General features: G+C 63.5%; 50 protein-coding genes (2 of these 50 only partly in view). 34 read left to right on the top strand and 16 right to left on the bottom strand.

Features of this window, described 5'->3' with window-relative positions:
- The 19 genes from C7I87_RS00520 to C7I87_RS00430 all read left to right on the top strand — a co-directional run.
- Window positions 1-1,404 carry the 3' portion of a UDP-N-acetylmuramoyl-L-alanyl-D-glutamate--2,6-diaminopimelate ligase gene (locus C7I87_RS00520; protein WP_149902349.1) on the top strand. Its footprint begins 51 nt before the window's first position, so only the last 1,404 of its 1,455 coding nucleotides appear in the window; the start codon falls outside the window, past its left edge; its stop codon occupies window positions 1,402-1,404.
- Complete coding sequence (locus tag C7I87_RS00515; protein WP_149902348.1) at window positions 1,401-2,858, top strand: UDP-N-acetylmuramoylalanyl-D-glutamyl-2,6-diaminopimelate--D-alanyl-D-alanine ligase; 1,458 nt, start codon at window positions 1,401-1,403, stop codon at window positions 2,856-2,858. Before C7I87_RS00520 ends, C7I87_RS00515 begins: the two co-directional genes overlap by 4 nt.
- 23 nt (window positions 2,859-2,881) lie before the next feature.
- The gene (gene mraY / locus C7I87_RS00510) at window positions 2,882-3,964 is read left to right on the top strand and encodes a phospho-N-acetylmuramoyl-pentapeptide-transferase (RefSeq protein WP_149902347.1); all 1,083 of its coding nucleotides are present in this window, start codon (window positions 2,882-2,884) and stop codon (window positions 3,962-3,964) included.
- Between the two features lie 8 nt (window positions 3,965-3,972).
- Window positions 3,973-5,373, top strand: a complete 1,401-nt coding sequence (gene murD, locus C7I87_RS00505) for a UDP-N-acetylmuramoyl-L-alanine--D-glutamate ligase (protein WP_149902346.1) — start codon at window positions 3,973-3,975, stop codon at window positions 5,371-5,373.
- The gene (gene ftsW / locus C7I87_RS00500; RefSeq protein ID WP_149902345.1) at window positions 5,373-6,524 is read left to right on the top strand and encodes a putative lipid II flippase FtsW; all 1,152 of its coding nucleotides are present in this window, start codon (window positions 5,373-5,375) and stop codon (window positions 6,522-6,524) included. Before murD ends, ftsW begins: the two co-directional genes overlap by 1 nt.
- 1 nt (window position 6,525) lies before the next feature.
- A complete protein-coding gene (gene murG, locus C7I87_RS00495) occupies window positions 6,526-7,653 on the top strand; it encodes an undecaprenyldiphospho-muramoylpentapeptide beta-N-acetylglucosaminyltransferase (RefSeq protein ID WP_149902344.1) in 1,128 nt (375 codons plus the stop codon).
- Entirely contained in the window at window positions 7,650-9,050 is a 1,401-nt protein-coding gene (gene murC, locus C7I87_RS00490; protein WP_149902343.1) for a UDP-N-acetylmuramate--L-alanine ligase, read from the top strand. The genes murG and murC overlap by 4 nt, the downstream gene beginning before the upstream one ends.
- Window positions 9,047-10,012, top strand: a complete 966-nt coding sequence (gene murB, locus C7I87_RS00485; RefSeq protein ID WP_149902342.1) for a UDP-N-acetylmuramate dehydrogenase — start codon at window positions 9,047-9,049, stop codon at window positions 10,010-10,012. The genes murC and murB overlap by 4 nt, the downstream gene beginning before the upstream one ends.
- Window positions 10,013-10,312: 300 nt before the next feature.
- Window positions 10,313-11,239 carry a D-alanine--D-alanine ligase gene (locus tag C7I87_RS00480; protein ID WP_149902341.1) on the top strand — a complete coding sequence of 309 codons (927 nt, stop codon included), beginning with the start codon at window positions 10,313-10,315 and terminating at the stop codon, window positions 11,237-11,239.
- On the top strand, window positions 11,227-12,168 hold the full coding sequence (locus C7I87_RS00475; protein WP_149902340.1) for a cell division protein FtsQ/DivIB: 942 nt from the start codon (window positions 11,227-11,229) through the stop codon (window positions 12,166-12,168). The genes C7I87_RS00480 and C7I87_RS00475 overlap by 13 nt, the downstream gene beginning before the upstream one ends.
- A complete protein-coding gene (gene ftsA, locus C7I87_RS00470) occupies window positions 12,165-13,472 on the top strand; it encodes a cell division protein FtsA (RefSeq protein WP_149902339.1) in 1,308 nt (435 codons plus the stop codon). The genes C7I87_RS00475 and ftsA overlap by 4 nt, the downstream gene beginning before the upstream one ends.
- A gap of 66 nt (window positions 13,473-13,538) precedes the next feature.
- Window positions 13,539-15,221: a cell division protein FtsZ gene (gene ftsZ / locus C7I87_RS00465; RefSeq protein ID WP_149902338.1), complete on the top strand. Its 1,683-nt coding sequence runs from the start codon at window positions 13,539-13,541 to the stop codon at window positions 15,219-15,221.
- A gap of 280 nt (window positions 15,222-15,501) precedes the next feature.
- Entirely contained in the window at window positions 15,502-16,452 is a 951-nt protein-coding gene (gene lpxC, locus C7I87_RS00460) for a UDP-3-O-acyl-N-acetylglucosamine deacetylase (protein ID WP_149902337.1), read from the top strand.
- A 262-nt stretch (window positions 16,453-16,714) separates the two neighbouring features.
- The gene (locus C7I87_RS00455) at window positions 16,715-17,584 is read left to right on the top strand and encodes an outer membrane protein assembly factor BamD (RefSeq protein ID WP_149902336.1); all 870 of its coding nucleotides are present in this window, start codon (window positions 16,715-16,717) and stop codon (window positions 17,582-17,584) included.
- Window positions 17,585-17,770: 186 nt separating this feature from the next.
- Window positions 17,771-19,444 carry a DNA repair protein RecN gene (gene recN, locus C7I87_RS00450; protein WP_149902335.1) on the top strand — a complete coding sequence of 558 codons (1,674 nt, stop codon included), beginning with the start codon at window positions 17,771-17,773 and terminating at the stop codon, window positions 19,442-19,444.
- A 134-nt stretch (window positions 19,445-19,578) separates the two neighbouring features.
- Complete coding sequence (gene ligA, locus C7I87_RS00445) at window positions 19,579-21,783, top strand: NAD-dependent DNA ligase LigA (protein WP_149902334.1); 2,205 nt, start codon at window positions 19,579-19,581, stop codon at window positions 21,781-21,783.
- Window positions 21,780-22,475, top strand: a complete 696-nt coding sequence (locus C7I87_RS00440) for a DUF2461 domain-containing protein (RefSeq protein ID WP_149902333.1) — start codon at window positions 21,780-21,782, stop codon at window positions 22,473-22,475. The genes ligA and C7I87_RS00440 overlap by 4 nt, the downstream gene beginning before the upstream one ends.
- 169 nt (window positions 22,476-22,644) lie before the next feature.
- Window positions 22,645-23,373, top strand: coding sequence for an AzlC family ABC transporter permease (locus tag C7I87_RS00435; protein WP_149902332.1), 729 nt, complete (start codon window positions 22,645-22,647; stop codon window positions 23,371-23,373).
- Window positions 23,370-23,666 (top strand): AzlD family protein, encoded by a 297-nt coding sequence (locus tag C7I87_RS00430; RefSeq protein ID WP_149902331.1) that lies wholly within the window; start codon window positions 23,370-23,372, stop codon window positions 23,664-23,666. Before C7I87_RS00435 ends, C7I87_RS00430 begins: the two co-directional genes overlap by 4 nt.
- A gap of 20 nt (window positions 23,667-23,686) precedes the next feature.
- On the opposite strand, the gene C7I87_RS00425 is transcribed toward C7I87_RS00430, so the two are convergent.
- The 4 genes from C7I87_RS00425 to C7I87_RS00410 form a co-directional block, all read right to left on the bottom strand.
- The gene (locus tag C7I87_RS00425; RefSeq protein WP_149902330.1) at window positions 23,687-25,789 is read right to left on the bottom strand and encodes a nuclease-related domain-containing protein; all 2,103 of its coding nucleotides are present in this window, start codon (window positions 25,787-25,789) and stop codon (window positions 23,687-23,689) included.
- A gap of 81 nt (window positions 25,790-25,870) precedes the next feature.
- Window positions 25,871-27,715, bottom strand: coding sequence for an aminopeptidase P family protein (locus C7I87_RS00420; protein WP_149902329.1), 1,845 nt, complete (start codon window positions 27,713-27,715; stop codon window positions 25,871-25,873).
- Between the two features lie 662 nt (window positions 27,716-28,377).
- Window positions 28,378-29,250: a 50S ribosomal protein L11 methyltransferase gene (locus C7I87_RS00415; protein ID WP_149902328.1), complete on the bottom strand. Its 873-nt coding sequence runs from the start codon at window positions 29,248-29,250 to the stop codon at window positions 28,378-28,380.
- Window positions 29,251-29,260: 10 nt separating this feature from the next.
- The gene (locus C7I87_RS00410; RefSeq protein ID WP_149902327.1) at window positions 29,261-29,839 is read right to left on the bottom strand and encodes an SCO family protein; all 579 of its coding nucleotides are present in this window, start codon (window positions 29,837-29,839) and stop codon (window positions 29,261-29,263) included.
- 233 nt (window positions 29,840-30,072) lie between these two features.
- Between C7I87_RS00410 and C7I87_RS00405 the strand changes: the two genes are divergently transcribed.
- The 3 genes from C7I87_RS00405 (at window position 30,073) to C7I87_RS00395 (ending at window position 32,121) form a co-directional block, all read left to right on the top strand.
- Window positions 30,073-30,567, top strand: a complete 495-nt coding sequence (locus C7I87_RS00405; RefSeq protein ID WP_188393683.1) for a CreA family protein — start codon at window positions 30,073-30,075, stop codon at window positions 30,565-30,567.
- 84 nt (window positions 30,568-30,651) lie between these two features.
- A complete protein-coding gene (locus tag C7I87_RS00400; protein WP_149902326.1) occupies window positions 30,652-31,293 on the top strand; it encodes a DapH/DapD/GlmU-related protein in 642 nt (213 codons plus the stop codon).
- 402 nt (window positions 31,294-31,695) lie between these two features.
- Window positions 31,696-32,121, top strand: coding sequence for a low affinity iron permease family protein (locus tag C7I87_RS00395; RefSeq protein WP_149902325.1), 426 nt, complete (start codon window positions 31,696-31,698; stop codon window positions 32,119-32,121).
- 3 nt (window positions 32,122-32,124) lie between these two features.
- On the opposite strand, the gene C7I87_RS00390 is transcribed toward C7I87_RS00395, so the two are convergent.
- Window positions 32,125-32,991 (bottom strand): SDR family NAD(P)-dependent oxidoreductase, encoded by an 867-nt coding sequence (locus C7I87_RS00390; protein WP_149902324.1) that lies wholly within the window; start codon window positions 32,989-32,991, stop codon window positions 32,125-32,127.
- A gap of 5 nt (window positions 32,992-32,996) precedes the next feature.
- Between C7I87_RS00390 and C7I87_RS35020 the strand changes: the two genes are divergently transcribed.
- Complete coding sequence (locus C7I87_RS35020; RefSeq protein WP_188393665.1) at window positions 32,997-33,140, top strand: hypothetical protein; 144 nt, start codon at window positions 32,997-32,999, stop codon at window positions 33,138-33,140.
- 552 nt (window positions 33,141-33,692) lie between these two features.
- Window positions 33,693-33,974, top strand: coding sequence for a hypothetical protein (locus C7I87_RS00385; RefSeq protein ID WP_023792142.1), 282 nt, complete (start codon window positions 33,693-33,695; stop codon window positions 33,972-33,974).
- A gap of 56 nt (window positions 33,975-34,030) precedes the next feature.
- On the opposite strand, the gene C7I87_RS00380 is transcribed toward C7I87_RS00385, so the two are convergent.
- Window positions 34,031-34,606, bottom strand: coding sequence for a TMEM175 family protein (locus tag C7I87_RS00380; protein WP_149902323.1), 576 nt, complete (start codon window positions 34,604-34,606; stop codon window positions 34,031-34,033).
- Between the two features lie 242 nt (window positions 34,607-34,848).
- Here C7I87_RS00380 and C7I87_RS00375 point away from each other — a divergent pair, with 242 nt between their 5' ends.
- Together C7I87_RS00375 and C7I87_RS00370 are read left to right on the top strand one after the other, a co-directional pair.
- Entirely contained in the window at window positions 34,849-35,256 is a 408-nt protein-coding gene (locus tag C7I87_RS00375) for an SH3 domain-containing protein (RefSeq protein WP_149902322.1), read from the top strand.
- Between the two features lie 191 nt (window positions 35,257-35,447).
- Entirely contained in the window at window positions 35,448-36,656 is a 1,209-nt protein-coding gene (locus C7I87_RS00370; protein ID WP_149902321.1) for an MFS transporter, read from the top strand.
- A 23-nt stretch (window positions 36,657-36,679) separates the two neighbouring features.
- On the opposite strand, the gene C7I87_RS00365 is transcribed toward C7I87_RS00370, so the two are convergent.
- Entirely contained in the window at window positions 36,680-38,152 is a 1,473-nt protein-coding gene (locus C7I87_RS00365) for an MATE family efflux transporter (protein WP_149902320.1), read from the bottom strand.
- A 98-nt stretch (window positions 38,153-38,250) separates the two neighbouring features.
- Here C7I87_RS00365 and C7I87_RS00360 point away from each other — a divergent pair, with 98 nt between their 5' ends.
- On the top strand, window positions 38,251-38,397 hold the full coding sequence (locus C7I87_RS00360; RefSeq protein ID WP_246696117.1) for a hypothetical protein: 147 nt from the start codon (window positions 38,251-38,253) through the stop codon (window positions 38,395-38,397).
- Window positions 38,398-38,455: 58 nt separating this feature from the next.
- On the opposite strand, the gene C7I87_RS00355 is transcribed toward C7I87_RS00360, so the two are convergent.
- Window positions 38,456-39,925: an esterase-like activity of phytase family protein gene (locus tag C7I87_RS00355; protein WP_149902319.1), complete on the bottom strand. Its 1,470-nt coding sequence runs from the start codon at window positions 39,923-39,925 to the stop codon at window positions 38,456-38,458.
- Between the two features lie 283 nt (window positions 39,926-40,208).
- Between C7I87_RS00355 and C7I87_RS00350 the strand changes: the two genes are divergently transcribed.
- From C7I87_RS00350 to C7I87_RS00340, 3 genes are all read left to right on the top strand, one after another.
- The gene (locus C7I87_RS00350; protein ID WP_149902318.1) at window positions 40,209-42,620 is read left to right on the top strand and encodes a GcvT family protein; all 2,412 of its coding nucleotides are present in this window, start codon (window positions 40,209-40,211) and stop codon (window positions 42,618-42,620) included.
- 13 nt (window positions 42,621-42,633) lie between these two features.
- Window positions 42,634-44,187 (top strand): trimethylamine methyltransferase family protein, encoded by a 1,554-nt coding sequence (locus C7I87_RS00345; RefSeq protein WP_149902317.1) that lies wholly within the window; start codon window positions 42,634-42,636, stop codon window positions 44,185-44,187.
- A 140-nt stretch (window positions 44,188-44,327) separates the two neighbouring features.
- Window positions 44,328-44,642: a ferritin family protein gene (locus C7I87_RS00340; RefSeq protein WP_149902611.1), complete on the top strand. Its 315-nt coding sequence runs from the start codon at window positions 44,328-44,330 to the stop codon at window positions 44,640-44,642.
- 39 nt (window positions 44,643-44,681) lie between these two features.
- On the opposite strand, the gene C7I87_RS00335 is transcribed toward C7I87_RS00340, so the two are convergent.
- The gene (locus tag C7I87_RS00335) at window positions 44,682-47,384 is read right to left on the bottom strand and encodes an ATP-dependent helicase (protein WP_149902316.1); all 2,703 of its coding nucleotides are present in this window, start codon (window positions 47,382-47,384) and stop codon (window positions 44,682-44,684) included.
- Between the two features lie 260 nt (window positions 47,385-47,644).
- On the opposite strand from C7I87_RS00335, the gene C7I87_RS00330 reads away from it, so the two are divergent.
- Window positions 47,645-49,960 (top strand): glucose/quinate/shikimate family membrane-bound PQQ-dependent dehydrogenase, encoded by a 2,316-nt coding sequence (locus C7I87_RS00330; protein WP_149902315.1) that lies wholly within the window; start codon window positions 47,645-47,647, stop codon window positions 49,958-49,960.
- Window positions 49,961-49,987: 27 nt separating this feature from the next.
- On the opposite strand, the gene C7I87_RS00325 is transcribed toward C7I87_RS00330, so the two are convergent.
- Together C7I87_RS00325 and C7I87_RS00320 are read right to left on the bottom strand one after the other, a co-directional pair.
- The gene (locus C7I87_RS00325; protein WP_149902314.1) at window positions 49,988-50,422 is read right to left on the bottom strand and encodes a hypothetical protein; all 435 of its coding nucleotides are present in this window, start codon (window positions 50,420-50,422) and stop codon (window positions 49,988-49,990) included.
- Between the two features lie 9 nt (window positions 50,423-50,431).
- A complete protein-coding gene (locus C7I87_RS00320; RefSeq protein WP_149902313.1) occupies window positions 50,432-50,587 on the bottom strand; it encodes a hypothetical protein in 156 nt (51 codons plus the stop codon).
- A gap of 260 nt (window positions 50,588-50,847) precedes the next feature.
- On the opposite strand from C7I87_RS00320, the gene C7I87_RS00315 reads away from it, so the two are divergent.
- Complete coding sequence (locus tag C7I87_RS00315) at window positions 50,848-51,741, top strand: dienelactone hydrolase family protein (protein WP_149902312.1); 894 nt, start codon at window positions 50,848-50,850, stop codon at window positions 51,739-51,741.
- Here C7I87_RS00315 and C7I87_RS00310 read toward each other — a convergent pair.
- The 3 genes from C7I87_RS00310 to C7I87_RS00300 form a co-directional block, all read right to left on the bottom strand.
- A complete protein-coding gene (locus tag C7I87_RS00310; protein ID WP_246696116.1) occupies window positions 51,722-52,198 on the bottom strand; it encodes a response regulator in 477 nt (158 codons plus the stop codon). The two genes, C7I87_RS00315 and C7I87_RS00310, sit on opposite strands and share 20 nt — an antisense overlap.
- Window positions 52,195-53,343 carry a histidine kinase dimerization/phosphoacceptor domain -containing protein gene (locus C7I87_RS36355; RefSeq protein WP_149902311.1) on the bottom strand — a complete coding sequence of 383 codons (1,149 nt, stop codon included), beginning with the start codon at window positions 53,341-53,343 and terminating at the stop codon, window positions 52,195-52,197. Before C7I87_RS36355 ends, C7I87_RS00310 begins: the two co-directional genes overlap by 4 nt.
- 144 nt (window positions 53,344-53,487) lie before the next feature.
- Complete coding sequence (locus C7I87_RS00300; RefSeq protein WP_149902310.1) at window positions 53,488-54,402, bottom strand: EamA family transporter; 915 nt, start codon at window positions 54,400-54,402, stop codon at window positions 53,488-53,490.
- Between the two features lie 89 nt (window positions 54,403-54,491).
- On the opposite strand from C7I87_RS00300, the gene C7I87_RS00295 reads away from it, so the two are divergent.
- Entirely contained in the window at window positions 54,492-54,971 is a 480-nt protein-coding gene (locus tag C7I87_RS00295) for an Lrp/AsnC family transcriptional regulator (protein WP_149902309.1), read from the top strand.
- Window positions 54,972-55,047: 76 nt separating this feature from the next.
- Here C7I87_RS00295 and C7I87_RS00290 read toward each other — a convergent pair whose 3' ends face one another.
- Both C7I87_RS00290 and C7I87_RS00285 read right to left on the bottom strand, forming a co-directional pair.
- Window positions 55,048-55,245, bottom strand: a complete 198-nt coding sequence (locus C7I87_RS00290; protein ID WP_140758125.1) for a hypothetical protein — start codon at window positions 55,243-55,245, stop codon at window positions 55,048-55,050.
- A gap of 259 nt (window positions 55,246-55,504) precedes the next feature.
- Window positions 55,505-55,984 (bottom strand): thioesterase family protein, encoded by a 480-nt coding sequence (locus tag C7I87_RS00285; protein ID WP_149902308.1) that lies wholly within the window; start codon window positions 55,982-55,984, stop codon window positions 55,505-55,507.
- Between the two features lie 102 nt (window positions 55,985-56,086).
- On the opposite strand from C7I87_RS00285, the gene C7I87_RS00280 reads away from it, so the two are divergent.
- Window positions 56,087-57,375: the 5' portion of an FAD-binding oxidoreductase gene (locus tag C7I87_RS00280; protein ID WP_149902307.1), read on the top strand. Its footprint extends 130 nt past the window's final position; only the first 1,289 of its 1,419 coding nucleotides appear in the window; its start codon is at window positions 56,087-56,089; the stop codon falls past the right edge of the window.

Genomic DNA, 57,375 nt, shown 5'->3' with positions numbered 1-57,375 from the left:
GCCGATCTGGAGGTTACCGGCATCTCGTCCGATTCCCGCCAGGTGAACCCCGGCGTCGTCTTTTTCGCGCTTGCCGGAACCAGGGCTGATGGCGCGAGCTACGCCGCCGATGCGGCCCTTCGTGGCGCTGCCGCGATCGTCGCGGGCAAAGGCAGCGCCCTTGGCGATTTGCCGGTTCCGGTGTTGGCGGTCGATGATCCGCGCCTGACACTGGCGTTGAGTGCCGCCCGCTACTTCGGCAAACAGCCGCAAACCATGGTCGCCGTGACCGGTACCAGCGGCAAGACGTCGGTCGCCGCCTTCACCAGGCAGATATGGGAGCAGGCGGGATATGCAGCCGCCTCGATCGGCACCACCGGCGTGGTCGCGCCCGGCCGCAATGAATACGGTTCGCTGACGACACCCGATCCGGTCGCCCTGCACCAGTTGCTGAGGGAACTGGCGGATGCCGGCGTTACCCACGCCTCGATGGAGGCCTCCAGCCACGGGCTCGATCAGCGCCGCCTGGACGGCGTCAAGCTCGCCGCTGGCGGCTTCACCAATCTCGGTCGAGACCACATGGATTACCATCCGACGGTCGAGGATTATCATCGCGCCAAATTGCGCCTGTTCGATACGCTGCTGCCGAAGGGCGCACCCGCCATCGTCTTCGCCGATGATCCGTGGTCGGAACCGACGATAAAGGCGGCGCGGGCCGCCGGGCTTGACGTGCTGACGGTCGGCCGCCACGGCGATTTTCTCAGGCTGAAGCGGGTCGAGCATGAGCGTCATCGCCAGCGCGCCGAGGTCGAGGCCGACGGTGTGATATACGAGATCGACCTGCCGCTCGCTGGCGATTTCCAGATCGCGAATGCGCTGGTTTCGGCAGGACTTGCCATTTCCACTGGAACACCTGTCGCCAAGGCCTTGGCGGCATTGGAGAAATTGAAAGGCGCGCCGGGCCGGCTCGACCTAGTCGGCACCACGGCAAGCGGCGCACCGGTCTATGTCGATTACGCCCACAAGCCCGATGCGCTGGAGAACGTGCTGGCCTCGGTGCGTCCGTTCACCACCGGGCGCGTGATGGTGGTGTTCGGCTGCGGCGGCGATCGTGACCGTGGCAAACGGCCGATCATGGGCGAGATCGCGACACGGCTTGCCGATGTCGTCATAGTCACCGACGACAATCCGCGCTCCGAAGTGCCCGAAACCATCCGTGCCGCCATTCTTGCCGCCGCGCCCCGCGCCATCGAGATCGGCGACCGGCGCAAGGCAATCCACGAGGCTGTCGGCATGCTGCATGCCGGCGACACGCTGATCGTGGCTGGAAAAGGCCACGAGGAAGGCCAGACGATCGGCTCGGAAACCCTGCATTTCTCCGACCACGAGGAAGTGCGCGCCGCGCTCAGGGAGCGTGCCGCATGAGTTTGCTGTGGACCTCGGAAGCGCTGGTTGCCGCCATGGACGGGCGGCCGCTCGGCCCCATGCCCGAAGGCATATCGGGCATTTCGATCGACAGCCGCAGCCTGCAGCCGGGCGAGGCTTTCTTCGCCATCAAGGGCGAAGCGATGGACGGCCATGACTTCGTCACCGCGGCCATCAAGGCCGGCGCCGGCGTGCTGGTGGTGGCGGAAGGCAAGCTGCCGTCGCTCGGCCGGTTGACCGCGCCGATCATCGTCGTCGACGACGTGCTGGTTGCGTTGGAAAAGCTCGGTGTCGCGGCGCGCGCCCGCTCGCAAGCCAAGATCATCGCGGTCACCGGTTCCGCTGGCAAGACGACAACCAAGGAGGCGCTGCGCCACGTGCTTTCGGCCGTCGGCAAGGTGCATGCCTCGGCGCAGTCCTTCAACAACCATTGGGGCGTGCCGCTGACCTTGGCGCGCATGCCCGCTGACTGCGACTATGCCGTGTTCGAGATCGGCATGAACCATCCCGGCGAGATCCGGCCGCTAGTGAAGATGGTGCGACCGCACGTCGCCGTCGTCACCATGATCGCGGCCGCGCATCTTGGCTTCTTCCGCAATCTGGACGAGATCGCCAGGGCCAAGGCCGAGATTTTCGAGGGGATTGAGCCCGATGGGGCCGCGATCCTCAACCGCGACGATGCGCGTTTCAAGCTGTTGGACAAGATGGCACAGGCTGCCGGCGTCGAGCATATCTATGGCTTCGGTGAGAATGCGCGCTCGACCTTCAAGCTGGTCAAGTGCGAGTTGCATGCCGATCATTCCGACATCGCCGCCAGGATCAGCGGCCACGATATGATCGCTCGTATCGGAGCTCCCGGCCGGCACATGGTGCAGAACGTCTTGGCGGTGCTCGGCGCCGCGCATCTGGTCGGCGCCGATCTCGACAAGGTGGCATTGGCGCTGGCCGATCTCTCAGCCGAGCGCGGGCGCGGCAAGCGCCATGTGCTGCGGCATCCCGGTGGCCCGACTTCGGGCCAGGCCGGTGGCCAAATCACGCTGATCGACGAGAGCTACAATGCCAATCCGGCCTCGATGGCGGCCGCCATGGCGCTGCTCAACGCGACGCCGGTGACGGGCGAGGGCAGGCGCATCGCCGTTCTTGGCGATATGCTCGAACTCGGCGACCACTCGGCCAAGCTGCATGCCGCTCTTGCCGATCTCATCGTCGGCACGGGCACGCGGACGGTCTTTCTCGGCGGGCCGGAAATGCGGTCGCTGTCGGAAGCACTGCCGGGCGATATCAGGACGGAATACCGCGCCGGCGTCGAGGAGTTGAAGCCGGTGCTGCTCGCCGCGCTGAAGCCGGGCGACGTGGTGATGATCAAATCGTCGAAGGGCATCGGTTTTGCAAAACTGGTCGATGCGCTGCTGGGCAAATTCCCGGCCGAGACGACAACAAGCAACCAGACCTAGATCAAGTCGGGGACGAAAAGCGCATGTTCACACTGCTGGTCGATTTCGCGGACAAGATCTCTGTCTTCAATGTCTTCCGCTACATCACGTTCCGCACCGGCGGCGCGCTGATCACCTCGGCGCTGATCGTCTTCATCTTCGGGCCGACCATCATCAATTCGCTGCGGCTCAGGCAAGGCAAGGGCCAGCCGATCCGCGCCGACGGGCCGCAGACGCATTTCAAGAAGGCGGGTACACCGACGATGGGCGGACTGATGATCCTGTCCGGCATCATCGGCTCGTCGCTTTTATGGGCGAACCTGTCGAGCATCTATGTCTGGGTGGTGCTTTTGGTGACAATCGGCTTCGGTTCGATCGGCTTCTACGACGACTATCTGAAGGTGACGAAGCAGTCTCATCTCGGCTTTTCCGGCAAGGCGCGGCTTGCGTTGGAATTCGTTATCGCCGGCATCGCCGCCTGGGCGATCATGCACAATGGCCAGGCGCCGTTCTCGTCGTCGCTGACATTCCCCTTCGCCAAGGAATTCATCATCAACCTCGGCTGGTTCTTCGTTCCGTTCTCCTGCTTCGTCATCGTCGGCGCCGGCAATGCGGTGAACCTCACCGACGGTCTCGACGGCCTGGCGATCGTGCCGATCATGATCGCGGCGGCGTCCTTCGGTGTCATCGCCTATCTCTCGGGCAACGCGGTGTTCGCCGAATATCTGCAGATCCATTTCGTGCCCGGTACCGGTGAGCTGGCGGTCGTGCTCGGCGCGGTCATCGGCGCCGGCCTCGGCTTCCTCTGGTTCAACGCGCCGCCGGCGGCGATCTTCATGGGCGACACCGGCTCGCTGGCCATGGGCGGCCTGATCGGCACGGTCGCGGTCGCCACCAAGCACGAGATTGTGCTGGTCATCGTCGGTGGCCTGTTCGTGGTCGAGATCTTCTCGGTCATCATCCAGGTCGGCTACTTCAAGATGACCGGCAAGCGCGTGTTCCTGATGGCGCCGATCCACCATCATTTCGAAAAGCTTGGCTGGACCGAAAGCCAGGTGGTGATCCGCTTCTGGATCATCGCCGTCATCTTGGCGCTGGTCGGCCTCTCCACCCTCAAGCTCAGATAGGCCGCCATTTGATCCCCGCCGCATCCTTCGCAGGCAAGCGTGTTTCGCTCTTCGGGCTCGGCGGCTCGGGGATCGCCACGGCGCGCGCGCTGATCGAGGGCGGCGCTGAGGTGTTGGCCTGGGACGACAATCCCGACAGCGTCGCCAAGGCGGCCGCCACCGGCATTGCCACCGGTGACCTGCGTGGCGCAGACTGGGCAGGGTTTTCCGCCTTCGTGCTGTCGCCCGGCGTGCCGCTGACCCATCCCAAGCCCCACTGGACCGTGGAACTGGCGCGCGGGGCAGGCGTCGAGGTCATCGGCGACATAGAGTTGTTCTGCAGGGAGCGGACGCAGCGTGCGCCGGATGCTCCCTTCATCGCCATCACCGGCACCAATGGCAAGTCGACGACGACCGCGCTGACGGCGCATATCCTTCAAGCTTCCGGGCGCGACACGCAGATGGGCGGCAATATCGGCCGCGCGGTGATGACGCTTGATCCGCCGAAGCCCGACCGGCATTATGTGGTCGAGTGCTCGTCCTACCAGATCGACCTTGCGCCCTCGATCAATCCGACGGCCGGCATCCTCCTCAATCTGACGCCCGACCATCTCGACCGCCACGGCACCATGCAGCACTACGCTTCGATCAAGGAGCGGCTGGTGGCGGGCAGCGACACCGCGATCATCGGCATTGACGATTCCTGGTGCGCGCAGATCGCCGAGCGGCTGGAGCGGGCGGGACGGCAGGTCATCCGCATTTCCAAACGGCTGCCGCTGACCGACGGCTATTTCGCCGACGGCACCAATCTGATGGAAGCGGTGCATGGCCGCTACAGCCGTGTCGCCTTCCTCGAAGGCATCGGCTCGCTGCGCGGCCAGCACAATGCGCAGAACGCACTGGCCGCCGTCACCGCCTGCCTCAAGGTCGGGCTCGACCTCGGCGAAATCCAGTCGGGGCTCGAAAGCTTCCCGGGCCTCGCCCACCGCATGGAGCAGGTCGGCCGCAAGGATCATGTGCTGTTCGTCAATGATTCCAAGGCAACCAATGCCGATGCCGCGGCGCCGGCCCTGTCCAGCTTCAACCGCATCTACTGGATCGCCGGCGGCCTGCCTAAGGAAGGCGGCATCGAGCCGCTGCGCGGCTTCTTCCCGCGCATCGCCAAGGCCTATCTGATCGGCGAGGCGGCACCTGCCTTTTCGGCGACACTCGGCGAGGCCGTGCCCTATGAGATCTCGGGCTCGCTGGCGGCCGCTGTCGAACACGCCGCGCATGACGCGGCAAAAGACGACGGCGGCGAGGCCGTGGTGCTGTTGTCGCCGGCTTGTGCCAGTTTCGACCAGTTCAAGAATTTCGAGGTCCGCGGCGAAGCCTTCAGGCAAGCTGCGAGCGCTATAGATGGCGTCAAACCCATCGGAGGGGCACGATAATGCAGAGCCGTCTCGATAAAAGTCCGGTCGCAACCTGGTGGTGGACCATCGATCGCTGGTTCCTGGCGGCGTTCCTGTCGCTGATGGGGCTCGGCATCGTGTTGTCCTTCGCGGCAAGCCCGGCGGTCGCCGAACGCATCGGCCTCGACAGTTTCCACTTCGCCACCCGACAGATCATCTTCACCGTGCCTGCGCTCGGCGTGATGCTGGCGGTCTCCTTCCTCGATTCCAGGCAGATCCGGCGCATGTCGCTGATCATGCTGTGCCTTATGCTGGTGCTGATGGTGGCGGTGCTCTATGTCGGCGTCGAGGTGAAGGGGGCGCGCCGCTGGGTGTCGCTCGCCGGGCTGTCGATCCAGCCTTCGGAATTCCTCAAGCCGGCCTTTGTCATCATGTGCGCCTGGCTGTTCGCCGAACACAAGCGCCAGCCCGACATTCCCGGCAATCTGTTCGCCATGCTGCTCCTGGTGCTGGTCGTGTCGCTGCTGGTGGCGCAGCCGGACCTCGGCCAGACCATGCTGACCACCGGCACCTGGGGCATCATGTTCTTCATGGCGGGGCTTCCCTGGCTGTGGATCATCGTGCTGGGCGCCGCCGGTGTCGGCGGCGTCTTCGCCGCCTATACGGTGTTTCCGCACGTCGCGCTGCGCATCGACAAGTTCCTCACCGGCGAAGGCGACACGTTCCAGGTCGACATGGGCCGCGATGCGCTGATCAATGGCGGCTGGTTCGGGGTCGGGCCGGGCGAGGGCACGGTCAAGCGGGTCATTCCCGACAGCCATGCCGACTTCGTCTTCTCGGTCGCGGGCGAGGAGTTCGGGCTGATCATGTGCTTCTTCATCATGTCGATCTTCGCCTTCATCGTGCTGCGCGGCCTCAACACGGCTCTGAAGGAACATGACGACTTCACCCGTTATGCGGTCGGCGGTCTGGTCACCGTGTTCGGCCTGCAGGCCGTCATCAATATGTGCGTCAACCTGCAGCTGGTGCCGGCCAAGGGCATGACGCTGCCCTTCATCTCCTATGGCGGCTCCTCGCAGATCGCCATCGCCATCTCGATGGGGATGGTGCTGGCGCTGACGCGCAAGCGGCCGGAAAGGCGCAAGCAGATGGGCTTTACGCTGCCGCAGCGCGCCATGCCGGCGGAGTGACATGGCCAGGGGCGTTATCCTTCTCGCGGCGGGCGGAACCGGCGGACATCTGTTTCCAGCCGAAGCGCTGGCGCATGAACTCATCGAGCGCGGCTGGGCGGTGCATCTGGCGACCGATACCCGCGCAGAGCGGTTTGCCGCCCATTTCCCGGCCGCTGCCGTCCATCCGATCCAGTCGGCGACGTTGGGCTCGAAAAATCCTTTCGCCCTGCTTGGCGCTTTCTGGAAAATCTGGAGCGGCGTGCGTCAGGCCTCCGCTGTCATCGGCAGGGTCAAGCCGGAGGTCGTGGTCGGGTTCGGCGGATATCCGACCTTGCCGCCGCTCTATGCGGCGACGCGGCGCAAGGTGCCGACGCTGATCCATGAGCAAAACGCGGTGATGGGGCGCGCCAACCGGGCTTTGGCCGGCCGGGTCGATGCCATTGCCGGCGGCTTCCTGCCGCAGGATGAGAGTGCGACCGGCGTCAAGACGGTGACGACCGGCAATCCGGTCAGGCCGGCTGTGCTCGAAGCAGCGAGGACACCTTACGTGGCTTCGGCCGGGGATGAGCCTTTCCGCCTGCTGGTGTTCGGGGGCAGCCAGGGTGCCCAATTCTTTTCCGATGCCATGCCGGGGGCGGTCGCGCTGCTTTCCGATGCGCAGCGCAGACGCCTCGTCATTACGCAACAAGCCCGCGCGGACGACGTGGCGCGGGTGAAGGCGGCCTATGCGGCGCTCGGCGTCGCCGTCGAGGTCTCGCCGTTCTTTACCGACATGGCGGCGCGCATAGCGGCGGCGCATCTGGTGATCTCGCGCTCCGGCGCCTCGACCGTCTCGGAGATCGCCGTCATCGGCCGGCCGGCGCTGCTGGTGCCCTATCCCTTCGCGCTTGACCACGATCAGGCGGCCAACGCGGCGGCCCTTGCCGCCGCCGGCGGCGGCGAAGTGCATGTGCAGTCCTCGCTTTCGCCCGAGCGCATCGCGGCACTGCTCGGCGCCCTGGTGGACCAACCGGAGCGGCTCGCGACGATGGCTGCTGCGGCGAAGTCGGTCGGCAGGCCCGACGCCGCACGGTTGCTCGCCGACCTCACAGAGGCTATTGCGTCCCGCAAAACAGTATCGGATTTCAGGAAGGGTACGCACGCATGAAGATGCCGCAGACCATTGGCCTCGTGCATTTCATCGGCATTGGCGGCATCGGCATGAGCGGCATCGCCGAGGTGCTGCACAATCTCGGCTACAAGGTCCAAGGGTCCGACCAGGCCGATAGCGCCAATGTGCAGCGGCTGCGCGACAAGGGCATCGAATGCTTCGTCGGCCACAAGGCCGAGAATCTCGGTGACGCCGAGGTCATCGTCGTCTCGACGGCGATCAAGAAGTCGAATCCGGAACTGAAGGCGGCGCGTGAAAAGCTGTTGCCGATCGTGCGCCGCGCCGAGATGCTGGCTGAACTGATGCGTTTCCGCCAGGCTGTCGCCATCGGCGGCACGCATGGCAAGACGACGACGACCTCGATGGTGGCGACGCTGCTCGAAGCCGGCGGGCTCGACCCGACCGTCATCAATGGCGGCATCATCAATGCCTATGGCACCAATGCCCGCATGGGCGACGGCGAGTGGATGGTGGTCGAAGCCGACGAGAGCGACGGCACTTTCCTCAAGCTGCCGGCCGACATCGCCGTCGTCACCAACATCGATCCCGAGCATCTCGATCATTACGGCAACTTCGACAATGTGCGCGAGGCGTTCCGCCAGTTCGTCGAGAACGTGCCTTTCTATGGCTTCGGCGTGATGTGCACCGATCACCCGGAAGTGCAGGCCTTGGTCGGCCGCATCGAGGACCGGCGCGTCATCACCTATGGCGAGAACGCACAGGCCGATGTGCGCTTCAGCAATCATCGGATGGCAGGGGCGACCTCGGAGTTCGACGTGGTCATCCGCGACCGCAAGGGGCGCGGCCAGACGACGATATCGGGCCTGCGCCTGCCGATGCCCGGCCGCCACAATGTCTCCAATGCCACTGCCGCGATAGCGGTTGCGCACGAACTCGGCCTGTCGGCCGATGCGATCAAGAAAGGCCTGTCGTCCTTCGCCGGCGTCAAGCGCCGCTTCACGCATACCGGTTCCTGGAACGGCGTCGACGTGTTCGACGATTACGGCCATCACCCGGTCGAGATCTCGGCGGTGCTGAAGGCGGCGCGCAGCGCCACCAACGGGCGCGTCATCGCCATTGCCCAGCCGCATCGCTTCACCCGGCTGCACGATCTGTTCAACGAGTTCTCCGCCTGCTTCAACGATGCCGACACGGTGATGGTAGCTCCGGTCTACGCCGCCGGCGAAGAGCCGATCGAGGGCGTGACATCGGATGCGCTGGTGTCGCGCATTCGCGCCGGCGGTCATCGCGACGCGCGCTATATCGAGGGGCCTGCTGATATCGCACCCGTCATCCGCGACATCGCCAAGCCTGGCGACTTCGTGGTCTTCCTTGGCGCCGGCAATATCACCCAATGGGCCTATGCTCTGCCGAAGGAGCTTGCCGCCTCATGATGAACGGCCAGGCCCTGATCGACAGACTTGGCGACCGGCTGGCCGGCCTGCGCGGCCGTATCACGCCGAATGCCGAGATGGACAAGATCACCTGGTTCCGGGCAGGCGGCCTTGCCGAGGCGCTGTTCCAGCCGGCGGACGAGGATGACCTTGCCGCGTTCCTCAAGGCGGTTCCCGAAGAGATCCCCCTGACGATTGTCGGCGTCGGCTCGAACCTTCTGGTCCGCGACGGCGGCATTCCGGGTTTCGTCGTCAGGCTTTCCGCCAAGGGCTTTGGCGAGGCCGAAGTCATCTCCCCGATCAGGATCAAGGCGGGTGCCGCGACGCCCGACAAGCGAGTGGCGGCGGCGGCACTCGAGGCCGGCATTGGCGGCTTCCATTTCTACCACGGCATTCCAGGCGCCATCGGCGGCGCGCTCAGGATGAATGCCGGCGCCAATGGCGTCGAGACCCGCGAGCGCGTCGTCGAGGTGCGCGCGCTCGACCGCAAGGGCAATGTCCAGACGCTGAGCAATGCCGAGATGGGCTATGCCTACCGCCATTCGGCGGCGCCGTCCGGGCTGATCTTCACCTCGGCCGTTTTCGAAGGCTTTGCCGAGGACAGGGCGGTGATCAAGGCGGCGATGGATGCGGTGCAGAACCATCGCGAGACCGTGCAGCCGATCCGCGAGAAGACCGGTGGCTCGACCTTCAAGAATCCGGATGGCACCTCGGCCTGGAAGGAAATCGACAAGGCGGGTTGCCGTGGCCTGATGATCGGCGGCGCGCAGATGTCGCCGATGCATTGCAACTTCATGATCAACACCGGCACCGCGACCGGCTACGACCTCGAATATCTCGGCGAGACGGTGCGCGCGCGAGTGCTCGAGCATTCCGGCATCCGCTTGCAGTGGGAGATCAAGCGCATCGGCAATTTCCGCTCCGGACATGCCGTGCAGGAGTTCCTAGGCCAGCTTCTTTAGCGCATCTTGAAGTTCACGTGATGCGTGAACTTGAACCGGATCGAAATGCCGTGAAATCGTTGCTGCAAAGACTCAACGACGCGGTTTTCGCATCCATTTTCTCAGAAAGTGAATCTCTCGGATTCATAAGTACTTGCCAGTGAATCAACTCTCTGATTCTCTGCCCTAAAGCGTTTCCTGATTTGAGTCGTTCGACGCGTTACCCGCGTTTTCCGTCTGGGGGGCAACCTGCTGGGAGACTCGGACTCAATGTTGCGGAAATCTTGGATTTTGATCCGCAGTGAGAGGGGATGACGGGGAATGAAGGGCAAGCATGTGGCCGTATTGCTGGGAGGTTTCTCGTCCGAGCGGCCCGTGTCCCTGTCTTCCGGAAAGGCCTGTGCCGATGCGCTTGAGCAGGAAGGCTACCATGTCACCCGCGTCGATGTCGGGCGCGATGTCGGCTCGGTGCTTGCCGAACTCAAGCCTGATGTCGCGTTCAATGCGCTGCATGGGCCTTTTGGCGAGGACGGCACCATCCAGGGCATCCTTGAATATCTCGGCATTCCCTACACCCATTCCGGCGTGCTCGCCTCGGCGCTTGCCATGAACAAGGAGCAGGCGAAGAAGATCGTCAAATCGGTCGGCGTTCCCGTCGCCGAATCGAAGGTCGCCAATCGCTTTTCCATCCAGAACAAGCACCCGATGAAGCCGCCCTATGTGGTCAAGCCGGTCAGCGAGGGGTCGAGCTTTGGCGTCGTCATCGTGTCGGAGGGGCAGTCGCATCCGCCGCAGGTCATCGGGTCGTCCGAGTGGAAATATGGCGATACCGTCATGGTCGAGCGCTACATTCATGGGCGCGAGCTGACCTGCGCGGTCATGGGCGACGTGGCGCTTGGTGTCTGCGAGATCATCCCGACGGGCCATTCCTTCTACGACTATGATTCAAAATATGTCGCGGGGGGATCAAAACACGAATGCCCCGCAAAAGTTTCACCGAATATTTACCAAAAAATACAGACACTGGCGCTCAAGGCTCACCAAGCTGTCGGCTGTCGGGGCGTTTCCCGGTCGGACTTCCGTTATGACGATCGTCACTCCGAAAATGGCGAGGTTGTATGGCTCGAGGTCAACACTCAGCCGGGCATGACACCGACGTCTCTGGTGCCTGAAATTGCCGCCCATGCCGGGCATTCGTTTGGTGAGCTGTTGAGTTGGATGGTGGAGGACGCTTCGTGTCTGCGTTGAAATGGGGACAGGGTAAGGTGAGGGGCGCGGCCGGGCCGTCGCTGTTCGGCCTGCCATTGTCGTTGGACCATTTCGTTCTGCCGCGCGTGCTTCGCCGCCCGGTGCGCATTCTGACGCGCCTGGGTGATGGCGAATTCCAGGCGCCGCGATTCTCCTCTGCGATCATGTCGGCGGTGCTGCTGGTCTCGAGTGGGGCCTATGGTGCCTACCTTGGCGGTCATGCCGACGGCATCATTCAAAGCATCACCGCCCGCACCGGCTTTGCCGTCGATCAGGTCAAGGTGGTCGGCAACCGTCAGACTTCGGAGATAGACATTCTCGACAGGCTCGAGCTCGATGGCTGGACGTCGCTGATCGGCTTCGATGCCGAGGCCGCGCGGGAGCGCATAGCCACCTTGCCGTGGATCCAGGTTGCCGCGGTGCGCAAGGTCTATCCGCACACGCTGGAAGTGCGCGTCGAGGAGCGGGAAGCCTTCGCGCTCTGGCAGCAGGGCAACGATCTCTCCGTCATCGAGAAGGACGGCACCGTCATCGCGCCGTTCTCGGGCGGCAAGCAGGTGCTCCTGCCGCTGTTGATCGGCACCGGCGCGGCGGAAAAGGCGCCCGATTTCCTGGCCAAGATCGAACAATATCCCGACCTCGCCGGCCGCATCAGAGGCTATGTCCGCGTCGGCGAGCGGCGCTGGGACCTGAAGCTGGACAATGGCATCACCATCAAGTTGCCAGAAGACGGCGAGGACAAGGCGCTCGCCGAACTCGTCAAGATGGACCATGACAAGGGGCTGTTGTCGCGCGACATCGCCGCTGTCGACATGCGCCTGACGGACCGGCTGGTGGTGGAGCTGACGCCGCAGGCGGCGACCCAGCGCGAGGCCGCGCTCAACGAGAAACCAAAGACCCTCAAGCGCAAGCCGGAGACGAAGATATGAGCTGGCTTGGCGGTTCTGGCGACGCCTCGTCGCGCCGGTCCGGCACCCTGACGGTGCTGGATGTCGGCTCGAACAAGGTCTGCTGCATGGTGGCCAAGCTGAAGCCGAACGATGACGGCAAGCTTTTGCGCGGTCGCTCGCACCGGATCCAGGTGATCGGCATCGGCCATCAGAAATCGCAAGGCGTGAAGTCGGGCGTCGTTGTCGATCTCGACCGCGCCGAGCATGCCATTCGCCTGTCCGTCGACGCCGCCGAGCGCATGGCCGGGCTGACGGTCGATTCGCTCATCGTCAACATGACTGCCGGCCGGCTGAAGAGCGAAAGCTTCTCGGCCACCATCAACCTTGGCGGCCATGAGGCCGACCAGGCCGACATCAAACGCGTGCTCGGTGCCGGCGCCAAGCAGGCGCTCAAGGCCGAGCGCGAGGTGATCCATTCGCTGCCCGTCGGCTTCTCGCTCGACGCCGAACGCGGCGTGCGCGATCCGCGCGGCATGGTGGGCGATGCACTTGGCGTCGACATGCATGTGCTGACGGGTGACGCGGCACCGATGCGCAACCTGGAGCTCTCCATCAACCGTTCGCACCTGTCGGTCGAGCGCATGGTGGCGACGCCCTACGCCAGCGGGCTGGCCGCCCTCGTCGACGACGAGCTGGAACTCGGTGCCGCCTGCATCGACATGGGTGGCGGCACGACGACGATCTCGGTGTTTTCGGAAGGCAAGTTCGTTCACGGCGACGCCATCGCCATAGGCGGCAACCATGTCACGCTCGACATGGCCAAGGGGCTTTCGACTTCGCTCGATGCCGCCGAGCGGCTGAAGGTGATGCACGGTTCGGCGCTGCCGGGCAGCGCCGACGACCGCGACCTGGTCTCGATCCAGCCGATCGGCGACGATGGCGACGTGCCGCTGCAGATCCCGCGTTCGGTGATGACGCGCATCGTGCGCGCCCGCATCGACGAGACGCTCGAACTGCTGCGCGACCGGCTCAACAAATCCGGCTACGGCAATGCTGTCGGCAAGCGCGTCGTGCTCACCGGCGGCGCCAGCCAACTGGCCGGCCTGCCCGAGGCGGCACGCCGCATCCTGGGGCGCAATGTGCGCATCGGCCGCCCGCTCGGCGTGGCGGGCCTGCCAGAGGCGGCGAAAGGCCCGGCTTTCTCGGCCGCGGTCGGGCTTCTGATCTATCCGCAGATGGCGAACTTCGAGAGCCATCCGGCGAAAGGCATTTCCGGTCTCAGAATGACCGGAACGGGTGGAAAACTGCATCGCATGAGTCAGTGGTTGAGAGACAGTTTCTAATTGACGGGGACAGCCCCATAGGCGGCCGCGGCGGCGAAGCGGCGTGAAAGGCAAAGGACGGAGACAATGACCATCAATCTGCAGAAGCCGGACATCACCGAGCTTAAGCCGCGCATCACCGTGTTCGGTGTCGGCGGCGGCGGCGGCAATGCCGTGAACAACATGATCACCGCCGGACTGCGCGGTGTCGAGTTCGTCGTGGCCAACACCGACGCGCAGGCGCTGACCATGTCGAAGGCTTCCCGGCTGATCCAGCTTGGCGCGCATGTCACCGAGGGACTCGGTGCCGGATCGCAGCCGGAAGTCGGCCGCGCGGCGGCGGAGGAGTGCATCGACGAGATCCTCGACCATCTCACCAACACCCACATGTGCTTCGTCACCGCCGGCATGGGCGGCGGCACCGGTACGGGTGCGGCTCCGGTTGTTGCACGCGCAGCCCGCGAAAAGGGCATCCTGACCGTCGGCGTCGTCACCAAGCCGTTCCACTTCGAAGGCCAGCGCCGCATGAAGACGGCCGACTTCGGCATCGAAGAGCTGCAGAAGTGCGTCGATACGCTGATCGTCATCCCCAACCAGAACCTGTTCCGGCTGGCCAATGACAAGACCACCTTCGCCGACGCCTTCGCGATGGCCGACCAGGTGCTTTACTCCGGTGTCGCCTGCATCACCGACCTGATGGTCAAGGAAGGTCTGATCAACCTCGACTTCGCCGACGTGCGTTCGGTGATGCGCGAGATGGGCAAGGCGATGATGGGTACCGGCGAGGCTTCCGGCGAAGGCCGTGCGATGGCCGCCGCGGAAGCCGCGATCGCCAACCCGCTGCTCGACGAAACCTCGATGAAGGGCGCCAAGGGCCTGCTGATCTCGATCACCGGCGGCCGCGACCTGACCCTGTTCGAAGTCGACGAAGCGGCGACCCGCATCCGCGAAGAAGTCGACCAGGACGCCAACATCATCCTGGGCGCCACTTTCGACGAGGAACTCGAAGGCGTCATCCGCGTCTCGGTGGTCGCGACCGGCATCGACAAGTCGGCGGCTGAAATTGCCGCCGCGCCGATCTCGATCCGCACCGCGCCGCCGAAGCCGGCCGCCCGGCCGGCAGTCGCCGCGGTGGAAAGCCGCCCGGCGCCGGTCCAGCAGACGGTGTATGAGCCGCGCGCCGCCGATCCGGTTGCCGAAGCCATCCAGTTGGCCGAAGCGAATGCCGCTGCCATGGCACAGGCTCGTCCGGCACCGGTCGCCCATGCGGACGATTTCCGCCCGCAGAGCAAGATCTTCCAGGCGCCGCCCGCGCAGCCGCAGCCACAGCCGATGCCTGTCCAGCAGATGATGCAGCCGGCCCCGCAGCCGCGCGAGATGCTGCGTGAGGTCCAGCAGCCGGTGGCGATGGCGCCGCAGCGCATGCCGCGCGTCGAGGACTTTCCGCCGGTGGTGAAGGCAGAGGTGGATGCCAAAAGCCGCCCGGCCGACCACGAGAACAGCGGGCCGATGGGTCTCCTGAAGCGCCTGACCAATGGCCTGACCCGTCGCGAAGAGGAACCTGCACGGCTGCAGCCGGCGCAGCCGCGCGAGCCCAAACTGCGCCAGGCCGCACCGGAAGTGCGCCGCCTCGCCAGCCAGGATGCCCAGCTCTACGCGCCACGCCGCGGCCAGCTGGACGACCAGGGCCGCCTGACGCCGCAGGTGAGGGCGACTCAGGACGACGATCAGCTGGAGATTCCGGCGTTCCTGCGCCGCCAAGCCAACTGAGCGGTTAACGGACTGTAACAATTGTTAACAGGCAGGCAAGAAATTGCTTGCCTGTTAACGTTTAAAACATAGCATAATCAATCGGTTATGACGCCGTACATGTTCCAGTTCGCGGTTACAAAGAGTAAGAAACCGTGATTTGGAGTCTCCCTGCCGGGACACTATCTTCGCTGCCTACCATAGTCGGTTTGCCGGGATTTCGGGGGAAGTAGCCCTGCCTGCCGATTTAACAAGAGCCGCGCCCTCGGGCTGGAGAAGCGGACCTAGGCATTACGGGCTCATGGGGATTGTCTTGCACGACCACCAGACGACAGTGAAGACGCGCGCGTCGCTTGCAGGCACCGGCGTTCACAGCGGCAAAGAAGTTTCTATCAGTTTCCTGCCCTCGGATGCCGACACCGGCATCGTGTTCCAGCTCCTCAATGGGGATGGGCAAGGCCGCGAGTTCCGTGCCCTGTTTTCCGAAATCGGCGCCACCGATCTTTGCACCATGCTTGGCGATCCCTCGGGTGAGCACATCGCCACCGTCGAGCACATCATGGCCGCCCTGTTCGGGCTCGGCATCGACAATGTCCTCATCGAGATCGACGGCCATGAGGTCCCAATCCTCGACGGCAGCGCCATGGCATTCGTCGAAGCCATCGACCAGGCCGGCATCGAGGTGTTGGCCGTCAAGCGCCGCTATATCAGGGTGGTCAAGCCGGTTCGCATCGAGAACGGCGCCTCCTGGGCCGAGTTCAGACCCTATGACGGTACCCGTTTCGAGGTCGAGATCGATTTCGAAAGCCCGGCGATCGGCCGTCAGCTCTTCGCATCGGACATCAATGCCGATATTTTCCGCCGCGACATCGCCCGTGCCCGCACGTTCGGCTTCATGAAGGACGTCGAACGGCTGTGGGCCGCCGGCTATGCGCTGGGATCCTCGCTGGAAAATTCCCTGGTGATCGGTGACGACAACCGCGTCATCAATATGGGCGGCCTGCGTTACCCCAACGAATTCGTGCGCCACAAGACGCTCGACGCCATGGGCGACCTGGCACTGGCCGGTGCGCGCTTCATCGGCTGTTTCCGATCCTATCGCGGCGGCCATCGGCTGAACGCAGCCGCGCTGCGGCGCCTGCTGTCGGACCGCACGGCCTTCGAGATCGTCGAGACGACACGCCGTGAGCGTGGTCGCGCGGCGGAAATGAGCGCCGTCAATGCGCCGCTCTATGCGCCCTGGATGATTTGATTTTCTTAATCTTTTTCGTATTCCATGGCTGCATGGGTGTTGCATGAATGCATCATCCATCAGCGAAATTGCATAGATTTTCACGCCGCAGTCCGCCGCCACAAAAATGTGCGATTGGCTGGACATAGCGTTGCCGGGCAAGGCGGTTATGGTTTATGGCTGCTGCCGTCGATTAGTGCATGTCGCCTAGAAGTGGGGACCAGTTTTGGGGGAACTGCATGCAACGAGCATTAAAATAACGCCGAAAGGGCGGAATCCAATCATGTTCTTCAAGCGAGTCGGTCAATCGAAAGCGCCGCAGCGGTCTGTTTTCCTGGCGCTTTCGGTGGTTGTTCCATCGCTCTTTCTGGCGGCCTGCATGTCGTCGGAGAAAGATATCGACCTGTCGACCTATGTCGATCAGACCGAGCCGGCCGACGTTCTCTACAATCAGGGCCTCGCAAACATGAATGCGGGACGCCTGGACGAGGCGAGCAAGAAGTTCGACGCGGTCGACCGCCAGCATCCTTATTCGGAATGGGCCCGCAAATCGATGGTGATGGGCGCGTTCGCCGATTATCGGAAGGGCAGCTACGACGACGCGATCCAGTCGGCAAAGCGGTACCTGGCCCTCTATCCGTCCACGGATGACGCGCCCTATGCCCAGTACATCATTGGTCTCAGCTACTATCGCCAGATCAAGGACGTGACGCAGGACCAGAAGGAAGCACGCCAGACGCTGCAGACGATGCAGGATCTGGTGACGCGCTGGCCGACGTCGGAATATGTCGACGACGCCAAGGAAAAGATCCGCTTCGCCAACGACCAGCTCGCCGGCAAGGAAATGCAGATCGGGCGCTATTATCTGGAGCGCCGCGAATACATCGCCGCCGTCAAGCGCTTCCGCACCGTGGTCGAAAACTATTCCAACACCCGCCATGTCGAGGAAGCGCTCGCCCGCCTCACCGAAAGCTATTACGCATTGGGGTTGACCTCGGAGGCCCAGACGGCCGCCGCCGTGCTCGGTACCAACTATCCCGACAGCTCGTGGTACAAGGATTCCTACAAGCTGCTGCAGAGCAACGGGCTGGCGCCGCGCGAAAATGCCGGATCGTGGATATCCAAGGCCGGGAAGCTGATCACCGGCGCCTGACCCGCAGAGCATCCGAGCGAAGCGCGCGCAGCGCGCTTTTTCGGATTGATCCGAAGCTCAAACAAAAAGATAGTGCGGCGCTGCGACTCCAACTGTCGGGTGCCGCCTTAAGTCTTTTTGTTTCGTGCCTGTCGTTATCCCGAAACCGGGTCCACTTTGGGCGGCATGCAATAGGTCCGGTTTCTCATGCTTTCCAGACTGTCGATCCGAGATATCGTCCTGATCGAAAAGCTGGACATCGACTTCCAGCCGGGTCTTTCCGTGCTGACCGGCGAAACCGGCGCCGGCAAATCCATCCTGCTCGATGCCCTGTCGCTGGCGCTCGGCGCGCGTGGCGATGCCTCGCTGGTGCGCCATGGCGCATCCCAGGGCCAGGTCATTGCCGTATTCGATGTTCCGCGCAACCATCCGGTGCGGGCGCTCCTTGCCGAAAACGCCATCGAGGATGACGGCGACGTCATCCTGCGCCGCGTGCAGACGGCGGATGGCCGGACCCGTGTGTTCGTCAACGACCAGCCGTCCAGCGTGACGTTGATGCGCGATGTCGGCCGGGCTCTGGTCGAGATCCACGGCCAGCATGATGAACGCGCCTTGGTCGATCCCGGCGCACACCGCGATGTGCTCGATGCTTTCGGCGGCCATCTCGGCGCCGTCCGCTCGACGGGCGAGGCATGGCGGCACTGGCGCGCCTGCGAGCAGGAGTTGACGCGCCATCGCGCCAAGGTGGCAGCCGCGGCACGCGAGGCCGACTATCTGCGCGCCGCGGTCGCCGAACTGACCAAGCTCGATCCGCAGCCCGGCGAGGAAACCGAACTTGCCGAGCTGCGCGCCCACATGATGCGCGCAGAGAAGATCGCCTCCGAAATCCACGACGCGCAGGATGTGCTTTCGGGCCCGTCCTCGCCCTTGCCGCAACTGGCCAGCCTGCTGAGGCGGCTGCAGCGCAAGGCGACCGAGGCGCCCGGACTGCTCGAGGACGTGGTCAAGTCGCTGGATGAAGCAATGTTGTCGCTCGATGCGGCGCAATCGGGCGTTGAGGTGGCGCTTCGCGCCACGGAGTATGATCCACAGCGGCTGGAGAAAGCGGAAGAGCGTCTGTTTTCGCTGCGCGCGGCGTCGCGCAAGCACAGCGTCGCCGTCGACGATCTGGCACAGCTGCGCGACACGATGGTTGCCGATCTCGCCGATCTCGATGCCGGCGAGGAGCGCCTGCACGGACTGGAAAAGCAGGCCGCCGCCGCGCGCGAAACCTATGACATCGCCGCCGCACAGTTGTCCTCGCTTCGCCATGGCGCGGCGGTCGGCCTGACCAAGGCGGTGATGGCCGAATTGCCGGCGCTGAAGCTCGAACGCGCGGCCTTCATCGTCGAGATGAAGAGCGAGGCTGACGCGCGCATGGAGGAGGGCATCGACCAGATCGAGTTCTGGGTGCGCACCAACCCCGGCACGCGGCCCGGGCCGATGATGAAGGTGGCTTCCGGCGGCGAACTGTCACGCTTCCTGCTGGCGCTGAAAGTGGCGTTGGCCGATCGGGGTTCCGCGCCGACACTGGTTTTCGACGAGATCGACACCGGCGTGGGCGGCGCGGTGGCCGACGCCATCGGCCAGCGGCTGGCGCGGCTGTCGAAGCGCGTCCAGGTGCTTTCCGTCACCCACGCCCCGCAAGTGGCGGCGCGCGCGGCAACACATTTCCTGATCTCCAAATCGGGCAGCACCGACCGTGTCGCGACCGGCATTGCCGAGATGGACAGGACGGCGCGGCAGGAGGAGATCGCCCGCATGCTGGCCGGCGCGACGATCACCGACGAGGCGCGCGCCGCGGCCGAGCGGCTGCTGCGCGAGAATACAAACGCGGCATGAGACTATCGGGCGTCATGGGGCGAGTCAGGATATGGCTCCATCCTGCTGTTCAGGAATGATCTTTTCCGAAAACCGGTTCCCACCTTTCGGGATCATGCTCTATTGTGACGCACCACCGTTCAGGAACAAAAAGCATGGCCGAAAAACCTGTCGATTCGCTCAGCGAAAGCGAGGCTGAAGCCGAACTCCAGTGGTTGGCCGAAGAGATCGCCGGTCATGATCGGCGCTACCATGCCGAGGACGCGCCTACGATCACGGACGCGGAGTATGATGCGTTGCGGCGGCGCAACCTTGCCATAGAGGAGCGCTTTCCCAGCCTGGTTCGCGAGGATTCACCGTCGCGCAGGGTCGGCGCGCCGCCGGCGGAAGGCTTCGCCAAGGTGCGCCATGCCGTGCCGATGCTCAGCCTCGCCAAGGCCTATACCGACGCTGATGTCACCGATTTCATCGAGCGCGGCCGGCGCTTCTTCGACCGCGACAAGGATCTCGACATCGCCTTCACCGCCGAACCGAAGATCGACGGGCTGTCGGCCTCACTGCGTTACGAAAAGGGCGTGTTCGTGCAGGGTGCGACGCGCGGCGACGGCGCTGTCGGCGAGGACATCACCGCCAATTTGAGGACAATCGCCGACATTCCCGCGAAGCTCAAAGGTTCAGGCTGGCCCGAAACCATCGAGATCCGCGGCGAGGTCTATATGACCTATGCGGAATTCGAGGCGCTCAAGGCGCGCTCGGCCGCCGTCGGTGGCCAGGATTACGTCAATCCACGCAATACGGCAGCTGGGTCGCTGCGCCAGAAGGATCCCGCCGTCACCGCCAGCCGCAATCTCAAATTCTTTGCCTATGCCTGGGGTTATACGACGACGGATCCGGCACCAACGCAGTACGAATCGGTGCAGAAATTCGCCGACTGGGGATTCAAGGTCAGCCCGCTGATGGTGCGGGCGAAATCGGTCGAGGAACTGGTCGCGCACTACCACCGGATCGAGGAGCAGCGCTCTTCGCTCGGCTACGACATAGACGGCGTCGTCTACAAGGTCGACCAGCTGGAACTGCAGCGCCGCTGGGGTTTCGTCACCGGTGAGCCGCGCTGGGCCGTCGCGCACAAATTCCCGGCCGAACAGGCGATGACGACCGTCCAGAAGATCGACATCCAGGTCGGCCGGACCGGCACGTTGGCGCCGGTCGCGCGGCTTGCCCCGGTGACGGTCGGCGGCGTCGTGGTGGAAAACGTCACGCTGCACAATGAGGACTATATCAAGGGTCTGGACAGCACCGGCCAGCCGATCCGCGACGGCATCGACGTGCGCATCGGCGACACGGTGGTGATCCAGCGGGCAGGGGATGTCATCCCGCAGATCGTCAGCGTCGTCATCGACAAGCGCCCGCCCGATGCCGTGCCGTACGAATTCCCACACACCTGCCCGATCTGTGGCTCGCCGGCGACGCGCGAGATCAACGAGAAGACCGGCAAGGAGGATTCGCGCCGCCGTTGCACCGGCGAGCTGATCTGCCCGGCGCAGGCAGTGGAGGGGCTGCGCCACTTCGTGTCGCGCGGAGCCCTGGATATCGAAGGCCTGGGCGCCGAGAACATCGATATTTTCTTCAATGCCGGGTTGATCAAGACAGCCGCCGACATCTTCACGCTCAGGGAGCGCCGCCCCGCCGTGACCAGGGCGCTGGCCGAGCGGCGCGAGGAACAGGCCAGGCAGCGCGAGGCGGCGTCCGGCAAGACCCGCAAGAATGTGCGCAGCGTCGAGGACCGCAACTATGAGGGTCTCGACAAGCTGTTCGCGGCCATCGATTCGCGCCGCGAGCCGGAGCTCGACCGCTTCATTTTCGCGCTCGGCATCCGCCATATCGGCGAAACCACGGCCGCCGTGCTTGCGCGGACCTTCTCGACCATCGAGGAGCTTATCCGCGTCGGCAAGGAGACAGCGGCGGCGGAGGATCCGCATGCGGTCTTCCCATCGATCAACGGCATTGGCGATACGGTGATCGATGCGCTGCGCGATTTCTTCGGCAATGAGCGCAATGACGACGTGCTCGAGAAGCTGCTGGAGCAGGTCAAGCCGAAGCCGTATATCGTCACCGTCTCGGCCGACAGCGAGGTCGCCGGCAAGACGATCGTCTTTACCGGCTCGCTGGAAAAGATGACCCGTTCCGAAGCCAAGGCAATGGCCGAACGTCTCGGCGCCAAGGTGGCCGGCTCGGTTTCGGCCAAGACCGATCTGGTGGTGGCGGGGCCGGGTGCGGGCTCCAAGCTCAAGCTTGCCAGTGAACTCGGCGTCGAAGTCATCGACGAGGACACCTGGCTGCAGCGGGTCGGCAAGTCGTGACGGACGAAGCGTTCAAAGGGTTCGGCCCCAAGGCCATTCCGTTCCTCAAAGCGCTCGATTTTCACCAGAGCCGCGAGTGGTTCCTGGAGAACCGCGAACTGTTCGAAAAGGAATTGCGCGACCCACTCGGCGATCTCGTCGACACGCTTACGCTACGCTTTGCAGAGGCAGGCCTCGGCCTGCGTGGCGATCGCAAGAAGTCGCTGTTTCGTATCAACCGCGACGTGCGCTTCGCCAAGGACAAGCGGCCTTATAACAGGCATCTCTCGGCAATCCTGTCGCCGGACGGCACCAAGATGGAGCAGGGCGTCTTCTACGTCCATATCGGGCTAGAGGGCTGCTTTGCCGGCGTCGCCTGGTGGCAGCCGGAGGCCGCGCTGCTGTTGGCGATGCGCCGGGCCATCGAGGTGTGGCCAGAGAGGTTTCGCGCCATGGTGAAGGCGTTGAAGGACAATGGCCTCGAACTCGATGCCGAAGGCGGCATGAAACGCACGCCGCGCGGCTTCGAACACATCACGGACAAAGATCTTGTCGCCGCCATCCGCAGCCGGCATTTTGTCGTCCGCCACGTCATCGATCCGGCTGGTATCCACGGGCCGGAACTGGTCGAGGAACTTGTCGATTTCACCTTCCGCGCCAAGCCGCTGCTCGACTGGGGCAGGGCGATCGAGGGCAAGACCGCGAAGGAATGAGTTTCCACGCAAGCGCCGCGACGATCATTTCCGCTGATCGTTTGGCTCAAGCGAATTCGTGTGACACGGCAAGCCGTGCCACCTAAATACCGCCACTCCCTTTGTTCTCGTGCATGTCGTTGTCCCAGAACCGCTACGCACCTTGGGCAACATGCATCAGGAGTGGCCGATGGCGACGGACGTGATTTCAGAGAGCGGCGGCAGAAGCGACTTCTGGCAGGGCGTGCGGCTCTCCATGCCGGTCGTGGTGGCGTCGGCGCCGTTTGCGGTGCTGTTCGGGGCGCTTGCCGTCGACAATGGCTTCTCGGTCCTCGAAGCCTTCCTGATGAGCGCGCTGGTCTATGGCGGCGCCAGCCAGATGGTCGGCATCCAGCTGTTCGGCCAGCATGTCGCGCCGTGGCTGATCGTGCTGTCGATCTTCGCCGTGAACTTTCGTCATGTGCTCTACTCCGCCGGCATCGGCCGGCGCATCGCGCACTGGCCTGTCGTCCAGCAGGCACTCGGCTATTTCATCCTCACCGACCCGCAATTCGCGGTCGCCGAGGCGCGGGCGCAATCCGGCCAGACCGTGGGCTTCGCCTGGTATCTGGGGCTTGGCCTGCCGGTCTATCTGTTCTGGATCGTCGAAAGCGCGCTCGGCGCACTGTTCGGCAAGCTCATCCCCGACACGCATGCGCTGGGCATCGATTTCCTGCTGCCGATCTATTTCCTTGGTCTCGTGATGGGCTTCCGCAAGCGGCCACTGTGGCTGCCGGTGGTCATCGCCAGCGGCGCTGCCTCCATCATCGCCTACAAGACGGTAGGTTCGCCCTGGCATGTTTCCATCGGCGCCGTTGCCGGCGTGCTGCTTGCCGTCATCCTGCCGCCGCACCACAGCGGCGTGGAGACCAGGCCATGAGCACGACATTCTGGATCATCATCGCCGGCGCGATCGCCACCTATCTCACGCGCGTCGGCGGCCATCTGGTCATCTCCCGCTTCGAGAACATCCATCCGCGCGTGGAAGCTGGCCTCAATGCCGTGCCGGCGGCGGTGCTGACGACGCTGGTGGCGCCGGAGCTGCTGCATGCCGGACCGGCGGAGTGGGCGGCGCTGGTCGTCACGGCGGTGGTTTCGTTGCGTGGCGGGCTCATGGCGATGTTTCTTGCGGGTGCGGCGGTGTTGATCCTGGCACGGCAGTTCGTGGGGTAGACGGAGCAGCCGTGGCACGCCTATCGCCGTTTCTTTGCAATCGCAGCGTCGCCCACCCTTCTGATTTCTTGCCGCGATTTGAAGAGCTTGGCGATCCGATCAGAATTCTGTGCCTCCTGCTCATCTTCTTTCCAAGGCCAAACCAGTGGAAGTAGTCCATCAATAGGAATGTCGGTCTCGACACTGTCTAAGATGACGTACCATCGATCGCTCTTGCTGTCGTACTTGTGTTTGGCACCGATCGCTTGGGCGGCTTGCGCGGCGTTCGAATCGCGCTTTTGCGTAACGGCATAGGTGAGGCCGCCGGTTGCGGTCGGGATCGAGAATGCTTTTATCGCTTTGCCGGTCGAGGTTATTTCCTTTCGAAGCTCTATGATGGTGGCCGACAAATCCTCAAGCGCTGCACTGGAAAAATCGTAAAGGTCGATCACCATTGACGCTATCCTCGGCTCGGCGGTTTTCAGCGCAGCAAGCAGATCGGAGATGGCAGGTATCTTAAGGCGCTCCAGAATCCCAAGCGGTCGTTCCGCCATGATCCCCAAGTCGGCTGTGATCATGTAGTCGTCGACGACGGTTGCGAAATCCCGCTCCAACATCATCATGTCAAACTCATCGGACAGCGCGAGCTTGGCTCGGATATGATATCCGAGGAAATTGTACTCGCTGTCCGAAAGTACCTTATCGAAGACCTCTGACCTGCTCTTCAGGTAAAAGATCATTTCGATCGGAGTGGGCAGAAGCCGGGCGACGCAGTCCAGTACGCCTAGGTCCCAGACGACAGGAGCGATATCGTCGCCGCGCTCAAGCATCGTGCCAGAGAGAAAGGTTGAAGCTGGGAAAGGGTCGCTGAGGATCACGACCGGAAAGATGCGTGGCAGGGAATGGAAAGTGAGGACTTTGCCTTCCTGCGTGATGCAGTCAGCGCCTTTGCGGATCAATTTCGCGCATTCGACCGCCTGCCGGTAGGGAGCTTGGATCGCGCCTTCAAAGTCTGTCTTCAATGCGTCCGTATCGCCGGCACGCGCTTTCAAGGTCACGCGCTTCGATTTTGCCTGCGTAACAAGGATGAACTCACCGTAGACAACGAGCACGTCGATTTCGCCGGCAATGTCTTTCGATCCATCGCGGATAGTCACGTTCTCGTAAACATTCTCCGCACCAAAGACCGAACGAAAAATGCGAGCTGTAGCTCTTTCGAGGAATGCCCCTCGATGCAATGCAGCTGTGTCGCGATATGACTTGTCGGCCATCATCCAGTAGAACGGGCTCTCGTAGATAGTCTCGAAAAGCCGGTATTGGCTCGGCACATAGAGGTGTTCGCCGAGGTCGATGATCGGTGCGACGGCCACTTGATTGATCGCAAATGGATCGACGAAGCTGGCGTTCGTCCCCGTGGCGGGAGTGGTGAAGCGCGTGAAGAATGCGTTTGCCTTCTGCCCGAACTTCTTTTGAATATCCGACTTCGAAATCAGGAGGCTATTTGTCAGGTCGCCTTGGGTAAACTTGCGGCCTTCTTTGCGCATATAGCCCATGGCCGTCATTTGGGTATTGATACGATCAACGATGAATTTCGCGATCTCGATAATTGGAAGGATTGAGAGGCCAGCATTCTGCAACAACCATATCGCGTCTTCTCGGTAGCGTTGCCGCGTGAAGCCTAAAAATTGGTGCAAGTATAGACTCTCGGCGCCGTAATAGATCGCCTCGCGCGCAACGAGCCCAATCGACTCAGGGCGTGCGATAAATGTCTCCGTGTCCGCTTCGAATGCGGGCGCACTATCCTGTAAAATGCGATCGTGAAGCTCGCGGAGAAGTTGGTCGGCTTGCACCGCAAAATTGTCGTCAGCCGCCAGCACCAAATAATTTAAATCACTCTGCGACTGAACGCATAGGCCTAACAATAGCAAAAGCTCGTTCTTATTAAGCTTTGACGTGGACCATCGATATTCTGGATCATCTGTTACTCGGCCCTCCTGAGTGTCGACCGTGACGACCCAATCGCGATAAATGATAGCGGAGATTTCGTGCAGAGACCCAGCGCTTTGCGTCAGCACGCGTAGGTCTGCAAAGATTTCGGCAGACGATCGCGGGTTTTGCCCTTCGGGAATAGTTTCCTGTTCCATGCCTTAGGCTTGCCTAGTGGGCGATCCAGCGACTTTTAAGCGATCGTTGCAGGTCGATATCTGGTCAACGCCTTGTTCAGATCAAATCTTCGCGTCGTGCGGCAGCGGTGCCGTCGCCTTTTCCAGCCAGGCCAGCGTTTCGCCGTCGAGCATCGGTCCGATCTCGGCCAGCACGCGGGCATGATAGGTGTCGAGCCAGTGCAGTTCGTCACGCGTCAGCAGATCGGTGCGCACCAGCCTGACGTCGATCGGCGCCAGCGTCAGCGTTTCGAAACCGTGCATGGCGATGTCGCCGCCCTCGATCTGTTCGGCCGGCGTCACCAGGATGAGGTTCTCTATGCGGATGCCGTAGGAGCCTTCCTTGTAGTAGCCGGGCTCGTTGGACAGCATCATGCCCTCGAGCAGCTTTTCGGTGCCAGTGCGGGCGATGCGCTGCGGCCCCTCATGCACGGCCAGGTACGAGCCTACGCCATGGCCGGTGCCATGGGCGAAGTCGCAGCCATGCTTCCACAGCGCCATGCGGGCCACCGCATCGATTTCCGAGCCGCGCGTGCCGGCGGGGAAGCGTAGCATCGAAATGCCGATCATGCCTTTCAGCACCAGCGTGAAGCGTTCGCGCATCTCTTCGGTCGGCTGGCCGATCGGCACGGTGCGGGTGATGTCTGTCGTGCCGTCCTGGTATTGCGCGCCGGAATCGAGCAGGAAGAGTTCGCCGGCCTGCAGTGTGCGGCTGGTGGCGCGCGAGACGCGGTAGTGCATGATGGCGCCGTTCGGGCCGGCGCCGGAAATGGTGTCGAAGGACACGTCGCGCAGCGGCATCTGCGTTTCCTCGCCGGTCTGCCGGCGGGTCTCTTCCAGCCTGGTGACGACCGCGATCTCGTCGAGGGAGCCGGGTTTCTGGCGCTCCAGCCAGCACAACAGCTTGGCCATCGCCGCGCCGTCGCGGCGATGCGCGGCGCGCGAGCCGTTGATCTCAGCCTGGTTTTTGGTGGCGCGCGGGATGCGGGCAGGGTCGGGCGCGGCAATCACCGTGCCGCCATTGTCCTCGACCAGCATGCGCAGCCGGTCGGCCGCCAGCACCGGATCGAGCGCGATTTTCGCGCCGCTTTTTGCAAGCGCCACGATCGCGGCTTCGAATTCGCCGGGCTCATGGGGATCGGCGAGCTGCGTGAGATAAGCCGCCACCTGACGCGAGAACTTGCGGCTGTCCATGAACAGCTGGTGCGATCCGTCGGCGGCGAGGATGGCGAAGCCGAGCGCCAGCGGCGTGTGCGGCACGTCGCCGCCACGGATGTTGAAGGCCCAGGCGATGGAGGAGGGGTCGGTCAGCACCGCATGGGTGGCGCCGTCCTTGCCGATCGCCGCCGCCAGCCGCGCGAGCTTGTCCTTGGCGAGTTCGCCGGCAAAGCCGATCGGGTGCAGCTCGACGGGAGTCACGGGTGCGGCGGGCTGATCCTTCCAGATGATGTCGATCGGGTTCCTGTCGAGCGGAACGAGCACCGCGCCGGTCTTGTCGGCTGAGGCCTGCAGCGCCTTGACTTCGCCGATCGTGTGCAGCCAGGGATCGAAGCCCAGCCGCGCGCCCTTGCCGATGTTATCCCTGAGCCAGACCGCGGGCGGGTTGTCGACCAGGCTCTCGATCGAAAAGATGTCGAGATCGACTTCGTTGCGCACCTGCAGCGTGTAGCGGCCGTCGACGAAGACAAAGGCGCGGTCGCGCAGCACCACGGCGACGCCGGCCGAGCCGCTGAAGCCGGTCAGCCATTTCAGCCGCGCAGAACGATCGGCGACATATTCGCCCTGGTGCTCGTCGGCGCGCGGAATGATGAAGCCGTCGAGGCCATTCGCGGCCAGCCACTGGCGCAGCAGCGCCACGCGCGGCTTGCCGACCGCCGGGTCGCCCGCGGAATCGAAGGTCTGGAACATGATGAGCCTCCTGGTATTCGCGGTATTCGCGCGACCGTAACCTATGGGGCTGTAAATCGGAATCGATTTCCAGCCGGCGCAAACTGCTACAGCGTCGCCTGGCTGACAACCGATCGCGCTTGGTCCAGCCATGCCGAAGAACCGTGCGCGCTTCGGCAAATATCCATTGATGCAAATTCGCAACGGACCCGCGCGGATTTCCTTTTGGAGCTCACCATTGCGTGGTTTCGGCGCAGAACGCCACACTCGGCCTGTCCTATGCCGGCCAGTTCGGACCTGACGCCTTCGACAATGGCTTCAGGGCCAATCTGGGCATCAAGTTCTAAACGGAAGGCTGAGGCGAGCGGACGATCTGACCGAGGTCGGACTCCGTGCCAAGCTGGTGCGAGAGGTCATTTTTTCGGCGTCAGAAGCGCTTGGTGTCCATAGCCAATCGGCAACACCGGTGGGTTAAGTTCGGCCTAATTTAGCTGTTCCGGTTGACTGTCTTTGCCGGCGCAAGGCAAACTTGTCATTCGAGGGACAACGGGGGTTCTCATGAAAAAGACATATGAACGGCCGAAACTTGTGAAGCACGAGAAGCTGTCGGCTGTGACCGCATGTCCAACTCCGTCGCTTTGCCCAATTTAGGTCGGAACAAGAGATAACGCTGCCGCGCAACCTCAGTGCTTGAGGTGGATCGTCACCCAGCCCTCGCGATGCAGGGTTTTCACGTGGCGGAAGTTCTGGCCGACATAGGCCGAGATCACCGCGTCGCGCTGGCGATCGAGAATGCCTGACAGGACGATCGAGCCGCCAAGCGCGATATGCCTTGCCATTTGCGGCGCCAGCCGCATCAGCGGCCGCGCCAATATGTTGGCGACGATGAGGTCGAAGGGCGCGCGCCTGGCAAAGATCGGATGATGAAAGCCCGGCGCGGTCACCGCCTCGATGAGTGCCTTGACGTGATTGAGCCGCGCATTGGCGGCGGCGACCTTGACCGCCACCGGATCGATGTCGGTGGCCAGCACCGGAATATGCGCCAGCTTGGCGACGGCGATCGCCAGCACGGCGCTGCCGGTGCCGAGGTCGAGCGCGTTGCGCGGGTGCTCGCGGCGCACGACGTTCTCCAGCATTTCGAGGCATCCGGCGGTGGTGCCGTGATGGCCAGTGCCGAAGGCAAGGCCCGCCTCTATCTCGATGGCGAGTTCGCCGCTGCGACGCTTCCTGCTGTCATGCGCACCATGGACGAAGAAACGGCCGGCGCGCACCGGCTTCAGGCCTTCCAGAGAACGCGCCACCCAGTCGATGTCGGGCAGCGCTTCGCGCTCGACCGGTCTCGACAAAGCGAGGCCGGCGAGAATGTCCTTCAGCCGCGCTTCGGCCGCGTCGACGTCACCATCGGCGTAGAGCGAGACCTCGTGGATGTCGGCGTCTTCGTCGACCTCCAGCACCGCGATCGGCAGGCCTTGATCCTCGAAGGCGGTTTCGAGCGCCGCGAAAATGCGTTCAGCCTCGATCTTTCCGGTGGTGAAATGGAGCCGGGTCTGGGTCATGCGAGTTTTGTCAGCCCTTCGCGGCAAGGCGCTTCAGCTTCTCCACGGCCGTGCTGGCATTCTCGCCGTAGGCGATCGTGCCCGCGAAGTCGCCCTTGGCGTTGAGCAGCAGCACCGAGGCGGTGTGGTCCATGGTGTAATCACCGTCGCCGGTGTCGACTTTCTTCCAATAGATGCCGAACGCCTTGGCCATGGCATGGACCTTGTCCGGGTCGCCGGTGATGCCGGTGATGCGGTCGGAGAAATTGCTGACATAGGCGTTCATGACCTGCGGCGTGTCACGCTCTGGATCGACCGAGACGAAATAGGCATGCAGGTTCTTGCCGTCGTCGCCGAGCGACTTCAGCCAGCCGGAGAGCTCGAACAGCGTCGTTGGGCAGACCTCGGGGCAATGGGTGAAGCCAAAGAAGACGACGCTGGGCTGGCCCCGGAAAGCGGCCTCGGTGATCGGTGCGCCTTTCTGGTCGACCAGGGTGAAAGAAGCGCCGAACGGTTCGCCGCCATAGTGGCCGCGATACCAGTCGAACGTCAGCCAGCCGATGCCGGCGGCCATCAAGACGAGAATGCCGACCAGGATAGAACGCATCATCAGAAAAGTCCGTCCGTAATGTCATGGCGCGCCGACCAAAACCGTGCGCCTCTTGTTCGGCCACAGTCTTAGCGGTTTGGCTCCGCACGGCAAAGTGCCGCGTTGCCGCAACCGCCGCGGTGTTGACGCATCTGCTTGCAAAGCCGCACAGTCCGCCCCACCTGAGACCGGCAACTCGAACCGAGGAGGCTTCTTTGCTCGAACTGATTGGGCTCGAACGGACTGGGCGAAAACTGGCTGGGCGAAAACTGATCGGCGGCGCGTTGGCCGCCTGCGTCCTGTTTGGCGCCGGTAGCGCCCTCGCCGAGGAAGTCGGCAAGGTCGGCGTCGACTGGGTCGGCAACGACATCATGATCGACGCGATCAAGGACCCCAAGGTCGATGGGGTGACCTGCCATGTCGCCTATTTCGACCGAAGCGTCATCGACCGCCTGCACAAGGGCAACTGGTTCGAGGATCCCAGCGATTCCTCGATCTCGTGCCGCCAGACCGGCCCGATCACCATCGGCGACATCGATATGAGCGAGGGCGGCGAGGAGGTGTTCAAACAAGGCCTCAGCCTGATCTGGAAGAAGCAGGTGGTGAACCGCGTATACGACAAGAAGAACGAGACGCTGATCTATCTGTCGCACTCGCGCCAGGTGCAGAACGGTTCCGCCAAGATGTCGGTTACCACGGTGCCGCTCTACGGCCAGAGCGTGGTGTGGAGCAACAGCAAGCCGAAATAGGCGGGTTGGACTTTTCCCGGTACTGTTCTGACCGATGATTGGCCCCGCTTGCGGGACCAATCGCTCTGACGTAAAGCCGCCGGCATGGACCGTTCCGAAGATCTCGTTGCGAAAGACCCCGAGCCGCGCATCCATCCGACGGCGGAGATGAAGGGCTGCAAGCTTGGCCGCTACGCCGCGATCGGCGAACGTGTTGTTCTGCGCGAGGTCATCGTCGGCGATTTCTCCTATTTCGAACGCCATGCCGAGGCGATTTATACGACGATCGGCAAATTCTGCTCCATCGCCGCCAACAGCCGCATCAATGCGCTGGAGCATCCGATCGAGCGGCTGACGCAGCACAAAGTCAGCTATCGGCCGAACGAATATTTTCGCTGGCTGGGCGTCGATGCCGCATTTCGCGACCGGCGGCGGTCGAAGGCCGTGACCATCGGCCATGATGTCTGGATCGGCCATGGCGCGGTCATCCTGCCTGGCATTGCCATCGGCAATGGCGCGGTCATCGGCGCCAATGCGGTGGTGACGCGGGACGTGCCGTCCTACACGATCGTCGCCGGCGTGCCGGCGAAGCCGCTCAGGGCTCGCTTCCCGACGGACGTCGCGGCCCGGATCGAAGCTCTCGCCTGGTGGGACTGGCCGGTCGAGAAACTCGCCAGGGCGGTTCCCGACATGCAGGCAATGCCCATCGAGACCTTCCTCGATCGCTGGGAAAACGACGCCATTTAAGCTCCCGCAGAGAACGATTCGGCCCTGGCGGTGACCGCCGCGCAGGCCATCAGCAAGGCGAGGCGGTCGCTGCGAAGCAAATTTCGGGAAAGCGGGGCGACGGTGCGTTCGTGTGCCGGTCGGCGCTTTGGGGAAACCATGCTCCGCGCGCTCCGGAATGAAACCCCTTCCGCCATGCGGGGGTGGCGCGGCGGAAGGGGCTAGAGGTAAACCGCTGTGAAGCGGAAGGAACAGGGCTCTTGCCTGCACGGTTATCATGACGTTGAACCAATAAGGTGTGTTTTGTACCGAATGCTCGCTTCGCGTGCATCGAATTGTGCGGGTTGTATTCGTTTCGCGATCGGAACCCAAAGGTCCGCCGCTTGTTTCTCATGCCGGCAGACATTGCGGGGTGCTCGATACATGGAAAAGCTTTTCACCAAGGTCGCCAACTGGGTCGCCCATATAACCGGCCTGCCGCTGACCTTTGCTGGCTGCTGCCTGATCGTCATCGTCTGGGCGGTTAGCGGGCCATTCTTTGGTTTCTCGGACACCTGGCAACTGGTGATCAACACCGGCACGACCATCATTACATTCCTGATGGTGTTCCTCATCCAGAACACCCAGAACCGTGACGGCGCGGCGATCCAGGCCAAGCTCGATGAATTGATTCGAGTCAGCGAGGGCCACAACAATTTTATCGGCATCGAACACCTGACTGAATCGGAGGTCGAGGAGATCCGCGACAAATGCGAGCGGGCGGCTAAGCGGCACGACGAGAAGATCGCCGCCATGGCGGCCAAGAAGGCGGTTGCCCAGAAGCGGGGCGCGAAAAAGAGCGCGGCTTGAGGCTCAGCCTTTCATGAACGCCGCGAACACATCCTTGTGGTCGGGATGCCAGCGCGACAGGGCAGGACGGTTTTCGATGATGTCGCCGATCGCCCAGGCCATGCGCTTTTCATCCAGCGGCCGCGCCACCTCATTGTCGGGACACAGGATGTAGAAGTCGCCCCTGACCAGCGATTCCAGCATGAAATCAATCACCTGCTCACCGGTCCACGCTCCCGCCGGCTTTTCCGTCGCGCCTTCGGTCAGGCCGGTATAGGTGAAGCCGGGGATGAGCAGATGTGCCGACAGGCGGGCGCCGGGCTCGTTCCTCAGCGCATGCGCCAGGCCCTCGGTGAAGGTCTTCACGCCGGCCTTGGAAACGTTGTAGGCAAGGTTGCCGGGCGGCGTGGTGATGCCTTGCTTGGAGCCGGTGTTGACGATCAGGCCCGGCCTGGCCGACGCCAGCATGCGTGGCGCGAAGGCTTCGACGCCATGCACGATGCCCCAGAAATTGATGTCGAGCAGCCGTTTCCAGCCGTCGCGGTTTTCCCAGGGTTTTCCCGGGTTGTCGCCGACCCCGGCATTGTTCATGAGCAGCGAGACGTCGCCGAAGGCGCCGAATGCCCGATCGGCCAAACGATCGACCTCATCGGCCTTCGACACGTCCGATGCAACGGCAAGCACGGCATCGTCGCCGGCGATAGCAGAAACGGCTCGAGAGGCATCGTCGAGGCGCGGGCCGCCAATGTCGGCGAGCACGATCTTCATGCCCATCAGCGCCAGCCGTTTGGCCGCCGCAAGGCCAATGCCGCTGGCGGCGCCGGTGATGACGGCGGTATTGCCTTGGCCAAGCGCCGGCAGGGCGGTCTGGATCTCGGTGTCGGGGATCATCAGCGATGGTTTCCTTCTTTCGAATGGCGCCGAACTTAGCGCCGGAACGGGCTTGCACGGCAAGCGGCCTGGCCATCGTGATCCGGCTGCAAAGCCATGTCGGGCTGATCGACCTCAATGCTGTCGACCACAATTTGCTCGGTGGGTGAGTAATTACATGTCGTCTATTTCAAGAGTTTTAAACACAAAACTAATACTGGCACGATCCTGTCCCCAGCTAGAACTGCCGCCTCCGAGATTAATATTAATATTTGCCAAAATTGAGTCGCCTATGAAGTTTGCACTTATGCCTCCTATTCTTACTCCTTCCAAATCAATAACATCTATGAAATACGCCTTCGTCCATCCAAATTTTAGTCTGCATGGTCTCTTAACATATCCATAGCTACCTTCGTAATTCCAGTTCATATCCGGTGTAATTATCTCTGCAGTCCCGACTATCGAAATCGATATTTATTCGGTCTAAAATGACATCATGGAATGAAAATGAATTTATGAAATCTTCTGGTTTGTCGATTTTCTCCGTCGCCATTACAGTATCCGCTCTCTGCAAGTGCGGACACCCGCACACCTCTCTTTTACTCCGAATCTCAGCCTACCACCAGCGCGCCGCGGCTTGTGCAAGCCTCCGTCGGGGCTCGTCGGGTTGACCAGTCCGGTCGTGGCTGCGCATGCTGCGAGGCCAAAAGGGAGATTTCCGATTGACGGATTGGGTTGCAATTCTGAAGGAGCAGACCGCCACCGGCGACCAGATGGGGCGTGAGGTGCCACAGATGCTGGCCAACCCGGATATCAGCGAAGCTCAGGTGAAGACCTTGTTCTCCGCATTGGAAAAGCAAGCGGAGTTCGTCGAGAAATTGCGCATGGCGCTGGAGAAGTTCGGCCATGATTTCTCGATCATCAAGGCGGCGGAGCGGCTGGAAGAGCGCTATGCCGACCTTGCCGCTTCGGTGGCGGAGAAGCTGAAAGCGATGCGCGGTTAGCAAGTCCAGGCAAAGTGTGAGGCGGTTTTCCCTCAGGAATTGCGGCGGACAAAGAGTTATTTTTCGATCACCCGTGCAAAGCGCGTGTCTGGCACCAGCCACACCAGGGCGACGGCGACATAGAGCGCGACGCCGATCCACCGGTCGAGGAAGGTCAGCCCAACGGCCGCTACGTAGACGGCAAGCGAAATCCTTCCCTTGCGGTCGCGGCCGATGGCCTTGGCGAATGCGGTATCCGGCCCATGCAGCCGATGCAGCGCAATGACCAGGATGCTGTAGGCGGTCGCACACATTGCAAGGTCGAATCCGTAGACCGCGACGGGAACCGTGGCGAAATGGTTCTCGCCCATGAAGGCGGTCGTCACCGGCATCAAGGACAACCAGAACAACAGATGCAGGTTTGCCCACAGCACGCCACCGTCGACGCGCTGCACGGTGTGGAACATGTTGTGCAGATTGTTCCAGTAGATGCCGACATTGACGAACGACAGCACGTAGCACAGGAAGATCGGCCACTGCGGCAGCAGCGCCGAAAAATCCTCGCCTTCCGGCACCTTCAGGTCCAGTACCATGATGGTGATGATGATCGCCACCACGCCGTCGGTGAATGCCTCGACCCTGCCTTTGCCCATGCTCACTGCCTCGGTCCGCTATGAATTGCCGAAAGATAGTAAACTGTTAGCGGATGTTGGCGCGCCGATAAACGCCGTGCCGTAAATTCCTCAACTATATCAGGGGAAACCTTCACGCCCGACCCGGTGATTGTGGTGATTGGCCTTGGGTACTTGTTGACTTTTTCTTGCCGCTGCCTCTCCCTTTGCGATGCAGGCCCGGCCGAAGCAGTCGAACGGTCGGCGCTCGAATGGAGGGACTGATGAGACTTCGATTTCTGCTTGCGATAGCGACCATTCTGGCCGCCGTCTTCGGGACGTCCGCCGCGGCCTTCGCCTACAGCGCCCACACCACGACCAGCCTCAACGTGCGTACCGGGCCCGGCGCGGGATACGCCAAGGTCGGGACGCTGCCAGCCGGCTTCAGGGTTGACGTGACCGGCTGCCAGCCTGACTGGTGCAGGATCCATGGCGGCGGTGTCAGCGGCTGGGCCAGTTCCGGCTATCTTTCGCGGGCCCAAGTCGTGCACCCGCCCGTTATCATCGTGCGCCCGCCGCATCGGCCGCCGCACTGGCACCATCGGCCCCATCACCGTCCTCCGCACCACCGCCCGCCGCACAAGCCGCGTCCCGGCAAGTGCAAGATCGCGCCCGGTTTCTCCTGCAAGTAGATTGCATCTGGTAGGGCACAAGGATGCCGTGATGGATCGGGGCCGCTGGCCCCGATTGGCGTTTGTGCGATCATCGGCTTGCCAGGTCAGGCAAGGCCCATCGTGGTGTCAGGAGACTGGCCGTTTGCCGGAACGTCTGCGGTAAGGACGCGTTAACGTCGCAATCCCTGAAACTGGTGACGAGGTTGGCCATGGCCTTTCGCGATCTGGCGCAAACTCAGGACGAGGCCCGCGGCGACGTCCTCGTAATCCCGACTGTCGCGGCGATGATCGCGGTGCTGTTTGCCGGCAGCACGGTGCTGACGCCCCTCTATATCATCTACAAGCAGCAATTCGGCTTTTCGCAGATCACCTTGACGCTGATCTACGCGGTCTATGTTGTCGGCAATCTCGGCGCTTTGCTGGTGTTCGGCGGCGTTTCGGATGTCGTCGGACGCCGGCCCGCGGCCCTCGCAGCCATGATCGTCGCCATCGTCAGCGCGCTTGTCTTCCTGTTTGCCGGCAATGTCCTGTCCCTCGATGTAGCGCGGATCCTGAGCGGGCTTGGCATCGGCGTTGGCGCCGGGACGGGAACCGCCTGGATTGCCGAACTTCTGCCTGATGCCGAAAAGTCGCGCGCCAGCGTCATCGCCACCAGCACCAACTTTCTCGGCCTCGGTTTTGGGGCGCTTGTCTCGGGGCTGTTGACCCAATTTGAGCCGTGGCCATTGCGCCTGGTTTTCATCGTTTACCTGGCGACGCTGGCGGTGGTGACGATCCTGGTCTGGCGCACGCGCGAAACGGTGAAGAAGCCGGGCGGCCTCGGCCAGGTCTCCATGCGGCCGCGGCTTTCCGTGCCGGCGCAAATCCGCTCGCGCTTCGTGGCGCCGGCCGTGACCGGCTTTGGCGCGATGGCGCTGGTCGGCTTCTATGCGGCGGTGGCGCCCAGCATCCTGGCGCAGCAACTGCATGAGGCCAACCACGCCGTGGCCGGTGCGCTGTTCTTCGAACTGGCGATGGTCGCGGCGCTCAGCATCGTGGCGTTGGCGCAGATGGGAAGCAGCAAGGCGATGCTGGCCGCGCTGGTCTTGATGATCCCAAGCGCGATGCTTGTGGTGGCGGCGCAGATACTGGCCTCGATGGCCCTGATGATCGCGGCGACCGCCTGCTGCGGCGTGGCGGCCGCGCTCGGCTATCGCGGCGGCCTGCAAGTGGTGAACGAGATCGCGCCGCAGGATCGTCGCGCCGAGGTCGTGTCCAGCTTCTTCGTCTGCTGCTTTGTCGGCAACGCCTTGCCTGTCATCGGCATCGGCATCGTGTCGACCTATGCCAGTCCTGTCGCCGCGAGCCTGGCCTTCGCGGCCATGATCATCGTATTCGCGCTGGTGGCGCTCGCCTTCGGGCTCAGACAAAGGTGCTGAGAAAGCCGTCCCGGCAGCGTGCTTCAGCCGTTCGGCGTTTCAGGTGTCATGTTCGCGCGCTGGCGCGGCACGCCAAGGCCGGTGTCGGGCGGTTCGCCGGCAGCCGGCCTGTTCTCGATCATATGCAAGGTGCGCCAGCCGCCGAAGCGATAGTAGGCCGCGGCCAGGATCAGCGAGGCGATCGAACCGGCCGGGAAACTCCACCACAACGCTTCCTCACCGATCACGCCGCGCATGTAGTAGGCAAAACCGGTGCGCACGATGAGCACCGAGATCACTAGGATGATCAGCGGCGGCATCACGGCACCCGTGGCGCGCACAGTGGCGAACAGCACGATGGTGATGCCGAACAGGATAAACGACCAGGACGCGACACTGTTGATGTGGGCGGCGATATCGATCGCCGCGCTGTCGCTGATCAGGAAAAGGCTCAGAATCGAGCGGTCGAAGACCCATAGCAGCGCGACGAGGGCGCCGGTCAGCACGAGGTTGAAGCCGACGCCGGAGGCGGCGACGCGGTCGATCCGGTCCCAGCGGCCGGCGCCGACGTTCTGCGCCGCCATGGAAGAGACCGCGGCGCCGATGGCGAGCGCCGGCATCTGGATGTAGGTCCACAGCTGCGCGGCGATACCGTATGCGGCGGCAACCTGCGAACCGTACGAGTTGACGATACCCATCACCGTCAGCGCCGCCGCCGAGATGACGATCATCTGCAGGCCCATCGGCACACCCTTGAAGACGACGATGCGCAGCAGTGCTGGATCCGGGCGCAGCAGAGCGAGATTGGCGCCGGCCAGCCGCAATGGATGCTTGCGCGCGTAAAGCACGACGAGGATGGCGATGACGCTCACGGTCTGACCGATCAGCGTCGAGGTGGCGGAGCCGGCGATGCCGAGTTCGGGAAACGGGCCGATGCCGCGGATGAGCAGGGGATTGAGCACAATGTCGAGCACGACCGCCAGCGCCATGAAGATGAAGGGCGTGCGTGAATCGCCGGCACCACGCAACACGGTCATGACGAACGACAGAAGGTTCATCATCGGCACAGCGACGAAGATGATGCGCAGGTAGGAGCGCGCGAGCGGCAAGGCATCGGCCGGCGTGCCAAGCGCGCCCAGAATGGCGTCGACCCAGATCCAGCCGCAGACCGCGAACACCACCGAAACGAGGAAAAAGAAAGTGGCGCTGGTGCCGACGATTCGGCGCGCCTCGGGCAGGTCGCGGGCGCCGACCGACTGCGCCACCAGGATTGTGGCCGCCATGCCGATGCCGAACACCGTGCCGAGGATCAGGAACAGAACGAGGTTGGCGTTGGAGGTTGCGGTCAGCGCCGATTCGCCGAGGAAGCGGCCAACCCAGACGGCATTGACCGAACCGTTCAGCGATTGCAGCACGTTGGAGCCGAGCACCGGCAAGGCGAAGAGCAGCAGCGTGCGTGGGATCGGGCCGCTGGTCAGGTCGCCGGTGCGCCGACGCGCGGGTATTTTTTCGTCCATGGGCGATAAAACCTATCTCGAGTCCGGTGCGCGATGATCGCAGATTCAACCGGACAGGTCGATGTAGGCGGGGAGTGACCCATCATGGCGCGAGCTCCTTGGATATCATCGACCTCTACAGCCGGGTCAACGAGACCCGCCCCGGTCAGGGTCCCAATCTGTCGGCTGCCGGCAAGATCATGTCGAGCAGGACGGCCGAACCGATCGATGCGGGCGTGCCGAAGGACGCCGAATTCTTGAAGTAAGCCTTCGCGATCTGCTCAGGCGGACGCGCCAGGCGCGCGCCCGCTTGCGCAGTGATCGTTACTTCTTGCCGAGACCCGGCAGCGTGACCTGATAGACCAGGAACATGGTGTCGACATCGGCGCCATCGTCGGCCTTGTAGGGGGCGCCGACCTGGAAGCCGTCCTGGGCGAGGAAGTCATTGTCGTTGCCGACGAACAGGAAATAGTCAGCGGGCAGCTTCGGGTCGAGGACGCTGGCCAACGACATCGCTTCCCACTTCTCCGAAAGCTCGTTGTGGTCCTTCGCCCCACCATTGTGCAGGCCGAAGCGGCCAAGCTGGGCGGCGTCGTTGATGTCGATGAACGGCGTCAGCTTGGCCGGCGTCACCGAGGGATCAAGTACACCCTTGGGCGCCACCGGCTTGTCGGCGGCATCGAAAGGTCCGCCGGCGATGTCGGTCGCGCCGGACACGTCGACGATGTTGATCTGGCGGTAGAGCGACGCGTCACCCTTCTTCAGGCCCTGGCCGTTGCCGCTGTCGCGCGCTAGCATCAGGAAGGCCGTGTCCGACAGCGCCACGATCTCGCTTTGCGCGGCGACCTTGGTCTTGCCCTTGGCGTCCTTGAACACCGGCAGCGGCACGACGTACTCATGCGCGAGCTTGAGATGTGAAAGGTCGGACGCGTCGTATACCAGCGCCCGTGTGTTCTGCCGGGTCGCTGGGGAATCGCCGCCATCCTGCCTGGTCGCCGACTGCAGCACGGCGATCAGGAACTTGCCATCCGGCGTCATCGCCATGCCTTCGAGCCCCTGATTGTTCTGGCGCCCGGTTTCGGGATCCTTCGGATCGGGGTCGGCGGCACCCGGGCCGGGATTGTCGGAGGAGAAGTTCGGCGTTCCCTTGCGCATCGGCACGAGGGCTGCCGGCGGCTGGGTCGCCGACATCAGGCGGCCTTGCGCCGAGAACCTGTAGATGTTGGGGCCGTACTCGTCGGAGATGAACATCGAACCGTCGGGCAGTCGCACGATGGCCTCATTGTCGAGAGCGAGCTTGCCGTTGGTGGCGACGGGCAGCATCGGCATGTCGCCGGCCGCGGCGCGTACATCCGACAGCGGATCGAGGCCGGTGGCATCGGCTCCCTTGTCGTCGGTGAGGAGCACGGTGTCGGCAAGCGTCGCCTTGACGCCCGTCTGCTCCTGGCCGGCGGCGGGAGCCGCACCCGGCGCGACAGGTGTGAACTCGATGCCGATGGTGTTGAGGCGCGGCCGGTAGTCGGTGGTGCCGGCTACATTGTAGCCACGGTCGGGCAGGAGCCAGAGCGATCCCTTGTAGGTACCGGCATCATGCGTCCAGCCGGATGTGTCGATTGCCATGCCGGAGCCGGAGCCAAAGGTCTCGCCGAACTTGTCGCGCTGAGCAGCCGGCATGCGGCCGACGCCGACCATGCCCTTGTTGATGTAGGCCACGCCGTCGGCAAGCGCCGGGGTGAGGGCAGTGAACAAGGCTAGCGCGACGCCGAGCGAGGCGGTTCGGTACAGGTGTTTCATGGACAATCCTCTTTGGGACGAAGCATGCCGGAGCGGCCGAAGGACAAAAACGGAAAGAGGTGCCGCATCGACGATGCCGCGCGCGCCTCCCCAAAGCGATCTAAGGCGTGAACGTGATGCTGGCGTGACAGTGCGCGATGCAGGTCCACCGGGCTCCCCATGTGCCGCTAGAAACGCTGGATGGCGTGAGATTATTGGTCGGCCTCTCGAACGCCTCTGGCGTACTGGACACTTATGTCTAGTGTGTATATGGTGCGGCTTCGAACTGACCGGGAGGGAAGCCTTGAAGCCGCACTATCGCGCAGTGGTCATCGGAGGTGGGGTGGTCGGCGCCTCGGTGCTCTATCACCTGACGCGGTTCGGCTGGTCCGACGTGGCGCTGATCGAGCGCGCCGAATTGACCGCCGGTTCGACCTGGCACGCGGCGGCCGGTTTCCATGCGCTCAATGCCGATCCGAATGTCGCGGCGCTGCAGGACTACACCATCAACCTCTACCGCGAGATCGAGGCGGAATCCGGCCAGGACATCGGCCTGCACATGACCGGCGGCGTCAACATCGCCAGCGATCCCGCCCGCTGGGAGTGGCTGAAATCGGCCTGGGCGGTGTTCCAGTCGGTCGGCATCGAAACCGCCCGGCTGGTGAGCCCCGACGAGATCAAAGCGATCTGCCCGATCGTCGACGTCACCGGCGTGCTCGGTGGCCTCCAGGATTCCAACGAAGGCCATCTCGATCCCTACGGCACGACGCATGCCTATGCGGGCGCCGCGAAGAAGCGCGGCGCCGATGTCATCCTGCGCAACCGCGTGGTCGAGCTGAAGGCGCGCGCCGACGGCCAGTGGGACGTCGTCACCGAGCAAGGCACAATCGTCGCCGAACATGTCGTCAATGCCGGCGGATTATGGGCAAAGCAGCTCGGCCGCATGGTCGGCATCGACCTGCCGGTGACGCCGATGGAGCATCATTATTTCGTCACCGAGGACATTCCGGAGATCGCGGCGCTCGACCGGGAGATCGGCATCGCCGTCGACCTCGACGGCTTCTCCTACCTGCGCCAGGAGCGCAAGGGCTTGCTGCTCGGCGTCTATGAGCAGAATCCGAAGCACTGGAACATGGACGGCGCGCCATGGGACTATGGCATCGAGCTGATCCCGGAAGACATCGACCGCATCAGCCCGGAACTCGCCAAGGCGCATGAACGCTTTCCCTGCCTGGCGACGGCCGGCATCCGCAAATGGGTCAACGGCGCCTTCACCTTCACGCCGGACGGCAATCCGATCGTCGGACCGGTGCGTGGCCTGAAAAACTACTGGCTCGCCTGCGGCGTCATGGCCGGCTTCAGCCAGGGCGGCGGTGTCGGCAAATCGCTGGCCGAATGGATGATTTATGGCGAGCCGCAGGCCGACATCTTCGGCATGGACATCGCCCGCTACGGCGCCTTCGCCGCCAACCGCGAATATCTCAGGCAGACGACGCGCCAGTTCTATTCGCGCCGCTTCGTCATGACCTTTCCCAATGAGCGATTGCCGGGGGGCCGGCCTTTGAAACGCCCAGGCGCCTATGACGGCATGAGTGCGGCCGGTTGCGAATGGACGGCGTCCTGGGGATTGGAAATCCCGGCCTATTTCGCGCCGATGGGTTTTCGCGAGAACACCACGCTCAAGCGTTCCAACGCCTTCGACATCGTCGGCGACGAAGCGCTGCAGCTGCGGCGTGCCGCCGGCCTCGTCGATATCTCGGCCTATTCGCGCTACGCGATTTCAGGGCCGGGCGCCGAGGCGTGGCTAGACCGGTTGCTCGCCTGCAGACTGCCGAAGGCGGGTCAGGCGCGGCTGGCACCGATGCTCGGGCCGGACGGGCGGTTGAAGGGCGATCTCACCGTCATCAACTGGGGTGGCGGCGACTATTGGCTGATGGGCTCCTATTATCTCAGGGAATTCCACATGCGCTGGTTCGAGAGCCAGGCAGGAGAGGGCGTCACGGTGACGGACCTTTCCGATGCCATGAGCGGCTTCCTGCTGACGGGGCCGAATGCGCGAAAAATCCTGGAACGCACGACGCATCAAGACGTGTCGGGCAAGGCGCTGCCATTCATGGCCTGCGGCGCATTCGACATCGGCATGGTGCCTGCGCGTGTGGCGCGGCTGTCGATCGCGGGCGAGCTCGGTTTCGAGATCAGCTGCCCCGTGACCATGCACGCCACATTGCGCGAGACGCTGCTTGCCGCCGGCGAGGACCTTGGCCTGGCCGAGATCGGCTACTACGCGCTCAATGCGCTCAGGCTGGAGAAGAGCTTCGGCATCTGGTCGCGCGAATTCACGCAGGGCTACACGCCGGGCCAGACCGGGCTCGATCGCTTCATCGCTTTCCACAAGGGCGATTTCGTCGGCCGCGACGCGGCGCTGAAGGAGCGTGACGTCGGCGCCGCACGGCGGATCGTGACGCTGGAGATCGACGCCGTCGATGCCGATGCCAGCGGCTTCGAGCCCGTCTGGCATGATGGCCGTCGCGTCGGTTTCGTCACCTCGGGCGGTTTTGGCTACACGATCGGCAAGAGCGTCGCGCTGGCGTTGGTGGACGACGATTTCGCCGGGGAGGGGACGGCGCTTTGCGTGCACATTGTCGGCGTCGAGCGGCCGGCGCGGGTCATCGCTGCCTCGCCCTATGATCCCCAGGGCAAGGCGATGCGGCAATGAGGAGGAGTTTCTGATGGTCGATGACGCGGCACGGGACAGCAGGCGCGAACGCCGGCGCGGACGCACGGGCGAGGCCGGCAGCGAATCAAGCCGCAAGCCCGATTACCGGTCGCTGAAGAACCCGTTCCTGCCGCAGCCGATCTTTTCCGACGACCAGGTGGCGTCGATCCACGACACGGCGCTGCGCGTGCTGGAAGAACTGGGCATCAAGGTGCTGCTGCCGCAGGCGCGGGAGGTGCTTGCCCGCGCCGGCGCGCTGGTCGATCCCGACACCGACATGGTGCGCATCGGCCGCGACATGGTGGTGGCCGCCCTGGCCTCGGCCCCGCGATCGATCCACGCCAATGCAGGCGCGCGTGCTCGCGATCTGTCGCTCGAACTGGGCTCGATGACGTTCCTGGCGGGCTCCGGCGCACCCAATGTCACCGATCTCGACCGCGGCCGGCGGCCCGGAACGCTGGCCGCCTTCGAGGAGCTTATCAAGCTGGTGCAGCATTTCGACGTCTTGCACATGCTGGGGCCGTGTATCGAGCCGCAGGACATCGACAATCGTTTTCGCCACTATGCCGTCAACCGGGCGCAGCTGACCCTGTCGGACAAATTCCCGTTCGTGTTCGCGCGCGGCACGCCGCAGGTCGATGACAGTTTCGAGATGATCAGGCTGGCCCGCGGGCTGTCCGAAGACGCGTTCCGCTCGGGCGCGCATTGCTACACCGTCATCAACACCAACTCGCCGCGCCAGCTCGATATTCCGATGGCGCAAGGCATCATCGATTTCGCCAAGGCGGGTCAGGTCCTGATCATCACGCCGTTCTGCCTGGCGGGTGCGATGGCGCCGATCACGGTGGCCGGCGCCCTGACGTTGCAGCATGCCGAAGCGCTGGCCGGGCTGACGCTGGCGCAGATCGTGCGGCCGGGTGCGCCGGTGGTCTACGGTTCCTTCTCCTCCAATGTCGACATGAAATCGGGCGCACCCGCGTTCGGCACGCCGGAGCACGTCAAAGCCACGCTGGGTGCAGGCCAGCTGGCGCGCTTCACCGGTCTGCCCTGGCGCTCGGGCGGCGGCAGCGCGGCCAACATTTCGGACGCGCAGGCCGCGCACGAGACGCAGTTCGCGTTGTGGGGCTCGGTGCTGTCGGGCGCCACGGTCTGCATCCATGCGGCCGGCTGGCTTGAAGGGGGCTTGAGCGTCTCCCTGGAAAAGCTGGTCACCGACATCGAGGCGCTGCAGACCGTCGCGGAGCTTTGTGTCGCAACCCCCGGCGACGACGATGCAATAGGCTTCGAGGCGATCGCCGAGGTGCAGCCCGGCGGCCATTTCTTCTCGGCCGGCCATACCATGGCGCGCTACCGCACCGCCTTCTATGAGCCGCTGGTGGCCGACTGGTCGAATTTCGGCAACTGGACGCAAAGCGGATCGAAGAACGCCACCGAACGCGCCACCGGCATCTGGAAGCGCATCCTTGCCGATTTCGAGCCGCCGGCTGCTGCCGCCGCCACGTCAGGCGTGCTCGACGCCTTCATCGCGCGGCGCACGGAAGAGGGCGGCGCGGCGCCCGTTTCGTAAGACAGCTTGGTCGTGAGACCGCTTGCCTATTCGCTGCTCCAGAATTGTGGCCACGATCCCGGAACCCGCAGCGCTTCCCACGCATTCATGGATGCGGGGCAATGCCTGGCTCCATTTGCGAGCCGTTGAGGGAGGACAACATGGGTTTCGACCAGTATCACGAACCGCCGGAGGAACTGTCGCAGGAAGTGCGGACTTTCGCCCGCATGATCACCTCGCTGATCGAGGAGGCGGAAGCGATCAGCTGGTACGAACAGCGCATGTCGGTGGAAAAAGACCCGCAGGCCAAGGCGATCATGAAGAATGCGCAGAGCGAGGAGTTCAAGCATTTCGGCATGGATCTCGAATTCCTGCTGCGCCAGAAGACGGACTGGCGCGTGGAACTGAAGGAGATTTTGTTCACGACCGGGGATATCGTGAAGGCTGGGGAGAAGGGCGAGAAGAAGGTTGATTGAGCGGTTTTGCTGGCTTGCGCGAAGGATGGCAGGCTCGGCTCAAACCGCCGCGACAAACCCGTCCAGCACGCGCTTCTGGCCGGCCTTGTCGAAGTCGATGGTCAGCTTGTTGCCTTCGATGGCTGAAATATTGCCGTTGCCGAATTTCTGGTGGAAGACGCGGTCGCCGACGCTGAAGGCCGACGGCGTGTCGGAGACGGATTTGGCGACCAGTTCGCCGTCGATGGTGCGGCCCTTCACGCTGGTGCGGCCGGCGCCGTAGCCGGAGTCTGTTTCGCCATAGCCGATGCGCTCGACCTGATGGCCCGAGCGCGTGCCCCAGTTGCGGTCGGTCGCCTCGGTGCGGTTGGCCTGCGCGCGCTGCCAGCCCGGCGTCGAATAGGTGTTGGAGAAGGCGCCGGATTTTTCCGTGTTGGCACCAACATTGTCGAAGCGCGAGGCGCCATACGGGTTCTGTCTTCCTGCCCCTTGGCCGCCGCCGCGGCCGGACGCGAACGAGCCGCCGCCATAGGGATTGCCGTAGCCGCCGTACGAATTGCCGCCTTCGGCGACCTCGACATGGGCTTCCGGCAGTTCCTCGAGGAAGCGCGACGGGATGGTCGATTGCCACAGGCCGTGGATGAGGCGGTTGGAGACGAACCAGATATGCAGGTTCTTCTTGGCGCGCGTCAGGCCGACATAGGCGAGCCGCCGCTCTTCCTCCAGCCCGGAGCGGCCGCCTTCGTCGAGCGCACGCTGATGGGGAAAGAGGCCTTCCTCCCAGCCGGGCAGGAAGACGGTCTCGAATTCGAGGCCCTTGGCCGAGTGCAGCGTCATGATGGAGACGGCGTCTTGTCCGGCGTTCTGCTCGGCATCCATGACTAGGGCGACATGTTCGAGGAAGGAGCGCAGCGACTCGTACTGCTCCATGGAACGAATCAGTTCCTTCAGGTTCTCCAGCCGGCCGGGCGCCTCGACCGAACGGTCGTTCTTCCACATGTCGGTGTAGCCGCTCTCTTCGAGAATGGTCTCGGCGAGCTCGGTGTGCGGCGTGGTTTCCAGCGCCTTCTGCCAGCGCTCGAAATTGGCCGCCACCTCGCGCAAGGCGGCGCGCGGCTTCGGCTTCAGCTCGTCGCTTTCGGCGAGATTGCCGGCGGCTTCCAGCATCGGGATGCGCAGGGCGCGGGCTGTGTCGTGAATCTGGCGGATGGTCGCTTCGCCCAGCCCGCGCTTCGGCACATTGACGATGCGTTCGAAGGCGAGGTCGTCGGCGCCTTGCGCGACGACGCGGAAGAAGGCCATCGCGTCGCGGATTTCCATGCGCTCGTAGAAACGCGGGCCGCCAATGACGCGGTAGTTGAGGCCGAGCGTGGTGAAGCGCTCCTCGAAGGCGCGCATCTGGAAGGACGCGCGGACAAGGATCGCCATGTCGTTGAGATTGTGCTTCTGGCGCTGGTAGGCCTCGATGGTCTCGCCGATGGCGCGGGCTTCCTCCTCCGAATCCCAGGCGGCGTGGACATTGACCTTGCCGTCCTCCGGATCGTTGCGGTCGGTGAACAGCGTCTTGCCGAAACGGCCCTCATTATAGGCGATGAGATGGGAGGCGGCGCCCAGTATGTGCGCGGTCGAGCGGTAATTGCGCTCCAGCCTTATGATGGTGGCGCCGGGAAAGTCCTTGTCGAAACGCAGGATGTTGTCGACCTCGGCGCCGCGCCAGCCATAGATCGACTGGTCGTCGTCGCCGACGCAGCAGATGTTGACGGTGGTGCGGGCTTCGGCCGAGAAGCGCCCAATCTCCCCCCTTGAGGGGGAGATGTCGGCGGAGCCGACAGAGGGGGGCGGTGCCCCACCAGCCTGTCGGCGCGAGGCGCCCCCCTCTGTCCTGCCGGACATCTTCCCCTCATGGGGGGAGATCGGCTTGCCTTCGGGCCGCTGCGCCAACAGCCGCAGCCACATGTACTGGGCGGTGTTGGTGTCCTGGTACTCGTCGACGAGGATGTATTTGAAGCGCCGGTGATAGTCCTTCAGCACATCGGGATTGGCGCGGAAGATGCGGATCGGGTGGCAGAGCAGATCGCCGAAATCACAGGCGTTCAGCGTCTGCAGCCGCTCCTGATAGGCCTTGTAGAGCTCGCGGCCCTTGCCGTTGGCGAAGCTGCGCGCATCGCCCTCGGCGATGTCGGCCGGCCCCTGGCCCTTGTTCTTCCAGCCGTCGATCATCTGGGCGAACTGCTTTGCTGGCCAGCGCTTGTCGTCCAGGCCCTCGGCCTGGATCAGCTGCTTGATCAGCCGCACGACGTCGTCCGTATCGAGGATCGTGAAGTCGGATCTCAAGCCGGCAAGCTCGGCATGGCGGCGCAGCAGCTTCACCCCGATCGAGTGGAAGGTGCCAAGCCACGGCATGCCTTCGACATTGCCTTCGCCGATCAGGATGCCGATGCGCTGCTTCATCTCGCGCGCGGCCTTGTTGGTGAAGGTCACCGCCAGGATCTGCGAGGGGAACGCCCTGCCGGTGGCAAGGATGTGGGCGATGCGGGTGGTGAGCACGCGGGTCTTGCCGGTGCCGGCGCCGGCCAGTACCAGAACCGGGCCTTCCGTGGTCTCCACCGCCAGCCGCTGCTCGGGATTAAGCCCCCTGAGATAATCGAGCGCGTTGTTCTGGCCGCCGCGGGCAGCCATGGCGCGCGCGGCAATGCCCGACGGGGCCGTGGGCCGCGCATTGGGTTCGTCGAAAAAGGGCATGTCTTCGGAAAAGCCGGACATCTGCCCCGAAATGTAGTGATTCGGTGGCGAAAGACCAGAACTGTCTACGTTTTGTTCCGCTAAAGTGCCTGATGCCGCCACTGAAACGATGCGGCAGCCGGCGCTGTGAACGGCCGCGGGCGAAACGAGCTTGCTGCCGCAGGCCGATGACCTACGCTTGACAGGCGCGGCGGTCGGGAGAAAGTTGCGTAGGGGGTAGCACGCGATGCCGGGTTGCCCAGGGCCGCCACCATGCGCGCAACAGTCGAAGGAGTATCATCTTGGCTGTCACCATCACCTCCCTCATCCTTCTCCTCATCGGTCTTGCACTTGGCGGCGGCGGCGTCTGGCTGATCACGCTTGGCGGCAGCTGGTACTATGTCATCGTCGGTATAGCGTTCCTGGTAGCGGCCTGGCTGCTCTACAGGCGCAGGTCCACCGCGCTCTGGCTCTATGCGGCTATCGTGCTCGGCACGCTGGCCTGGGCGGTCTGGGAAACCGGCTTCGACTGGTGGGAGCTCGGCCCGCGCGGCGGCATCATCGTGCTTGTGGCGCTGTGGCTGCTGACACCGTGGGCGCGGCGGGGCCTTGCCGGTCCGGACGGGCGCGCGCCTCTCATCCTTGCCGTGCTGGCATCGCTGGCGGTGGCCGGCTATTCGATGACCACGGACCCGAAAGATATCGCCGGCGCCCTCGACACCGACAAGGTGATTCCCAACGCCAATCTCGGTGGCGATGTGCCGGCGGGCGAATGGCACTATTACGGGCGCACGCAGTTCGGCCAGCGCTACTCGCCGCTCGACCAGATCACGCCGGACAATGTCGCCAACCTGAAGCCGGCCTGGACCTACCGCACCGGCGACGTGAAGGGGCCGAACGATGTCGGCGAGACCACCTATCAGGTAACACCGCTTAAAATTGGCGACACGCTTTACATCTGCACGCCGCACGACTTTGCCATCGCGGTCGATGCCGCGACCGGCAAGGAGAAATGGCGCTACGATCCCAAGATCAAGCTCGACAAGGACCGCCAGCACCAGACCTGCCGCGGCGTCTCCTACTATGCCGATGCCGCGGGCGCCGCCGGCCAGCCGTGCGCGACGCGTGTCTACCTGCCGACTTCGGATGCGCGGCTGATCGCGCTCGACGCCGCCAACGGGCAGGTTTGCCCAGCCTTTGCCGAGGCCGGCACGCTCAATCTGTTGACCGGCATGCCATACCCGAAATCGGGCTATTACTACTCGACCTCGGCGCCGCTGATCGCGGGCGGCAAAATCATCGTCGGCGGCGCGGTCAATGACAATTATTCGACGCAGGAGCCGTCCGGCGTCATCCGCGCCTATGATGCAAGCACCGGCAAGCTGCTGTGGAACTGGGACTCCGGCAATCCGGACCAGACGACGCCGCTGGCGGCCGGCCAGACCTACACTGCCAACTCGCCCAACATGTGGTCGACACCGAGCGCCGACGAGAAGCTCGGCCTGCTTTACGTGCCGCTCGGCAACCAGACGCCGGACCAGCTCGGCACGGGCCGCAGCGCCAATGTCGAAAAATTCTCCTCCTCGATCACCGCGCTCGACCTCAACACCGGGCAGATGAAATGGGTGCGCCAGACCGTGCACCATGACCTCTGGGACATGGACGTGCCTGCGCAGCCGAGCCTGGTCGACATCACCAAGGCCGACGGTTCCGTCGTGCCGGCGCTGGTCGCGCCGACCAAGCAGGGCGACCTCTATGTGCTCGACCGGCGCACCGGCGAGCCGGTCAACGCGATCAAGGAGGTGCCGGCGCCGGGGGGCGCCATCGAGGGCGACCACACATCGCCGACGCAGCCGGCCTCTGACCTTTCCTTCAACCCGCCGCCGCTGACCGAGGCCGACATGTGGGGCATCACCATGTTCGACCAGCTGGCCTGCCGGATTGCGCTCCACAAATTGCGCTATGAAGGCCGCTACACGCCGCCCTCGCTGCAGGGATCGCTGATCTATCCCGGCAATTTCGGCACTTTCAACTGGGGTGGCGTGGCGGTCGATCCGGTGCGGCAGGTGATGTTCGGCATGCCGACCTATCTCGCCTTCACATCCACGCTGATCCCCCGCGCGGATGTGCCGCCGCCGAGCGACACCAAGGGCAGCGAGCAGGGGCTGAACCGTAACGAAGGCGCACCTTATGCGGTGGTGATGGGACCGTTCCTGTCGCCGCTCGGCATTCCGTGCCAGGCGCCGCCCTGGGGTTATGTCGCCGGCGTGGATCTGAGGACTGGCGCTATCGCCTACAAGCACCGCAACGGCACCGTCTACGACATGACGCCTCTGCCGTTGCCGCTGAAGGTCGGGGTGCCCGGCATCGGCGGGCCGATGATCACCGCCGGCGGTGTTGCCTTCCTCGGTGCCGCCGTCGACGACTATTTGCGCGCTTATGACCTGACATCGGGCAAGCAACTCTGGCAGGCCAGGCTACCGGCCGGCGGGCAATCGACGCCGATGACTTATACGGTCGCGGACGGGCGCCAGTTCGTGGTCATTGTCGCCGGCGGCCACGGCTCGGTCGGCACCAAGCCGGGCGATTATGTGATCGCCTACGCGCTGCCGAAATAGGGGGTGCGGGGTTCGGCAAACCGACGATCAGCCGAGCCCCAGATGGCTCTTCAGACTTGGCACCGAGCCGAGCACCTGGTTGGTCAAATCGGGGCCGGCGGCGGCCTCGGCCTGCTGGACCAAAGTCTCGCCGGCCTTCTGGATCTGCGCCATGTCGAGGCCGGATGCCTTGAGCGCGGCGAGGCCGTTGACCAGCGCGCCCGCCTTTTCGCCGAGAACGCCGCCAAGCGCGCCCTGCAGCGAGGACAGGAACCCGCCACCGCCACCGGCCGGGGCGGCCATGACGTCGTACTGGTGCGCAAGGTCGTCGGCGCCGGGTATCTTGGCGAAGAACGAAGACGCGCTGGTGCCGTCGGCTTCATGCTCCAGCACCGAGAAGATGGTGCCGACGACTTTCTCCGTCGTTGCCTGGTCGAGGCCCGCCTTCTGCGAGACGGTATTGACGATATCCTGGACGTTCATGGTCTCACCTCAGCCTTGGATTTTCTGGTTCGTGTGGCGGTTGCGGTCGCTGCGGACCCTGACCATCGAGCGCCTGCCTGCCTGCACGACCATCGAGCGTAGCGCCAGGGCAGCCGCGGCGGCAAGGACGAATGCACCGGCGAGGATCGGGGAGGGCATGGTCATCGGCATCGCTCCTTGTGACCGGGACATGTGACCGGGACGTGAAGGCACGGGTACCGCGCCATCGATCTCCGGCAGTTTCCCTCAGTATCGTGGCAGCGCCATCAGGATTTATCGCCGATGACTAAAATGTGATGATGATTGCCGCCGCTCGTCAAGGAACGGGAGCGTCACCGAGCCGTGACTGGACGATGCGAGGCTCGCCCCTATGTTGCTGACGGCAGGGACACCGCAGTTGAGAAGCGAGATCGAGGAGTGCGCCCATGACGAAATCAGCCACCGCGGACAAACCCGTCATTACCCAGGCGATGATCGATGCTTATGACGAATACACGCATCTGACACTCGATCGCCGCCGCTTTATGGAGCAGTTGACGAGGCTTGCCGGATCGGGTGCGGCGGCCGCCGCGATCGCGCCGATGCTGGCTGCGAATTCCGCCCAGGCGGCGATCGTGGCCGAAAACGATGCCCGCGTGAAGGGCGAGGACATCACCTATCCCGGCAGCGGCGGCGAGATGAAAGGCTATCTGGTCAAGCCGGCAAACCAGACCGGCAAGCTCGGTACCGTCATCGTCATCCATGAAAACAGGGGACTCAATCCGCATATCCGCGACGTCGCCCGGCGCGTGGCGCTGGAGGGGTTCGTGGCGCTCGCGCCCGATTTCCTGTCGCCGCTCGGCGGCACGCCCACCGATGAGGACAAGGCGCGCGACATGTTCACGAACCTCGACCCGGCGCAGACCGTGGCCAACGGCCTGGCGACGGTCGCCTTTCTCAAGGCCGACAAGGACGGCAATGGCAAGGTCGGCGCCATCGGCTTCTGCTGGGGCGGCGGCATTGCCAACATGCTGGCCGTCAACGCGCCCGACCTCGCCGCCAGCGTCGCCTATTACGGCATGCAGCCCAAGGCCGCCGACGTCTCGAGGATCAAGGCAGCGCTGCTGCTGCATTATGCGGGACTCGACGATCGCACCAATGCCGGCATCGATGCCTTCAAGAAGGAACTCGACGCCGCGCATGTCGAATACACGGTCTATGTCTATGAAGGCGCCAACCATGCCTTCAACAACGACACCTCGGCGGCGCGCTACGACAAGAAGGCGGCCGATCTCGCCTGGGGCAGGACGATCGCTTTCCTCAAGCAGAAGCTGGCATAACCACCGCCCTCACGCGGCCGGCGCCCAGACCATCTCGAAGGCCGGCGACAGGGTGAAGCCCGCCGGGCGCTCCGATTTTCGGCGGCGGGCGCCGCACGCCTTCCTGCAGATAGCGCAGGGCGGAGGTCAGCCCGTTCATCGTATAGGGCTTGGCGATAACCCCGATCGCACCGGCAAAATGGTCGGGAATGCGCTTCGGGTTGGCGGTCATGAAAACGACCATCGAGTTCTTCCTGTCGCCGATATATTCGGCGACGTCGATGCCTGTCGGGCCATCGGTGAGATGAATGTCGACAAAGGCGATGTCCGCCTGCGTGGTGTCAACCATGTCCTTTGCTTCGCCCAGTGACGTTGCCCAGCCCACGACGCTGTGCCCGGCATCCTCGACCAGGGTCTCCAACTCCATGGCCAGCAGCGCCTCGTCCTCGACGATCAGGATCCTGAGTGGTTCGGTCATGACAAGTTCCTTTTGGGCTGAGGGCCGTTCGGCATCGAGATGACAACGCGAGTGCCGGGACCGGCATCGCGCCATTCGATTTCGGCACGCAGTTGGCGCGCAAGCGACTTGATCAGCCGCATGCCGAAGGAGGCGTCGCCATTGGCACCGGCCATGCCGACGCCGTCATCCGAGACTTCGATGTTCAAGTGGCCGTCGGGCTGGCTCATCTTGATGCCGATGCTGCCCGATCTCGTGCCGTCAGGCTTTTCCTTGAAGGCATGCTTGAGCGCGTTGGTGACGAGCTCGTTGACCATCAACGCCACCGGCGTCGCCTTTTCGGCTGGGACGACGATGGGCTCGAGATCGAGCGTCGGGTTGATTTCCGAACGTCCCGAAGCTGTCAGCAAATCGGAGATGAGATCCCTGGCAAAGTCCGAGACATCGAACTTGCTGACATCCTTGGACTGATAGAGCCGGCGGTGCACTGTGCTGAGCGCCTCGATACGCTCCAGCATCGTGCCAAGCGAGCGTTTGAGGTTCTCGTCACTGACGGTGCGGCTTTGCATGAGGATAAGCGAAGAGATCATCTGCAGATTATTCTTCACGCGATGGTCGACCTCGTGCAGAAGCGTGGTCTGCGCCTCGAGGGCCGCCTCAAGCTCCGCGGTGCGCTCCTTCACAGCCTTCTCGAAACGATCCTTGTCCGCTGTGATGCGGTGTTCCGAGCGCTTGCGGTCCGAAACATCAAGCTGGGAGGCAAAGAAGAACTGCAACTCGCCTTTGTCGTTGGAAACCGGGCTGATGTAGAGCGCGTTCCAGAAGGTGGACCCGTCCTTGCGATAGTTCAGGATATCGACGCTGATGTCGGCTTCGTCCCTGATCGCAGCGCGTATCTGTGCGATCGCTTCCTTGTCGCTCTTGGGTCCCTGCAGGAAGCGGCAGTTCTTGCCGATTACCTCGTGGCGCTCGTATCCCGTCAAGCGCAAGAAGGCGTCGTTTGCAAAGACGATCGGATTGTCTTGCCGGCGCGGATCGGTGATGATCATCGACATGCGCGTGGCACGGATGGCCGCTGCGAAGGGATCGCCCTTGCCTTGCTCGACATGAAGGTCATCGGTCATATGCCATGCGTCGGCCGGTTCCCTGGTCCGTTTCCAGTCCATCGCGTCACTCCAAGCCATTTTTCGTGGGAGACAACGGCTCAAACGCGGATTTGGTTCAATCTTGAGCGCCTCGCCGCAGTTCGTCGCAGCGCGGGAACCAACGGCGAATTTTCGCAACTGGCTGGGAGCAAAGGGATTTCTCGACTAGCCGGCCGAGGCCGGTTTGTGGAAGGCGACACCGGCGACGACCAGCACGACGCCGAGACAATCTCCGAGGCTTGGAATCTGGTGCAGCACGACGACTCCGATCAGCGTTGCCGTGACCGGCAGCAGGGATAGCATCAGTGCGAAACTCGAGCGCGGTAGCCGCGCCATGGCGAGCTGATCGCAGACATACGGTACAACCGAAGAACAGATGCCGACGCCGATGGCGGCGATGAGCAGTGGCGGCGAGAAAAAGGCGGGCAGCGCGTCGGCAAAACCGATCGGAAGCACGACAACGAAGGCGACCGCCATGGCAGCACCCAGGCCGGCGATGCCGTCGCCGGCGCCCGCCCGCGCAACGCGGTGGCCAAGCACGATGTAACCGACAAAGAGCGCGCCGTTGAGGAAAGCCCAGAACAGCCCGACTGGGTCGCTTGACCATTTGACGTCAATCAACAGCAAGGTGCCGGTGACGGCGATGGCAAGAGCGGCCAGATTGCGGGCGCTCCTGAGGCCGACCAGCGCAATGGCGATGGTGCCGACGAATTCGATCGCCGCCACCAGCGAGATCGGCAAGCGGTCAAGCGCCAGGTAGAACGAGCAGTTCATCACCGCCAGGCAAGCGCCGAACGCAAGGAGCAGAAGCCGCGTCCGGGAGTCGGCGCGGGCGAAGGTTCGCCAAGGGCGGGTCACCGGCGCGAAGATCAGCGCCGCGGTGGCGATGCGGAGCCACGCCATGCCGAGCACGCCGACATGCGGGAAAAGCAGGACGGCGAAGGCCGGCCCGAGATAGTGGAAGACCGCGCTGACCGCGAACCAGAGATGCGGCGGCAGTCTTGTCGCCAGGCTGTCGGGGCCGGCAGGAGCAGACCTGGCGTCGGGGCCGGCAGTCGGGACTTGCGTCTGGTCATCCATCGGATCAGTATCGCAGCCGATCTTTCCGGTTTATATGGATGATGAGTGATATCTCCAGCCATTTCTGCTCCGGAAGCAAGGAGATTTCCGTGAAGCGCCTTCGAACTGAAAACATCGACCTCGACGTGGCCGACATGAAGATCCTGCGCCTGCTGGAAGAAGACGCGCGCATTAGCACGGCGGAGTTGGCACGCTCGGTCGGCCTGTCGGCACCGAGCGTGGCCGAGCGCATCAAGCGGCTGCAGGAAAACGGCGTTATCGAAGCCTATTGCGTCAAGATCAATCCCGCGGCGCTTGGCCTCAAACTGTCGGCATGGCTACGGATCCGGCCTGTGCCAGGACAGTTGGCTGTCGTGGCCGAGATCATCCGCGACCTGCCCGAGATCGCGCAGTGCGACCGGGTGACCGGCGAGGACTGTTTCATCGCGCTGGCGCATGTCGGCTCGGTGGCCGAACTCGAACGGGTGATCGACCGCATCATCCCTTATGCGATGACCAACACGGCGATCATCCAATCATCGCCGGTGATCGCGCGCTCGCCGTTGGCGGCGATCAGGCGGCAAGTTTGATCCGTGAGATGTTGCTTGAAACGTCGGCACCTACGAGAAAAATGTCGGCGCCAGACGGCGATCGAAATCGCCCGCCTTACGCATGACCGCGCTTCAGCCGGGCACGCTTCAAGATGCTGCGCCAGCGAATCATGTCGAACGGAATCGGTTCGTTGTTGTTGGCGATGTGAAAGATCTCGTTGTCGACATTCTTGAGCGAACGCCAGAAATCGTAGTCTGATATGCGCGGATCGGCGGCCAGCCTGTCCACCTCGATCTTGATGTCGGTTTTCATGCACGTTCCTCGAACCGGCTTCGCCTCACCGCCCGTAAAACAACCCTTGTGCGGACGTTTTCAACCGCTCCGCTGAGTCGTTCAACGGCTCAAATGGCTTGTTCCCGTTAAAACCTCGGTAAGGTTAACGCCGGTGTGAACCCGCTTCAAGCGCGGGTGTCGGCGGATATCCGAGGTTCTGCGATTTTGACTTTCGGGTGTGGCTTTGAAGCCAGCCCGGTCTCCGCGCTGATGGGACGAGATGGATGCCGGCTTCGCCCTATTTGCGCTTGATTGCGATCGAGCGGCCGGCGCGTTCGGGCATCGGCAGCACCGAATGGGCGGCGCGCATCGCCTCGATCCTGGCCAGCACATCGGTCGGGAAGGGCGCCACCTTCGGCCCGGACATGTCGACATGCAGCGACAGGGTCTCGGAGGTGGCGGCGAGCCAGCCGTCGACATGGCGGATTTCCTGGTAGGCCCGCAGCCGCTTCTCGTCATGGTCGATGAGCTGGAAGGACACCGTGACCTTGTGGTCCAGATGCAGCTCCTGCACGTAGCAGACATGGACTTCGGCGGTGTAGATGGTGAGCCGCCGCTCTTTCACATAGTCCAGTCCCATGCCCATGGCCTCGAAGGCCTCGTCCGAGCAGCGGTCGAACAGCACGTTGTAATAGGCCATGTTGAGATGGCCGTTATAGTCGATCCAGTCCTTCTCGATGTCCATGGGCCTGGAGACGAAGGGGGCGGAGATGGACATCGAAACTTCCTTGTTCTGGTGCTGGACAGAGCGTGGCTGCGGAGACTACGCATCCATAATCGCATAACAAGCGTGGGCGCTGGTCCATTCGCGGAGGAAATCATGGCCCTGAGCGACCTCAATCCGATCGAACGCAACGAGGAAGGTATCGCGGCGGTGCTCGGCATCCTCAAGCAGCGGCTGGGGGAGCGCTTCCAGACCGGTCAGGCCATCCGCTCGCAGCACGCGCATACCACCACCTATATCCCGACGCAGGCGCCCGACGGCGTGGCTTTCCCGGAGACGACGGCCGAGGTGCAGGAAATCGTGCGGGCCTGCGCCGCGCACCGCGTGCCGGTGATCGCGTTTGGCGTCGGCTCCTCGCTGGAAGGCCACACCAATGCGCCCGGCGGCGGCATTTCGGTCGATACGTCGCGGATGAACCGCATTCTTTCGGTCAATCCGCAGGATCTCGACTGCACCGTCGAACCCGGCGTGACGCGCGAGGATCTGAACCGGCATCTGCGCGACACCGGCCTGTTCTTCCCGATCGATCCCGGCGCCAATGCCTCGCTCGGCGGCATGGCGGCGACGCGGGCCTCCGGCACCAATGCGGTGCGCTACGGGACGATGCGCGAGAACGTGCTGTCGCTGACCGCGGTGATGGCCGACGGCGAAACGGTTACGACCGGCAAGCGGGCGAAGAAGAGTTCCGCTGGCTACGACCTGACACGGCTGCTCGTGGGCTCCGAGGGCACACTCGGCATCATCACGGCGCTGACTTTGAAGCTGCAAGGCATTCCGCAGGCGATCTCGGGCGGCGTCTGCCCATTCCCGAGCGTCGAGGCGGCCTGCAACGCCGTCATCGCGACGATCCAGATGGGCATTCCGGTGGCGCGCATCGAACTGGTCAACGCACTGCAGATGCGGGCGATGAAGACTTATTCCAAGCTCGACTATCCCGAGAGCCCGTGTCTGTTCGTCGAGTTCCACGGCAGCGACGCCGGTGTTGCCGAGCAGGCCGAGACCTTCGGCATGATCGCGGAAGAAAATGGCGGCGGGCCGTTCCTGTGGACCAGTGTCGCCGAGGAGCGGACCAAACTGTGGAAGGCCAGGCACGACGCCTACTGGGCGTCGCTGACGTTGCGGCCGGGCGCCAAGGGCCTGTCGACCGACGTCTGCGTGCCGATCTCGCGCTTTGCCGAATGCGTCACCGAAACCGAGGCCGACATTGCCGAGATGGGCTTGATCGCGCCGATCGTCGGCCATGCGGGCGATGGCAATTTCCATGTGCTGGTGCTGATGGACGTGAACGACCCCAAGGAGATCGCGCTGTCTGAGAAGTTCGTCGCGCGGCTCAACATGCGGGCGATCGCCATGGACGGCACCTGCACCGGTGAGCACGGCATCGG

The organism is Mesorhizobium sp. SARCC-RB16n (assembly GCF_008520305.1).
Classification (GTDB): Bacteria; Pseudomonadota; Alphaproteobacteria; order Rhizobiales; family Rhizobiaceae; genus Mesorhizobium.
The sequence above is the reverse complement of the archived record's forward strand: the minus strand, read 5'-3'. Positions and strand labels throughout refer to the sequence as shown.

What these genes read in the sequence shown, in the direction of transcription:
- C7I87_RS00315 (WP_149902312.1), top strand. Translation starts at nt 50,848, where the DNA reads ATGACGAAATCAGCCACCGCGGACAAACCCGTCATTACCCAGGCGATG.
- C7I87_RS00480 (WP_149902341.1), top strand. Translation starts at nt 10,313, where the DNA reads ATGAAGGGCAAGCATGTGGCCGTATTGCTGGGAGGTTTCTCGTCCGAG.
- C7I87_RS00410 (WP_149902327.1), bottom strand. Translation starts at nt 29,839, where the DNA reads ATGATGCGTTCTATCCTGGTCGGCATTCTCGTCTTGATGGCCGCCGGC.
- C7I87_RS00320 (WP_149902313.1), bottom strand. Translation starts at nt 50,587, where the DNA reads ATGACCATGCCCTCCCCGATCCTCGCCGGTGCATTCGTCCTTGCCGCC.
- C7I87_RS35020 (WP_188393665.1), top strand. Translation starts at nt 32,997, where the DNA reads ATGGTTTCCTTCTTTCGAATGGCGCCGAACTTAGCGCCGGAACGGGCT.
- C7I87_RS00290 (WP_140758125.1), bottom strand. Translation starts at nt 55,245, where the DNA reads ATGAAAACCGACATCAAGATCGAGGTGGACAGGCTGGCCGCCGATCCG.
- C7I87_RS00515 (WP_149902348.1), top strand. Translation starts at nt 1,401, where the DNA reads ATGAGTTTGCTGTGGACCTCGGAAGCGCTGGTTGCCGCCATGGACGGG.
- C7I87_RS00420 (WP_149902329.1), bottom strand. Translation starts at nt 27,715, where the DNA reads ATGTTCCAGACCTTCGATTCCGCGGGCGACCCGGCGGTCGGCAAGCCG.
- lpxC (WP_149902337.1), top strand. Translation starts at nt 15,502, where the DNA reads ATGGGGATTGTCTTGCACGACCACCAGACGACAGTGAAGACGCGCGCG.
- ftsW (WP_149902345.1), top strand. Translation starts at nt 5,373, where the DNA reads ATGCAGAGCCGTCTCGATAAAAGTCCGGTCGCAACCTGGTGGTGGACC.
- C7I87_RS00310 (WP_246696116.1), bottom strand. Translation starts at nt 52,198, where the DNA reads ATGACCGAACCACTCAGGATCCTGATCGTCGAGGACGAGGCGCTGCTG.
- C7I87_RS00300 (WP_149902310.1), bottom strand. Translation starts at nt 54,402, where the DNA reads ATGGATGACCAGACGCAAGTCCCGACTGCCGGCCCCGACGCCAGGTCT.
- mraY (WP_149902347.1), top strand. Translation starts at nt 2,882, where the DNA reads ATGTTCACACTGCTGGTCGATTTCGCGGACAAGATCTCTGTCTTCAAT.
- C7I87_RS36355 (WP_149902311.1), bottom strand. Translation starts at nt 53,343, where the DNA reads ATGGACTGGAAACGGACCAGGGAACCGGCCGACGCATGGCATATGACC.
- murB (WP_149902342.1), top strand. Translation starts at nt 9,047, where the DNA reads ATGATGAACGGCCAGGCCCTGATCGACAGACTTGGCGACCGGCTGGCC.
- C7I87_RS00340 (WP_149902611.1), top strand. Translation starts at nt 44,328, where the DNA reads ATGGGTTTCGACCAGTATCACGAACCGCCGGAGGAACTGTCGCAGGAA.
- C7I87_RS00395 (WP_149902325.1), top strand. Translation starts at nt 31,696, where the DNA reads ATGGAAAAGCTTTTCACCAAGGTCGCCAACTGGGTCGCCCATATAACC.
- C7I87_RS00365 (WP_149902320.1), bottom strand. Translation starts at nt 38,152, where the DNA reads ATGGACGAAAAAATACCCGCGCGTCGGCGCACCGGCGACCTGACCAGC.
- C7I87_RS00370 (WP_149902321.1), top strand. Translation starts at nt 35,448, where the DNA reads ATGGCCTTTCGCGATCTGGCGCAAACTCAGGACGAGGCCCGCGGCGAC.
- C7I87_RS00345 (WP_149902317.1), top strand. Translation starts at nt 42,634, where the DNA reads ATGGTCGATGACGCGGCACGGGACAGCAGGCGCGAACGCCGGCGCGGA.
- C7I87_RS00415 (WP_149902328.1), bottom strand. Translation starts at nt 29,250, where the DNA reads ATGACCCAGACCCGGCTCCATTTCACCACCGGAAAGATCGAGGCTGAA.
- C7I87_RS00375 (WP_149902322.1), top strand. Translation starts at nt 34,849, where the DNA reads ATGAGACTTCGATTTCTGCTTGCGATAGCGACCATTCTGGCCGCCGTC.
- recN (WP_149902335.1), top strand. Translation starts at nt 17,771, where the DNA reads ATGCTTTCCAGACTGTCGATCCGAGATATCGTCCTGATCGAAAAGCTG.
- ftsA (WP_149902339.1), top strand. Translation starts at nt 12,165, where the DNA reads ATGAGCTGGCTTGGCGGTTCTGGCGACGCCTCGTCGCGCCGGTCCGGC.
- C7I87_RS00435 (WP_149902332.1), top strand. Translation starts at nt 22,645, where the DNA reads ATGGCGACGGACGTGATTTCAGAGAGCGGCGGCAGAAGCGACTTCTGG.
- C7I87_RS00325 (WP_149902314.1), bottom strand. Translation starts at nt 50,422, where the DNA reads ATGAACGTCCAGGATATCGTCAATACCGTCTCGCAGAAGGCGGGCCTC.
- ligA (WP_149902334.1), top strand. Translation starts at nt 19,579, where the DNA reads ATGGCCGAAAAACCTGTCGATTCGCTCAGCGAAAGCGAGGCTGAAGCC.
- C7I87_RS00430 (WP_149902331.1), top strand. Translation starts at nt 23,370, where the DNA reads ATGAGCACGACATTCTGGATCATCATCGCCGGCGCGATCGCCACCTAT.
- murG (WP_149902344.1), top strand. Translation starts at nt 6,526, where the DNA reads ATGGCCAGGGGCGTTATCCTTCTCGCGGCGGGCGGAACCGGCGGACAT.
- C7I87_RS00380 (WP_149902323.1), bottom strand. Translation starts at nt 34,606, where the DNA reads ATGGGCAAAGGCAGGGTCGAGGCATTCACCGACGGCGTGGTGGCGATC.
- ftsZ (WP_149902338.1), top strand. Translation starts at nt 13,539, where the DNA reads ATGACCATCAATCTGCAGAAGCCGGACATCACCGAGCTTAAGCCGCGC.
- C7I87_RS00335 (WP_149902316.1), bottom strand. Translation starts at nt 47,384, where the DNA reads ATGTCCGGCTTTTCCGAAGACATGCCCTTTTTCGACGAACCCAATGCG.
- C7I87_RS00285 (WP_149902308.1), bottom strand. Translation starts at nt 55,984, where the DNA reads ATGTCCATCTCCGCCCCCTTCGTCTCCAGGCCCATGGACATCGAGAAG.
- C7I87_RS00390 (WP_149902324.1), bottom strand. Translation starts at nt 32,991, where the DNA reads ATGATCCCCGACACCGAGATCCAGACCGCCCTGCCGGCGCTTGGCCAA.
- C7I87_RS00400 (WP_149902326.1), top strand. Translation starts at nt 30,652, where the DNA reads ATGGACCGTTCCGAAGATCTCGTTGCGAAAGACCCCGAGCCGCGCATC.
- C7I87_RS00455 (WP_149902336.1), top strand. Translation starts at nt 16,715, where the DNA reads ATGTTCTTCAAGCGAGTCGGTCAATCGAAAGCGCCGCAGCGGTCTGTT.
- murC (WP_149902343.1), top strand. Translation starts at nt 7,650, where the DNA reads ATGAAGATGCCGCAGACCATTGGCCTCGTGCATTTCATCGGCATTGGC.
- C7I87_RS00355 (WP_149902319.1), bottom strand. Translation starts at nt 39,925, where the DNA reads ATGAAACACCTGTACCGAACCGCCTCGCTCGGCGTCGCGCTAGCCTTG.
- C7I87_RS00425 (WP_149902330.1), bottom strand. Translation starts at nt 25,789, where the DNA reads ATGGAACAGGAAACTATTCCCGAAGGGCAAAACCCGCGATCGTCTGCC.